Source organism: Pseudomonas sp. Leaf59, assembly GCF_920984685.1.
In the GTDB taxonomy this organism is placed as follows: domain Bacteria; phylum Pseudomonadota; class Gammaproteobacteria; order Pseudomonadales; family Pseudomonadaceae; genus Aquipseudomonas.
In genome coordinates this window covers 1-56,418 of the sequence record NZ_CAKLBR010000028.1, presented here as the reverse complement: position 1 = coordinate 56,418, position 56,418 = coordinate 1, and the positions used below count along the sequence as shown (strand labels likewise).

The following is a 56,418-nucleotide window of genomic DNA, read 5'->3' as shown; positions in this document are numbered from 1 at the left end:
CCTGCGTTGGGCTGCGCAGCAGCCCCAAAACCAGACGCTGAGCCGTATCAGGTACACCGCGTTTTGCTTGATTGGGGGCGCTTCGCACCCCAACGCGGGGCAAGCCCGCTCGCCACAATAAGCCCGCAAAATTTCCTTAACTGAACGGCATTAGGGCAAGCCCGCTCGCCACAGAGCCATGGTTTGACTCGCCGTTGCCAACGCTGCGCGAGGCCATTGTGGCGTGTTTTATTTAGCCGCAGCCATCAGCTTGTTGACTTCGCTGCGCACCATGCCGGAGAACTCCGGTGGCGACATGCCGTCAAGCTCGGCACGCACCCATTCGGCCCATTTACCCTTGCGCTTGGCGCGCTCACCGAACAGTCGCGCGGCTTCGCCCTTGGCCTTGCCCAGGTTGCTTTGCCACAGGTCATAAAGACGGGACTTTTCATCTTCCAGCTCGGCACGTTCGGCGAGGGTCTTGTTGGCGAGATTGAAGCTCATGTTGAATTACCTGCTGCACAAATAGGTGCCATCTTACACCGTGGGTCGAAATATCCTGATCCGGATTTTGCTCCAAACCGGCTGCAGGCAAAAAAACTGCAACTTTTGCCGACGCCGGACACTCCATTGTTCACTGTCACATTCACCTGCAAGGAGTCACCCAATGGCCCGCAAAACCGCTGCCCAAGCCGTCGAAGAACAAATCAAGGATCAAGCGTTCAGTGAACTGACGGCGCTGATCGAAGAATCCGACAAGCTGCTTAAAAGCAGCGCAGCCCTGGTGGGCGAAGAAGGCGAAACCCTGCGTGAGCAGGTCGCCATCAAACTCAAGCAGGCCCTGGACTCGGTCTCCAGCGTGCGCGAGCGCAGCAAGCCGGTGGTGGATGCCACCGAGACCTACATCGGTGGTCATCCGTGGCAGACCGTGGCGATTTCCGCAGGCTTCGGTCTGGTGGTCGGCCTGTTGCTGGGTCGTCGCAACTGATTGCCGGGGGCTGCGCACCCTGCGCAGCCCCCGTTACTCTCCCGCCAGCTCCCGTAACTGCTGAAGATCCTTCGCGTCAATCTCGATACCCGCCTCCAGCGACTTCGCCCGCGTGCGATGACGCCGATCACCGGGTAACCGCCGCAACCCTGCTGCATGCATTTGCCGCACCAGCTCCTGACTGCGCTCGGCGAAGCTTTGCCCGGCGGTTTTGCTCGGGTCGATCACGATCAGCAATTGCCCGGTCCAGGGCGTGCGTGCGCCCGGGTGATCCGCCCAGTTGAATTCGAAGGAAAAATTACCGCCCGTCAACGCCGCCGCCAGCAGCTCGACCATCATCGACAACGCCGAGCCCTTGTGCCCGCCGAATGGCAACAGCGCGCCGCCTTCAAGCACCGCCCTGGGGTCCTGGGTAGGCTGGCCCAGGCTGTCGACCCCCATGCCCGGCGGCAAGCGCTCGCCGTTGCGTGCGGCGATCTGCACATCGCCGTGGGCGATGGCGCTGGTGGCAAGGTCAAACACAATCGGCGGCCCGTCGGCACGCGGTGCGGCGAACGCGATGGGGTTGGTACCGAACAGCGGCCGGTCGGCGCCATGGGGCACCACGCAGGTCATGCTGTTGACCACACTCAGCGCCACCAGACCTTCCTCGGCGAAGGGCTCGACATCCGGCCACAGTGCGGCGAAGTGATGGGAGTTGTGGATCGCGAGCAAGGCGATGCCGGCGCTGCGGGCCTTGTCCACCAGCAACGTACGCGCGGCTTCAAGGGCGGGCTGGGCAAACCCGTTGCAGGCGTCTACCCGCACAAAGCCTGAGGCAACATCCGTCACCAGCGGCACCGCATGGCCATTGACCCAGCCGCTGGCCAACGTACTCAGGTAACCGGGGATACGGAAAATGCCATGGCTGTGGGCGCCGTCGCGCTCGGCGCTCGCACAGTTGTGAGCCAGGATGGCCGCCACCTCGGCTGACGTGCCGTGCTTGATGAACAGGGCGTGCAGCAACGCCACCAGGTCGTTGAAGCCGATGAGCGCGCAAGGAAGGTCGACGATCGGGGACTGGGCAGACATCTATAGCTCCGATTTTATAATTGGGAGAAACAACAAGAATCCACATCGTCGATTAAACAACGCGGCCCGTGGCTGCTGTCAATGTCTGCTTCAGATATGTAACACCCTTGGCACTGCGCCTGCCATTACGGTGCGCACTGATGACAGCCCCGCAGATGGAACGCGCGCCATGACCCAGGTGAACCCGCCTTACTTTTTCGAAGAGTTTCAACGCCCCGTCAGTCGCAAGACCCCCTCGGAACGCGAGCGTACTCTGGGGTTTTCAGTCAAGGACCTTGATTGGTTGCTGACCCTGTATTACGCCACGGACGCGGCGCGCCAGAACAAGGAAGCACGCGACTACCCGATGAACGTGGAACGGCTGCTGGTCAATCTCAGCGACCAGCCCGCACTAGTGCTGGCCGGCGCCTTCATCATGAGCCCGACACCTGACGACGCTAAAGCCGTGCTCTTCACGCCCTATGGCGGCCTGGAGTTGTTCGACAGCCGTGCCGACCTGCTTGAGGGCGTGGAGGAACGCTTGAAACAGCCCGGCCAGCGTGCAGAGCTGCTGCAGTTTCTGGCCATCGATGAGCGTGACGCCTTGCCGGTCAAGGATCCATTGATCGTGAGCACCGCCGCCGTCCCCGGCGCCGTGATGGCGGACCAGCGCCAGGGCATTCTCGACGCGCAACAGAAAAACGTCGTCGCGATACTGGACCAGTTGCGCAAGCTCCCCACCCTGCGCTGGATGCTCGACACGCTGCTCAACATCATGGCGCGGCGCTACTTTCCCAGCCTTGACCAGAGCGACACGCGGGTGGACTTTCTCGCCAGGGTCGCCACCGATGAGGAACATCGTCTGGGCGCCTCCATGCCCCTGCGCGAGGCACTTCTGCAGTTTTACGGCCGTCAGGGCTGGCCCACGGACCAGACCCGCACGTTCGCCAATCTCGGCCACGACACCCGCCAGCATACCCTGCAGCAACAGGCCAAAGACCAGCAGAACTGGGACAGCCTGGTCGCGCAAACCAGCGGTATTCTCTCGACCTTGCTGCACAGCCTGCTGCAAACCTATTGGAACGAAGACTGTCGGGACGGTCAGTCACGCCTGCAGTTTTTCGCGCGGGTGATCAGTGACAAGTTTCGCGTCGACCTGCTGTTCAAGCACCAGGACCAGATCGTGAGCACTGAAGAAAGCCAGACGCTGCGCGCGATATTTCTCGCAGACCAGGCCGCGCGCAGCACCTATGCAAGCACCCTGAAAATAGAAAAGGTTCAGGTTCATGCGCCCTATCAACATTACGTTGAATTGGCCAGCACCCTGCTGATCAGCAACTCCCACGCGTATTTCTATACCCAATCGCGGGGGTTGCAGGTGCTCAAGAACGTGGAAGAACTCAAGGGCATGCTGCAGGCCATGCTCAAGACGGCCGGGCATGAAGATGAGCTGCTCAATTTTCTGTCGCTGGATGAGCGCAGCGTTTTTATCGACATGGATCAGGTGCAAGTCACCGGCAAACCTGTCGCCGACGATGTCTTCCAGGACATGATCAAGGACATTGCGGCCAAACAGTTCAGCAACCTGGAGCATGCGCTGGGCCTGTATCGGCGCAGCGTCGGCACCATCAACCTGGGCGCCCTGCTCGATACCGCCCTGGACGTTCGCATCATGCTCGACAGCCGGCTGATGGAGCACGACGCTGGCGGACACTGGAGCGTGCACCCAGTCACCAGCGGCAATGGACGACCGAGTACGGTATTGGCGGAAAAGGCCAAGCTGCAGCTCAAACGAATGCGTGCCGTGCATGATGCGCTGGCACTGGAACGCAGCAAGCAGTTGACGCTGCGCGATCTGGCCGCCCATGCACTGGATGCGGAAATGGCCAAAGGGCATATGAACCTGAAGGCCGATGACGTCTACCTCAATACCTATTCCACGCCGGCAGGAGAACGCGAGAGGCGCGTGCCTGAAACCTCAATCGGCATGGTCGCGCACTTTATTGCGCGCCTGGCCGGGCAGGCTGACGCGCTTGGTCAGTCGGCGGTGCGCGGGTTTTACGGCAAGCCTGAAGCGGGCACTGCGTTGAAATTACCCAACGTGACGGTCGCCAGCTTCAATACAGTCATCGACAAGGTGCTGAGCAGCTTCGTCGACAGGGACCTGCGCACACTCCCCCATGTGCTGATCGACAACAACAAGGCACATCCGGCCCAGGGGCTGTTCGATGGCTTGAGCGGCGAAGCGCACCTCAGGCGCCTGTCACGTACCCTTGGCCCCACTCACGTCGCCTTGCTGGGCAGTGTGCTCAACAACGAGAGCATGACCCGGCTGACACGGCATGGCCTGAAAGGGTTTATCCCGGACGCCTACGGCCTGAGCCTGAGCGTCGGAACCCGCACCGATCCACTGACCAGCTGCTTTGTACTGACCGAACGCGGCGGCATCGACACCGAGCATTCCGGTGCGGCCATACTTTGGACGCCAGGGCGTGGCTATGAGGGGTTTGCCTCGGTCAAGACCTTGCGCGATACCCTCGACCGACGTGTACAGGATGAGCGTGAACGCTGGACGTTGGTTGAGCACCTGCCGCCGTCCAGGCGTGTGCCCCACCAGCGTTTCATGCTGGGCCCATTGCAGCGTATCGATGATCATCTGGTCAACAATCGCCAGTCCACCTATAGCCGCTTCGTGCTGGACGAGATCGACCACCTGCTGTCGATGAGGCTGGGAGCACAACGCTTTCAGGACTGTATGGACGCGTTGATCCGCCGCGCGCCGCCATCCAACCTGGACCGAGCCATCAACATCGCCCACGCCCTGATCAACCAGCAGGCGTTACCGGTATGGCTGGGCATGGCGGCGCAGGCAGACCAGCGCCTGCATGCCGAACTGCTCGAACAGTACCGCCTGAGCGCGCCGCAGGAGCGCGACTATCTGCACGGCATCACGCCCCTGCGCGATAAAGTCGGGAGCACGCTGAAAGCCCTGCTTGCAGCGCGCTTTCCCGACCACGCGACAGACCCGGAGCACGTGCTGATCACGCCACGCATCGAGCTGCAGGGCCACACGCAGACCCTGACGGATTTCGCCATGCGCCATCTGCCGCAATTGCGCGCCGACGATATCCGGCCGACATCGCGTGCTGCCACCGGGCTGCCCGCCACGCTGGACGGGAACGCCGTGGTGCAACTGGTGCGGCAGCTGGATTTGAAGAGTATCTACCAGACGTTGCTCGCCACCCACCTCAACGGCAACACCGACGACACGCGCGTGCGCCGCCAACTCTTCTGCCGGCAGCTGCCCTGGCAACTGCTGCAGTACGCCCACGAACAAAAGCTCAATGAACGCCTGTCGGACGCGGCCTGGCGCCTGCTCCAGCAAGCCTTTGACATGCCCGATGCCGTGGCCCGTGCCGCCGTCAGCGGTGCGAAGGCGCTGATTCGACCGCTGGAGCTGATCGCCACCAAGGGCGCCTCCGTAGTCGCGGCCCTGGGCTGCTACCTGATCGGTGCCGAGGCAGCCGATCCCCTGGTGCTGTACGCGCCCTACAGCACCCGGCACGTATTGAAAGAGTACAAGGACGAAACCGAACTGCTGCATGAGTTCACATCCCCCGGCGCATTGCAGGACTGGGTGATCGGCCAGATGCAAACGGCTCATCAGACGACCTATCGCAATCTGTTGCGTCGGCCGAACGCGGACATTCATCTGGGCGCGTCGCCCGTCAGCGGCAATCTGCTGCATCGGTTGTTCGACGACAACCGCGAGATGCTCAACCGGATGCTGACCTGCCAGTTCACGCCATCGGGGCAACGACAGTGGGATGCGGTGAGCAGCCTGCTGAGCGAGGCTATCCCCAGAGGCCTGGCGTTCATGGCGGGCAAGCTCGCCTACCCGCTGGTGGTGTGGCGCAGTTATACGTTGTTCAAGGCCTCAGCCGAAGACCTGCAAGAGCATCGTTGGACAAGTGCACTCAAGACCTTTATCGCCGGCGTGGCCCAACTGGCCGCCCTGCGCGATGAACTGGACGCGCCGTTGCCTGGCTTGCCTGCGGCCAAACAGCCGTCGTCGCTCGAACAATGGCCAGCAGCCTCACCGCCCAAAGCGATGACTCTGGACACCTACAAAGTGACGGCCCCTGCGCGCACGCGTTTGAAGAAGTTTGAAGGCCAGGATGTTTCGCTTGACTCCCTGAACCTGAATGCGCAGACCCACACCTACGGAGAGAAGTACGGAGAGCGCCACTTTGTGCCGGCTGCGGGCAAGGTATACGCCGTGAGCAAAGCCGGTGAGCACTGGCGACTGGGTGCTACCGAGGATCGCGGCCCCTGGATACAACGCAATAGCCAGGGCATATGGGTGCTTGACCTGAACCGACACACCCCCCGCTATGGCAAGGTCCTGTCCCGCCTTGCCGATCGCTACTACCCTCCTACCGCCGAGCAGCATGGCATCAACGTGGAGGCGATTGGCATGCGCGCAATCAGCGCCGTGTCGAGTTGGAAGGCGCGCTGTATCAACGAAGCATTGAATGTCGCCACGTACTACGCCGTGACCTGCAAACGCAACATTCTGCACTTCGCCCCCTCACGTGATCCGTTGAGCCGGTGCGGCTTGTTTTTTGGCGACATGTTCGGCGTCGGTACCCTCAGCCCCGACCAATTGGGGCGGATCGAGCGCCGGATTGACGAAGTGCTCAATGAGCTGATCAACCCCAGCCTGATCACACCCGACTCCATGCGCTTTGTCAGTGGCACCGACCGTTACAACCCTGCGGATGCTTGCGCGTTCATTCTGCCTGGCGAAGCAGAACGCAGGATTTACTTGATGGACCGCTTTTTCGACCCGCTGCTGGACGTCTATCAGAACCGTCTCAACGCGCCGTTCGACATTGCCGCCCATGCACGTGCGGCCACCCTGATCCACGAGATAACCCACATAACCTGCGACACTGAAGACCTGGCCTACCTGGACTCGATGCGACCGTTTCCTGACTTGATCAACGTCAACATCAAAGGCGCCACGCAGCTCAAGACCACGCTGACGGACTTGCGTGAAACCGCGCTGTCGACGCTGACGCCAGCCTCGACGCTGTTCAGGACGTGGGACGAATTCAGCCAGACGTGGGAAGATTTCGGCAAAAGCACTTCGAGTACTTCACTCAAGGACAAGGTGCTGAGTATCACCGGTACAAAAACGTTGCAGGATGCGCGGTCAGTGTTCATGAGTAACGTCGACAAGCGCATCGACACCATCCTGGCCAATGCAGACTCCATTACCTACCTGATCACCCACCTGGGCCGCACGTTGGATGCGGGAGCCTGAACAGGCTCCCGGCGCGGTCGATCAGTCTTTCTGATCACGCAGGACGTTGCCCGAAGCGCCGTCGATGCGGGCTTCATACACGACGCCGTCGGACTTGCGTCCCTTGACTTCCCAGTAGCCGTTGTCGTCGGCTTCGGCCGCATAGACTTCGACATAGCCGGCCTTGGTCTTGGCCACTTCGATGGCTTTTTCAATCGGGATCCAGCCGGCGCCCGGCTTGTCGGCCAGCGCAGCGCCTGCGCTCAGCAGGGCGGAGGTTGCACACAGCGCGATGAGGGTTTTCTTCAGCATATTGGTTACTCCATCGTGGGAAACACAGACTCAAGTCCTGAAATTTTTAGGTGCGCGCCAACGAGAATAAGTTCCAATTGATGTGCATTCGCCATGATGCTGTTCTCGCCGTCCGCTCGGGGAGGTTAGAATGTGGGAAATCAGGATGAGTCAATGAGCGAAAATTCCGTTTCAGAAGCAGAATATGACGCCATCACCGACGCCGCGGCGCAGTGGTGCATGCGCCTGCATGCGGCCGACTGCACCGGCGCCGAGCGCCAGGCTTTCCAGCGCTGGCATGACGCTCATCCACTGCACGCCTTTGAATACGCAGCCATGCTGGAGATCTGGGACGTTGCCGAGCACCTGCCCCGCCCTCAAACCCAGCCTGTCGTGGTGCGGTTCAAACCGCGTAGCCGATTGCGCACCTATGCAGTCGCCGCTGCGATTTGCCTGGTAGCCTTGCCGCTGGCAGCGTTCACCGGTTGGGAAGCCGGCTGGCTGCCCAACGCCTATGAACGCTTCGAAACAACCAATGACGCACGCGTAGTCACCCTGGGTGATGGCAGCCAGGTGGAAATGAACCTGGGCACGCAACTGGTCTACGCCAATTACAGGGATCAGCGTCAACTGACGCTGAACAGGGGCGAAGCGTTTTTCAAGGTCAGCCATGACAGCGCTCACCCGTTTATCGTGCGGGCCGGCGACGGCCGGGTGCGTGTGACGGGCACTCAGTTCAACGTGTGGAAATATGAAGACCAGGTACGGGTGATGCTGCTTGAGGGCTCGGTGCAGATTTCCAGCGACACGGTGCACGGCAGCGTGCCGCTGACCCCGGGAATGCAGGCCAGCTACCAGCATGGCGATGCAACACCCAAGCTCCGCGCGATCAACCCCGGCGACTCGGCGCTGGCCTGGCGCCAGGGTAAGCTGGTACTCGATAATCTGGCCCTGGCCGATGCGCTGCCCTTGATCAACCGCTACCTGAGCAAGCCGGTGATGCTGGCCGACACGCCCACCGGGGCGATTCGCATCGGCGGCATCTACAACATCAATGAGGTCAACAACCTCATCCCTTCCCTGCCCAAGGTGCTGCCGGTCTACCTGACCCAGAACCAGGACGGCAATCCCGTACTCAATTCCATTCCGCGTAAAGCACCCAAGGGCTGAGCCTTTTCGCCAGCCATCGCGGGCCCGCCTGCGCCTGATGTGTCCATTTTTGAAACACTTCCCCGCCTGCAACCGCCCGTCTTGAGCGGATTCATGGTTTTGCCCTGGGCAGTGTTTCATCCTTGAGACAGCTCACAGGCGGCACTGGATCTGCGTCATCACCTCAACGCTGTCTCATCTCTGAAACAGCATGGCCATCACTTTGCCCACAAAAAAAGCTAACCTTTTGAATATAAACGTCAAATAAAAAGCGGCACGCCTTCTGCTCTACGTCTGTCAGCGCTGTTTAGGGTCAGCGCTATGACTAAGGACTGCCACCGTGGACACACACAATCCTGGCTCACTGAGCCTCCTGCTGATCGGCTGCGCACTGAGTGCCGTCGTGAGCCTGCCAGTGCTGGCGGCGAATGATGGAGTGATCGTGATCGAGCGTCAGGTGCAACCTTATGCCATTGGCCGTGCACGCGGCACCGACCCCTACCCCATCACCGCCAATGCCAACCCGACCGGGCAAATCCGCGCCGTCACCAACGAACTCAGCGACCACGACATCGCTGGCATCAGCAGCGGTTCCAGCGTTACCCGCAGCGTCATGCCCAATGGCGACCTGAACGGGTTGAACGCCATCGGTGCCGGTAACAGCCTGGGTGCCGCCAGCGCGGCGGGCCAGGGCGGCGGCAGCGCTGGCATCTCGGGAACGGTCAACGGCGCAGTCTCACGCGGCCTCGCACCGCTGAACAACCTCGGCGGCATGATCGGCGGAGCGATGAAATGAATCATCTCTGGATGCTCCTGGCCATGATGAGCTGCTCGGCAGCCATGGCCGACACGACCGGCAACAACGCCAGCATCGATAACTCGGGCCAGCAATACAACGGCGCGGTCTCGATCAACCAGGCCGCCGGTGACCAGCAACAGCTGAGCAACAACCTCGCCATCGCCGTGGGCCATAACGCCCGGGCCACTGTCTCCGTCACACAGAAAATCAGCGGCGCCGCCGCCGACCGCTCCCTGAGTGCCAGCACTGCGATTCAGGGCAACGCTTTCAGCCATGGCAACGGTGCACTGAGCGTCAATCAGTCGGCCGGGGCCCAGAACCAGATGATCAATGCCGTGCGCGTCAGCCTGACCACTGGCCCGCAAAGCATCGACGACAGCGTCATGTCGCAACAGACCGTTGCGCTTGCAACAGACTCGGGATTGACCTCTACCACTGGCAGCCGCCAGGTCGTTACCAGCGACCAGGCCTTCACCGGCAGCCGTGGAGTGGTACAGGTCAACCAGAGCGCCGGGGTGGGGAACCGAGTGGCTAACACCCTGAATGTGCGACTCAACTGATGGAGCTGAGTCGCCTGCCGGACCGTATCAACACTTAAATCACTAATTAGAAGCAAGGAGATACACCATGAAAACCACCACAGCGCTCAAACCACTGGCTTTCGCTCTCGCTGCGCTCATGGCTGTTGCAGCCCAGGCAGGCGGCTACCACGCGCCTACCACTGCTGCCGCGACTACCGTTGACGGCCAGAGCAACAAGGGCAACACCGTACTCAACGACAAAACCGAAAACAACGCGTCGACCACTGACTCCTACAACCACATCAGCGGCGTGGCCAACGGCAACGTGCTGAGCGGTGACAACAACCAGGGCAAGAACGACGTGGCCATCGTTTCCGGCGATGCTGACTTCGTGTTCGCCAGCACCGGCACCGCGCAATCCAACAGCGGCAACCTGGCAATCAACGGCGGCTCGCAAAACAATGCTTCGCTCAACAGCAGCGGCAACAACGCTTCCGGCGTGATCCAGTTGAACGCAGCCACCGGCACCTCCAACCAGGGCAGCAACAGCGTTGCTATCGCCTCCGGCAATGGCGACAGCGGCGCAGCCGTTGTATCCGGCGTGCAGGATGTGTCGGGCAACCTGACCGTGAACCTGAGCAGCGGCCATGGCTGGGGTGCCAAATCGGTGGTCACCAACAACGCCAGCGTGAACAACTCGCTGAACTACAGCTCCGGCGTATCGAACTCCAACGTACTGTCGGGCAGCAACAACCAGGGTCAGAACAACGTAGCAATCACTCGCTTCTGATGCAGATCGGGCCTTGCCAACAAGGCCCCTTTCATTCCAGTGTCCAACAGGTCACCTGATCATGCGCCGCGTTGTCTTTCTCCTTTTGTTCACACTCACCGGCCCGACCTGGGCGGGGCAAATGGCAGTCGTCATGCCCAACGGTGCGGTGGTGTACAAAAAGGTCGAGAGCATCCGCGAGCGCAAGTTCGCCAACCTAGTGGAACAGAAAACCGATTTCAGCTGCGGCGCCGCCGCGCTGGCGACCATCCTGCGCCAAGCCTATTGGATGGACGTGGATGAAGACCACATCATCAAGGGCATGCTGGTCAACGCCGACCAGGACTTGGTACGCACCCAGGGCTTCTCGATGCTCGACATGAAGCGCTACCTGGAAAGCATCAACATGCGCGCCAAGGGCTATCGCATCGCCCCCGACGTGTTGATGACCGTAAAGGTGCCGGTCGTGGTCCTGCTGGAAATTCGCGGCTACAAGCATTTTGTGGTGTTGCAGCGTGCCGACAAGGAGTGGGTGTACATCGGCGATCCGGTGCTGGGCAACAAGCGCTACGCCAGGGACGACTTCGTCAAGGGCTGGAATGGCATCGTGTTCGCCGTGATCGGTGAAGGCTACGACAAGACCAACGCCCTGCTCACCCCGCGCGTGCCGCTGACCGCCAGGAACCAGTTCAACGCGTTCAGCCCGGTACGTGACAGCGAATTGATGGAATTCGGTTTTATCCAGAGCGACTTCTTCTAGAAGCGCAATAAGGGGCAGGACGCTCCAGGAGCACACGATGAACACTTTCCGTTGGTTGACGGTCATCTGCCTGGCCGCCTCTGCACCGGTGCATGCGTCCTCGGCGTTCAAGCCGATCGAGCTCAAGGATGCGGAAATGGCCGACCTGCGCGGGCGTTACGTGATGCCGGGGCGCATCATCAGCTTTGGCATCGTCATGAGCAGCACCTGGACCAATGCCGCCGGCGCCACCGTGACCGGCAGCGCGGCCATGCAGGTCAACGCGTCCACCGTCACCCCGCAATTTTATGTGCAGGTATCGGGCAACGATGGCACAGGCGTGAGCAGGCAACCTGAAGGCACCGGCACAGTCGTCGGTGGCGCGGGCCTGGGCACCGGCCAGGGCGTGGTGCAAAGCGTTCGCGCGGCCGGGGATGGCAACGCTGCCACCAACGGCGTGGACATCAACGTGAGCAAAAACGGCCTGGCCCCGGCCAACTACGCGCAGTCCGGACAGGCGCTGCTGGCTGGCCAGCCGATCACCGGTGGCACGGCGGCAGGCCAGGTCACGGTGAGCGCCAATAATGGCGGGCTGCAAATGGCTCTACAGGCCAGCAACAACCAGGGCAATGTCGTGCAGCAGATCGGCGCCGGCAACGTGCTGCAAGGCACCGTCATTCAAGGCAACGGCAACGCGGTCAGCAACCTGACCCAACTCAATGTGGTCATGGGCAACAACGGTTTCAACAACATCACGCAGAACCTCAATCTGGATCAACTCAAGGGCCTTCGCCCCTCCGGTTATTGAACTACGCTGAGCCTCGACACTTACGCATTAAAAGGGACGGCTTATTTCATGCATCGATCTGTATCGTTACGTGCCGTGGTTTGTTTGAGTGCGCTCCTGCCCGCCTCCGTGCTTTATGCCGCACCGGACGCTGATATCGAAACACTGAAGCAAGAACTGCTGGAGCTCAAGCAACGCTATGAAGTGCAGCAAAAAGCACTGGCCGTACTGGAACAACGTGTAAGGCAAGTAGAAGATCAACCCGCAACACCCGCCCCCAAACGCCTGGCCAAATCCCCTGCCGACTTCCAGAAAGGCGGCACCACCGTGGCCGGCCATACGCCCGGCGTAGGCGCGGCGGCGGCCTCCGGCGGCGCGGGCGGCGGCAGCTCCTACGGGCAGAACCTCAAGGACGACTCGGCCCCGGCGCAAAGTGTGAGCAACCTGTACAACGAAGCCAGTGGCTTTTTCGGCAACGGCAGGTTCAGCCTGGAAACCGGCATCACCTACGCGCGCTACGATGCACGCCAGTTGTCCCTCAACGGCTTTCTCGCGCTGGACTCGATCTTCCTCGGCAATATCAACCTGGACCGCATCAAGTCCGACAGCTGGACCCTGGACCTGACCGGGCGCTACAACCTGGACAACCGTTGGCAGTTCGACCTGAACGTGCCGGTGGTGTACCGCGAATCCACCTACCAGTCAGGCGGTGCGGGCGGCAGTTCTACCGCCATGTCGGAAGGCTCGGTAACGCGCGACCCGACCATCGGCGACGTCAATGCCGGCGTCTCGTACAAGTTCCTCGACGAAAGCGCGCACCTGCCCGATGCGGTCGTGTCGGTACGGGTCAAGGCGCCCACCGGGGCGGACCCGTACGGCATCAAGCTGATCCCGAAACCGGGCAACGACAACCTCGCCATTCCCGAGAGCCTGCCCACCGGCAACGGCGTGTGGTCGGTGACGCCGGGCATCTCGCTGGTCAAGACCTTCGACCCGGCGGTGCTGTTCGGTTCGCTGTCCTACACCCACAACTTCGAGGACTCGTTCAGCGACATCAGCCCCAACGTCAATCAGAAGGTGCCCGGCAAGATCCAACTGGGCGACAGCTTCCAGTTCGGCGTGGGCGTGGCATTCGCGCTGAACGAGAAGATGAGCATGTCGTTCTCGGTGTCCGACGTGATACAGCGCAAAAGCAAGGTCAAGCAAAGCGGGCAGGATTGGCAGTCGGTGGTGTCCAGCGATGCCAACGCGGGCTATTTCAACGTGGGCATGACGATTGCGGCGTCGGACAACCTGACCATCGTGCCGAACCTCGCGATCGGCATGACGGACGATGCGCCGGACTTTACGTTCAGCCTGAAGTTTCCGTATTACTTCTGAATGCCCAACGCGTCCTTGGGTGCGGACTTGTTGTGGCGAGCGGGCTGTCGTGGCGAGCGGGCTTGCCCCGCGTTGGGGTGCGCAGCGCCCCCCATCAAGCAAAACGCTGTGTACCTGATACGGCTCAGCGCCTGGTTTTGGGGCTGCTGCGCCGCCCAACGCAGGACAAGCCTGCTCGCCACAGGGAATCTGCGCTTAACTGAACGGCATTAGGGCTTGCCCTAATGCCGTTCAGTTAAGGAAATTTTGATCGTTCCCACGCGTGGGAACGATCAAGAGGGCTCTTGTGGGCTTATTGTGGCGAGCGGGCTTGCCCCGCGTTGGGGTGCGCAGCGCCCCCCATCAAGCAAAACGCGGTGTACCTGATACGGCTCAGCGCCTGGTTTTGGGGCTGCTGCGCAGCCCAACGCAGGACAAGCCTGCTCGCCACAGGGAATCTGCGCTTAACTGAACCGCATTAGGGCAAGCCCGTTCGCCACAACAACCCAATCACCCGCGACAAGCCCGCTAGCCTCAAGGTGTGGACGTGGAGTGGGCGCGTCCTAGCGGATCTGGTGCTTGTGCAATAACCGGTAGAACGTGGGCCGGGAGACGCCCAGCACGCGGGCCGCGATGCTCAGGTTGTCGCTGTGTCGATTGAGCACGTCGCACAACGCCTGGCGTTCGGCGCGGTGCTTGTAGTCTTCCAGTGTGGCCATGGGTGGCGACACGGCCCGCTTGCCCAGCAAGCCCAGGTCGGTGGCCTCGATCTGGCGCCCTTCGGCCAGTACCAGACCGCGGCGTACGCGGTTGGCCAGTTCACGCACGTTGCCCGGCCAGGGATGCTGCCCCATGGCAACCAGCGCGTCTTCGCTGAAACTGCGCGGGCGGCGGCCGGTTTCCTGGCTGTAGAAGCGTGAAAAGTGGTTGGCCAGCATCGCGACGTCACCGTGCCGCTCGCGCAGGGGCGCGGTGACCACTTGCAGCACATTCAGGCGGTAATACAGGTCTTCGCGAAAGGTGCCCTTGACCACCGCCGCTTCGAGGTCGACGTGGGTCGCCGCCAGTACCCGCACATCCACCGGTATCGGCTGACTGCCGCCGACGCGTTCGACCTGTTTTTCCTGGAGAAAGCGCAGCAGGTTCGCTTGCAGCTCCATCGGCAAGTCGCCGATTTCATCGAGAAACAGGGTGCCGCCATTCGCGGCTTCGATGCGGCCGATCTTGCGCTGATGGGCGCCGGTAAACGCGCCTTTTTCATGGCCGAACAGTTCGGACTGGATCAGGTGTTCGGGGATGGCACCGCAGTTGATCGCCACGAATGGCCTGGCATGGCGCTGGGACTGGCGGTGCAGGGTCTTGGCGACCAGCTCCTTGCCGGTGCCGCTGTCACCACGAATCAGCACCGGTGACTCGGTGGGCGCCAACTTTGACAGCAACTTGCGCAGCTCGCGGATCGCCCTGCTGTCGCCGAGTAATTCGTGTTCGGGCCCGTCCACCGGCGTGTTGCCCTTGCCGCGCAAGCGCGCCATGCCGAACGCACGGCCGAGAATGACCTGCACTCGCGACACATCGAACGGCAGGGTATGGAAGTCGAAAAACCACTCGCAGACAAAATCGCCGACGTTCTGCAGGCGCAGTACGTCCTGGTCGAGCACAGCAATCCATTCGGTGCCGCTGCGGCTGATCAGTTCCTTGACGGCCTCGGGGCGCTCCAGGTGATACGGCTGCAAACGCAACAAACCGATATCACAGGAGCGGTCCCCTACCGTTTCCAGTGCGCAACTGTCCACGTCCCAACCGGCGGCGCGCAAACCGGGCAGCAGGCCGTGACAATCGTCACAGGGGTCAACCACAAGCAAGCGTCGCGGGACGGGTGTAACAATCATGACTATTCCTTGGCGTCAAAATTGTTAAAGTTATTTATAAACAAGGATTTGGGACGCCTGACTGCCACACTATCAATTTATTGACGAGCACTATGTAACATTTCGCTATAAGTGCGGGCAAAAAGCCACCGTCTCCATCCGCAGATCAAGCCTTGAAAATTAATTGCATCAGTATGTGACCCGAACCCGGGCATCGTGCATCAGTACAAGTAACCCACCGCACGGTCAGCCCAACCGCCGGTGCTGACTTGAATGGGCATACAGAGAGAAGACCCACATGAACGCCCCGCTCCGCATCAACGAAGCTCTTTTGATCGCAGACCGTGCCTTCCAGCCCTTTCAGTGCGTGGCCTGGCATGATGGCGTTGGCGCCCTCAGCCTGAGCGTCATCGACCGCACCAACACCCGCATCGGCAGCAAGCAGCTGTCGTCAAGCGCTTACACCGACCCGGCACAATTGGAAGATCTGCTGTTGCAGGCCCGTGCCGAACTCGACGAGCACGGCTACCAGTTGCAGTCCTGGGCAATGCCCAAGTAAGGCATGACCCTGACGGGCGATCACTGCAAACAGTGATCGCCCGTTTGAGCTGGGCCTCTAAGAGCCTGCGCGCGGCGCGAGAATAAAGCGTTCGAACGCCTCCGCCGCACCATCATCCAGATTGCTGCCGGTGACGACAGTCGCCTGGTGCTTGACGGTTTCTTCCGCCTGGCCCATGGCAATCGACAACCCCGCCACGTGAAACATCGCCGGGTCATTGCCGCCGTCGCCAATGGCGGCGGTCTGCTCAAGCGGCACCCCAAGGTGCGCCGCCAGGGTCTTCAAGGCCTCGCCCTTGTTGGCCAGCATCGCCGTTACATCCAGGTAAACCGGTTGCGAACGTGATACCTGAGCCAGGCCCTCTACCTTGGGATGCAACTGCGCTTCCAGCTCCACCAGCAAGCCGGTGTTGTTGCTGGCCGCGACAATCTTGTCGACCCGATCCAGGTACGGCTCGAAACTCTCCACCACGATTGGGCCATAGCCCAGCCCTGCAGCCTCGCGCGGCTCCATAGGCCCCGGTGGATCACGCCGCAACCAGTCACCGTCGGCGAACACCCAGACTTCCACGTCCGGCTCGGCCGAGAACAGCGCCAGGGCAATCAGCGCCGCCTCCGCCGGCAGGTGGTGGGCAACCAGAATGCTGCCATCGGGGTTGATCAGCGTGCCACCGTTGAAGCCCGCCACCGGCACATCGATGCCGAAGGCCTCGATCAGATGATGCATGGCCTTGGGCGGCCGCCCGCTGGCCAGGCTGAAAAACACCCCGGCCTCGCGCAACGCCCGCACCGCATCGGCAGTGCGCTGGCTGAGGCGGTGGTCCGGATGCAACAAGGTGCCGTCCACGTCACTCAGGATAAAACGGATGGGATGGATCGCCGCGTCACTCATCCGAGGCTGTGCCAGGTGCGACCGTCGCGCGCCAGCAATGCATCGGAGGCGGCCGGGCCGTCCTCGCCCGCCTTGTAGGCCTGGATCCCGTCGTCCTGCTGCCACGCATCAAGAAACGGCTGCACCGCACGCCAGCCGTTTTCGATGTTGTCGGCCCGCTGGAACAAGGTCTGGTCGCCGGTCATGCAGTCGTAGATCAGGGTTTCGTACCCGGTCGACGGCTGCATCTCGAAGAAGTCCTTGTAGGCAAAGCCCAGCTGTATGTTGGCCATGTCCAGGGTCGGCCCGGGCTTTTTCGCCAGCAGGTCGAACCACATGCCTTCGTTGGGCTGGATCTGGATTTTCAGGTAGGTGGGCTCGAGTTCGTCCACATCGGTGTCGCGAAACTGCGCGTAGGGCGCAGGCTTGAAGCAGATCACGATTTCGGTGTCACGCACGCTCATGCGCTTGCCGGTACGCAGGTAGAACGGCACGCCCACCCAGCGCCAGTTGTCGATCATCACCTTGAGGGCAACAAACGTCTCGGTGCTGCTGTCGGGCGCCACGTTGGCTTCTTCACGGTAGCCGGGCAGTGACTTGCCGCCGATTTCGCCGGCGGTGTACTGCCCCCGCACCGAGTTGGCCCGCGCATCTTCCAGCGACCAGGGCCGCACGGCACCGATCACCTTGGCCTTTTCACCCCGCACCGCGTCGGCACCGAAGGCCGCCGGCGGCTCCATGGCGACCATCGCCAGCAACTGGAACAGGTGATTAGGCACCATGTCGCGCAGGGTGCCGGTTTTCTCGAAGAAATTACCCCGGGTTTCCACGCCAACGGTTTCGGCGGCGGTGATCTGCACGTGGTCGATGTAATGGTTGTTCCAGAACGCCTCGAACAGCACGTTGGAGAAACGGCTGATCAGGATGTTCTGCACCGTCTCCTTGCCCAGGTAATGGTCGATGCGATAGATCTGCTTCTCGCTCATCACCTTGAGCAGGCACGCGTTCAGCGCTTCGGCGGTCGCCAGGTCGGAGCCGAACGGCTTCTCGATGACCACGCGGCGGAAGCTCTCGTCGGTTTCCGTCAACAAACCGGCACTGCCCAGGCGCTGCACCACTTCACTGAAGAAGCGCGGCGCGGTGGCCAGGTAGAACACCGCGTTGCCGGTGCCGCTGTCGGCGATCTTCCTGCCGATGTCGGCGTAGGTGCTGTCGTCGAGAAAGTCGCCCTCGACATAGCTGATGCCCTTGGCCAACTGCGCCCACAGCTCGGGGTCGAGGGCATGCTCGGCATTGCCCTTGACCTTGCTCGCGGCTTCGGTGCGAATGAAATCTTCGAGCTTCTTGGCGAAATCGGCATCGCTGATGGCGTTGTGATCGACGCCGACAATCCGCAGGCCATCGCCCAACAAGCCATCACGGCTGAGGTTGTACAGCGCCGGCATCAGCAGGCGCTTGACCAGGTCGCCATGGGCGCCAAACAAAAACAGCGTGGTGGGTGGTGCGGGCTCGGCCTGTGGTTTTTTGCCGTTGGCGGTCATTTTTTGGAAGTCTCCACGTGACCGCCAAAGCCGAAGCGCATGGCAGAGAGCATTTTGTCACCGTAGGTGCTCTGCTGACGCGAGCGGAAGCGTGCGAACAGCGAGGTGGACAGCACCGGGACCGGCACGGCCTGCTCCATGGCGGCTTCGATGGTCCAGCGGCCTTCGCCACTGTCGGCGACGGAACCGGAGTAACCGTCGAGTTTCGGGTCGGTGGCCAGCGCGTCGGCGGTCAGGTCCAGCAACCACGACGACACCACGCTGCCGCGGCGCCAGACTTCGGCGATGTCAGCCACATTGAGGTCAAAGCGCTGGTCCTGGGGCAGATTGTCCGAGTTCTTGGTCTTGAGGATGTCAAAGCCTTCAGCGAACGCCTGCATCATCCCGTACTCGATGCCGTTGTGGATCATTTTGACGAAATGCCCGGCGCCCGCAGGTCCGGCGTGGATGTAGCCGTGCTCGGCACGCGGATCGGCGCTGGAGGAACGGTCCCTGGTTCGCGGGATGCTGCCAACGCCCGGGGCCAGGCTCTTGAAGATCGGGTCGAGGCGCTGCACGGTCTCGACGTCGCCGCCGATCATCATGCAGTAGCCGCGCTCCAGGCCCCAGACGCCGCCGGAGGTGCCGACGTCCACATAGTGCAGGCCCTTTTCCGCCAGGGCCTTGCCGCGGCGTACGTCGTCCTTGTAGTTGGTGTTGCCGCCGTCGATGATCACGTCACCGTCTTCCAGCAGCTCGCTCAACGCATTGATGGTGTCTTCGGTCGGGTCGCCTGCCGGCAACATGACCCACACGGCGCGAGGCTTCTGCAGCCCGGCCACCAGGGCTTTCAAGTCGGCGACGCCGGTGGCGCCCTCCTCGCTCAAGCCTTTGACGAATGCTTCGTTACGGTCATAAACAACGGTGGTATGCCCATTGAGCATCAGGCGCCGCGCAATGTTACCGCCCATGCGGCCTAGTCCAATAATCCCCAGTTGCATGTGCTGATGCTCCTAACTGCTAAAAAATGTGTGACATAGTTTATAGCGCAATGAGGCTAATGAGGGTTAGTCCAGAGCGGATAGCGGGAGTTTCATGCTAAAAAAGTTGCCATCGTTTCACCATCACTGCAGCAAAAGTCACACGACCGCCAAAAATAAAAAAGTTCCCTTGATGGAAAAAAGAATTCAGAATTGCTTCCGACTGATGCCGAGAACTCCCATTCTGCGTTCCGGCACCGCGATCTACCGGCTATTTGCGAGGCAAGCAATGAGCACAGCACAGATGTCCCGTCCTCCACAGACGCTTTACGTCAGCATCCGTCGCGATGAATTGCGCCAGTTGAAGGACGAACGCGATCAACTGCAGCAGGAAGTCCTGCGTCTGCGCTCGCACCTGCAAGGCCAGCTCGAACAGACCTCCGGCGCCCGCCCCGCGCTGTGCTGAACCGCTCTGTAAGATAATGCTTACAGAGCGCTGACAAAGTTTTCACACTCTCTCCCCGATACTCCCCGCCCGAAGGGCCACCCCATGCAAGGGCGGCCTCTGTTGGCGCGCGTTCCTGCGCGCCGGCTGAAAATAATTGGGTTGGAGCGTTGGATGGCGATGTTCAAGCGCAGCACTGCGTCTGCAAAAGGCTTTGATTGGGCCGGCTTCGGTTGGCTGTTTCTGTTCTTCTGGTACTTCTCGGGTATTACCCAACTGCTGATCCAGCTGACCGGCACTTCCGGTTTCAGCGGGTTTCGTCAGGCCTTCTTCATGAGTGCGCTGTGGCTGGCGCCGATGCTTTTATTCCCGCGCCGTACACGCTTGCTGGCGGCTTTGATCGGTGTGGTGCTGTGGGCATGTTCCATGGCCAGCCTGGGTTATTTCTTCATTTACCAGCAGGAATTTTCCCAGAGCGTCATCTTCATCATGTTCGAGTCGAACATCTCTGAAGCCGGCGAGTACGCGACCCAATATTTCGCCTGGTGGATCGTGCTGGCGTTTATCGCCCACACCGCCTTCGCCGTGTTCCTGTGGACCCGCCTGCGCCCGGTGTACATGCCGCGCGGGCAGTCGATGCTGGCCGCTGCTGCTATCGTACTGGCCGTGGTCGGTTACCCGCTGGTCAAGCAGATCGCCACCAGCGACACCATGGAACAGGCCATCGACCGTTTCGAAACCCGCATCGAGCCCGCCGTGCCGTGGCAGATGATCGTGGCTTACCGTCGCTACACCGAACAGCTGGACAACATGCAGGGCATGCTCACCAGCGCCAGCCAGATCCCGCCCCTGAAAAACCTCAAGGACAACAACGCCGGTCAGCCGTCGACCCTGGTGCTGGTCATCGGCGAGTCGACCAACCGCCAGCGCATGAGCCTCTACGGCTACCCGCGCAACACCACGCCGGAACTCGACAAGTTGCGTGATCAACTGGCGGTGTTCGACAACGTCATCACCCCGCGCCCCTACACCATCGAGGCGCTGCAACAGGTGCTGACGTTCGCCGACGAAGAGAACCCCGACCTGTACCTCAAGACTCCGTCGATTGTCAGCGTGATGAAACAGGCCGGTTACAAGACCTACTGGATCACCAACCAGCAGACCATGACCAAGCGCAACACCATGCTGACGACCTTTTCCGAACAGGCCGACGAGCAGGTGTACCTCAACAATAATCGCAACCAGAACGCCCGCCAGTACGACGGCGACGTGCTGGCGCCCTTCGCCAAGGCCCTGGCCGACGGCGCCGAGCGCAAGTTCATCGTGGTGCACCTGTTGGGCACACACATGAGCTACCAGTACCGCTACCCGCCCAGCTTCGACAAGTTCACCGACCGCCAGGGCGTGCCCAAGGGCGTCAGCGATGCGCAGTTGCCAACCTACAACAGCTACGACAACGCGGTGCTGTACAACGATTTCGTGGTGTCGAGCCTGATCAAGGACTACGCCAAAAGCGATCCCAACGGCTTTTTGCTGTACCTGTCGGACCACGGCGAAGACGTGTTCGACTCCGTCGGTCACAGCACCCTGGGCCGTAACGAAGCCAAGCCGACCGCGCCGATGTACACCATCCCGTTCATGGCCTACGCGTCGCCCAAATGGCGCGAAAGCCACGACTGGAGTTTTGCCGGCGACCTGCAACGCCCTTACAGCAGCTCGCAGTTGATTCACACCTGGGCCGATCTGGCCGGGTTGAGCTTCGACGAATGGGACCGCAGCCGAAGCCTGGTGAGTGACAGCTTCAAGCCGCGTCCGCTGATGATCGGCAATCCTTACGAGACCAAACAGAAGGGCTTGATCGACTTCAGCCTGATCAAGCCGAAGAAGATCGAACCGAACGAGGTAGTACTCAAGTAGCCCCCCCTGAAACAAGAAGATAATAATCATTCTTGTTTAAGCCTAAAGTTGCACGACTCCTTTCGTCTTTGAGCCAAGGCCTTTTTTATCGAAAAGGCTACAAAGAAAAAAGGAGTCTGCCACCATGCTTTCGCCCTTCACCCGCTCCATCACCCTCACCCTCGGCCTCTTCGGCGGCGTCTTCAGCCCCGAGCTTCTGGCTGAAACCGATCCCGAGCACACGCCTTCCACGGCACTCGAACTGGCCGCCACCAGCGTCACCGCCGAGGGCCTGGATACCCATACCGAACACACCGGGGCCTACACCACCGGCGCCATGAGCACCGCCACACGCCTGAACCTGTCCATCAAGGAGACCCCGCAATCGGTCTCGGTGGTCACCCGCCAGCAAATGGACGACTTCAACCTCAACACCCTGACCGAGGCCTTGCGCCAGACCACCGGCGTCGTGGTGCAGCACAACGACTCGGACAGGGCCTCGTATTCTGCCCGCGGCTACGGCATCAGCAACTTCCAGGTCGACGGAATGCTCAATACCTTCGGCTTCATGAAGTCCGACGCCGACACCATCATTTACGACCGTATCGAAGTGGTACGCGGTGCCACCGGCTTGACCACCGGCGCGGGCGACCCGTCGGCCACAGTCAATATGGTGCGCAAGCGGCCGACCGGCCAATGGCAGGCTAAAACCGGGCTCAGCGCCGGCAGCTATGACAACTACCACAGCTACGTGGACGTGGGCGGCCCGCTGGCGTTTGACGGCAGGCTGCGCGGGCGCGGCGTGCTGGCCTACCGCGACAGTCAATCGTACCGTGACAACTACACGCTTCAGCGCGTGGTGGGTTACGGCATTCTGGAAGGCGACCTGAGTGACGACACCGTGCTTGCGGTGGGCTATGACTATCAGGACAAGCAGGTGCAAGGCACCTCCTGGGGCACCGTGCCTTACTGGAACAGCCAGGGCGGCAAGGCCGGGCTGTCACGCTCCACCAACATGGCCGCGCACTGGAGCTCCTGGCCGCTGACCGACAAAACCCTGTTCACCACCCTCGATCACAAACTGGGCGGGGACTGGCGCCTGAAAGCCGCTTACACCCACCGACAAAGCGATACCGACGGCAAGGTGTATTACGGCGGCACCGGCTTCCCGAATGCGGACCGCAGCGGCATGGGCGCCTGGGCCAGTCGCATGGTCGGCACCTCCAGGATGGACGTGTTCGACTTCAACCTTTCCGGCGCCTATTCGTTACTGGGGCGTCAGCATGAATTGATGATGGGCTACGGCCAATCGCAGCAAAGAGACGCTTCGCCGCATCAGCGCAATGTACTGCCCGACGGCTACCGCACCATCGAAGACTGGAAGCACATGGGCGGCATCGGCAAGTTTGCCGATGTCACCACCGGTCTCAAGGGTGAACACAGCCGCAAGGAGCAGAAAGCGGGCTACCTGGCCACACGCCTGAGCCTGACTGACCGCACGCACGCGGTACTGGGCAGCCGCTATGGCAGTTGGGAAATCGAAAACTCCTGGCCCCAATACGATAATGACGACCAGTGGATCAAGTCCGATAAAAACCACCAGGTCCACAATGATATGTGGACGCCCTACGCCGGCCTGCTTTACGACCTGACCCCGGCCTACACCGTTTACGCGAGCTACACCGACATCTTCAAACCGCAGGACCGACGTGATGCCAGCAGAAAATACCTGGAGCCCGTGGTCGGCAGCAATTATGAGGTGGGCCTCAAGGGCAGCCTGCTCAATGAGCGCTTGAACCTTGCCACCGCCTATTTCTGGAGTACCCAGGACAACGTTGCGGAGCTGGACGACTCAGTGCCGCCGGACCCAAAGACGAGAGAGTCGTTCTACAAATCAGGCGGCAAGGGCAACAAGGTGCGCGGGTTTGAAGTGGAGCTGGCCGGTGAAGTGATGCCCGACTGGAATATCACGGCGGGCTACACCTACACCCACTCCGTGAACGGCAAAGACCAACGCAACAACGTCGAGCAACCGCTGAACCTGCTGCGGCTGTCGAGTGCATATCGGCTGCCGGGCGCGTGGCGCCAGTTGACGGTGGGCGGCGCCTTCAACTGGCAGAGCGAAACCTATGCCTGGAGCGACAGGCCGACCGGCGAGCGCGACGCCAAGGGCAACCCCATCACCACTCGGGCGAAGATCACTCAACAGGCTTACTCGCTGGTGAACCTGATGTCCCGCTACCAGTTCAACGAACATGTTTCGGCGTCGCTTAACGTCAATAATTTATTCGATAAAAAGTACTATGAGCGCGTCGGCTTTTATAACGGCGTGTACTGGGGCGACCCACGCTCGATCACGTTGGCGATGGACTGGAAACTCTGAGGTCCGCGTCTGCAACGTTAACAAAGTTGTTATCACTGACTGTTGCTTGCGTTAATTTCCACTTAATAAGATCGCCCCACAATCGCCCCATGAGTTCGCCCGTGGAGCGAACGAACAACGATCACTCTTAATGGAAATACTGCCATGAAACTTTCGACCTTGATGCTTGCCAGCCTGATGACCCTGACCTCAGCCGCCGCCTTTGCAGAAGGTGGCTCGGAGCGTTCGAAGCAGTTCTACAATGACTTCACCTTCATGCAGGAAAAGACCCACGGCACTAACGAACAAACTGCTTCCGCTGACGGCAAGACATTAAAAGCCGATACCGACGAACAGCAGCAGCCAAACAGTTAATTTAACGCTTCGTTAATCTGCACCACCCGTTACCACTGCGCTCCTTTGGCAAACGGTTTATTGGGCGCCATTTAATGGCGCCCTTTTTTTTGCGGTTATTTATTAAAGCGGTTTATTCCAGAACAGCATGCGGCCATTGGCCGGATCAAATACCGAATCATCGAACCCGAACTTTCGATAGGCCGACTGTGCCACTTCATTGCCTTCCAGCACTTCCAGGGTGATTTTGCAGCAGCCGCGCTGGCGCGCGATTTCCTCGACCTTTTGCAGCATCTTCTGGCTCAACCCCAGGCCGCGAAACGCTTCCATCACCGCCACATCGTGGACGTTGACCAACGGGCGACAGGCAAAGGTGGAAAAGCCTTCAAAACAATTGACCAGACCGGCAGGCTCGCCCCCCACAAACGCCAGCACGCTGAAAGCGTAGGGGCGCTTGGCCAGTTCGGCCGGCAGTTGCTGCACAAGGTCGGCGGGCAGGCTGTGCCCCCCGCCCATGGGGTGTTCGGCGTAATGGTTGAGCACCAGGGCAATCGCCTCGGCGTGCACCGGATTGGTGTAACTGGCTTGCAGCACCAGGATATCAGGGGTGTCCATCAGCGTCCTCGATCATGACAGCAAGGGAATCGGCTCCCTTTGAGGGCACCGATTGTAAGCGCGGAGTCAGCAGCGGATGAAGGCGATTCACTACAAAGGCATGTACGAAAAAGCGAAGCTTACGCAGCGAAAAGTCTGTCACAGACCAAAACGCTGCCATTGCATCTCCTGCAGTCGGCTCAGGGTCCGTCGAAATGGGAACGCCAGATAACCCTCCGTGTACAGGCTTTGCAGCGGCACGCTGGCCTCTATGAACAGCGGCACCTTGCGGTCATAGCACTCATCCACCAAAGCAATGAAGCGACGCACGCTATCATCGTGCACCGACAACTGCGGCAGTTCGCGATCCCCCGCTACCACGCGCGTGGCAGCGTCTTCAGTGCCTCGGGCGATGCGCCCCGGACGCTGTTGTGCACTGAGGTTGGGCACCTCACCCAGCAGAATCGCTTTGAAACGATCGCACAAGAGCATGAAGTCCATCGCGGCCAGGGGTTGCTCGCACAAGTCGGGATAGCGGCACCACAGCACCGTGTCACTGGCCTGCACCGTCATGATCGAACGATGCCCTACGCTGATCGCCCCGCCGCCAAGCGCTGGCCCGTCGCTCAATGTCTCGAACACCGCCGCCAGTGCATCGGCCTGATTGACCCAGTAGCGCTGCACATCCACGCCCGGGTGCAAACGATGATCCTCGCCGCCGTCCACGGCCACCACGCGCATATGCTGCTGAATCGCCGCGATGCCCGGCAGGAAACGCTCGCGGTTGAAGCCACCGGCATACAACTGGTCGGGTGGCTGATTGGAGGTGCACACCACCACCACGCCGTGCTCGAACATCACCTGGAACAGACGGCCGAGAATGATCGCATCGCCAATGTCGTTGACGAACAACTCATCGAAGCACAGCACCCGCACGGCCTGACTGAGCTCACGCGCCAGCGCCTGCAAGGGATCCTGGATGCCGGTGAGCTGGAACGAGCGCTGATGCACCCAGGCCATGAAGTGATGGAAGTGCTGACGCCGCGCAGGCACCCGCAGGCTTTGGTAAAACTGGTCCATCAGCCAGGTCTTGCCACGGCCCACCGGCCCCCAGAGGTAGACGCCGGTGATCGGTGCGCGGCCCTCGTGCAAGGCTTCATGGCAGGCGTGCAGCGCCTCGACCGCCCGGCGCTGGGCGTCGTCGGGGACGAAGCCCTGCTGCGCAATGGCGTGCTGGTAGGCCGCGAGGGGCGATTCGAACGTCATGGATACCTGCCCTGACCACACCACAATCAACTGTGGGAGGGGGCTTGCTCCCGATGGCGCCGGACCGGCCAAAAATCAATTGACTGGTACACCGCTATCGGGAGCAAGCCCCCTCCCACACTCGGAGTTCGCCTGCGCTATATCGATTTACGCCAGGCTCTTGCTGACCACCTCAAACACATCGCTGGACAGCTCACCGCATCCACGAATGCGCTCCAGCTCGGCCTTCATCAGCGCCTGGCGCGCAGCGTCGTATTTGCGCCAGCGCGTCAGCGGTGCCAGCTGACGCGAGGCGATCTGCGGGTTCAGCGTGTTCAACTCGATCACCAGGTCCGCCAGGAAGCGGTAGCCCGAGCCATCGGCGGCATGGAAGTTGACGAGGTTCTGCCCGGCAAACGCACCGATCAAGGCGCGTACCTTGTTCGGGTTCTTGATGGTGAACGCCGGATGCTGCATCAGCGCCTTGACCCGCGCCAGTCCGCCCGGCAGGGTGCTGCCGGCCTGCACGCTGAACCACTGGTCCATGACCAGCGGGTTGTCCTTGAAGTTCTCGGCGAACACCGCCAACGCCTGCGCCTTCTCCGCCTCGAAGGGCGAGTTCACCAGCACCGCGAGCGCGGTCAGGCGCTCGGTCATATTGTCGCTGGTGTCGAACTGATCGAGGGTGGCCGCCAGCACTTGCGGTGTGCCGCTGAGCATCAGGTACGACAGCGCGATGTTCTGCAGCGCGCGACGGGCAAAATGCTCGGCCGCCGCGACATACGGGGTCTGCTTGGACAACTCGCGATTGGCCTGATAACGCAACCACAGGCCTTCGAACAGGTTATCCGCCAGTTGCCTGCGCGCGAACTCGCGGGCGGCGTGGATCGCATCCACATCGGCGACTTCGCTGATTTCCGCCAGGTACGCTTCGCCGGGCAGCGACAGCATTTCGGCGACCATGGCCTGGTCCAGGCTTTCATCACTCAATACCGAGCGCAGCGCATTGATCAGGCGTTGATCCAGCTTCAGCGCCTGGCCGGCCTGGTGCTGGCCGATCAGTTCCTGCAAGACCTGCACCGACAGTTGCTGGCCGGCATCCCAGCGGTTGAAACCGTCGCTGTCGTGCTGCATGAGGAACATCAGTTGGTCGCGGCTGTACGGGAAGCTCAGTTTCACCGGCGCCGAGAACCCACGCAGCAGCGAAGGCAACGGCTGTTCAGCGATATCGACAAAGGTGAAGGTCTGCTCGGCTTCGGTCACCGAAATCACCCGCGACGTGGCGCCGGCAGTTGCTTCACCCGCCAGGCGCAATGGAATGCCGGCGCCCTTCCCGTCCAGCAGGCCCAGTTCCACCGGAATCACGAACGGCAGTTTTTCGACCTTGTCCGGCGTTGCCGGGCAGCTCTGGCGGAACGTCAGGCTGTAGGTATTGGCGGCCGCATCAAAGGCTTCGCTCACCGCCAGACGGGGCGTACCGGCCTGGCTGTACCAGCGCTTGAACTGGCTGAGGTCGGCGCCGTTGGCGTCTTCCATCGCCTTGATGAAGTCGTCGCAGGTCACCGCCTGGCCGTCGTGGCGTTCAAAGTACAGGTCGCTGCCTTTGCGGAAACCGTCGGCACCGAGCAGGGTGTGGATCATGCCGACCACTTCCGAACCCTTTTCGTACACGGTGAGGGTGTAGAAGTTGGAGATCTCGATAAAGCTGTCCGGACGCACCGCGTGGGCCATGGGGCCGGCGTCTTCGGCAAACTGGTGGGTTCGCAGATAGGCCACGTCCTGGATGCGCTTGACCGTGGCCGAGTTCATGTCAGCGGAGAAGCCCGAATCACGGAACACGGTGAAGCCTTCCTTGAGCGACAGCTGAAACCAGTCGCGGCAGGTGACGCGGTTACCCGACCAGTTGTGGAAATATTCGTGGGCGACGATCGCCTCGACGCGCTGGTGCGCGGCGTCGGTGGCGGTTTCGGCGCGGGCCAGCACGGCGCTGGAGTTGAAGATGTTGAGGCCCTTGTTCTCCATGGCGCCCATGTTGAAATCGTTGACCGCAACGATCATGAAGATGTCGAGATCGTACTCACGGCCGTAGGTTTCTTCGTCCCAGCGCATGGATTTTTTCAGGCTGGTCATGGCGTGCTGGCACTTGTCGATATTTTCCGGCTCGACGTAGATGCGCAGCGCCACTTCGCGCGCGGTCATGGTGGTGAAGCTGTCTTCGACACACCACAGGTCACCGGCCACCAGCGCGAACAGGTAGGCGGGTTTCTTGAACGGGTCTTCCCAGGTCGCCCAGTGCCGGCCGTCTTCGCCAGGGCCGCTGGCAATCGGGTTGCCGTTGGACAGCAGCACCGGGTAACGGTGTTGCTCGGCGATCACCGTGGTGGTGAAGGTGCTCATCACGTCCGGGCGGTCAAGGTAATAGGTGATCTTGCGAAAGCCTTCGGCCTCGCACTGGGTGCAGAACATGCTGCCGGACTTGTACAGGCCTTCCAGCGCGGTGTTGGTTTCCGGGTGGATCTTGACCGTGGTGTCGAGGGTGAAGGTCGCACTCGTTGGCTGCACGGTCAGGTGGCTGTCGGTCAACTGGTAGTCAGCGGCGGTCAGCGCCTGATCGGCCAGATTCACGTTCAACAGTTCCAGCAGTTGCCCATCCAGCACCAGCGGCGGCAGGCCGGCGCCGCGCTCGGGGTTGCGGCGCATCACCAACTGCGCGTGGACCAGGCTGTGGTCCTCGAACAACTCGAAGGTCAGGTGGGTCTCGTCGATCAGGTAGTCCGGCGCCTGATAGTCCTTCAGGTAAATCATCTTCGGTTGTTCGGTGCGCATGCTGGGAGTCCTTCTACTGATGCACGGCGAGCTGGTAGGCCGTGTATTTACGAATATTGATAACGCCGGTATCGAAGATCAGGTATTGGCCCTTGATCCCCAGCAGCGTGCCTTCGGCAATCGGGTTCTTGTCCAGGTTGAAGCTGACGATCTTGGTCGGGTACTGCTCGACCGGGTAACGAATAGTGAGCGGCTCAACGTCGGCAATGGTTTGGATGGCCTGCAGGCCAAAGCGTTCCTGCAACGTCACCAGACCTTCGGCGCAGTTGGCGAACAGCTCATCGCGCACTTGCTTGAGATCAACGGTCTGCGCATCGCCCTTGAGCAGGGCGCGCCAGTTGGTCTTGTCGGCCACCTGGCTGCGAAACAGGTCTTCGACGAAACCCGATTGCTGACGCGTCGCCACGCGCATGATCGGCAGCGCCTGACTGGCCCCCTGGTCGAGCCAGCGGGTCGGCAACTGGGTCGCGCGGGTGATGCCGACCTTGATCCCCGACGAATTGGCCAGGTACACCACATGATCGGTCATGCAGAAGGTTTCGCCCCACACCGGATCACGGCAGGTGCCGGCGTCGTAATGACAGCGCTCCGGGCTCATGATGCACAGGTCACACTGGGCCAGTTTGGTCATGCACGGGTAGCAGTAGCCCTGGCTGAAGCTGGTCTTGGTCTTGCGCCCGCAATGGCTGCAATGGATGGCGCCGAGAAACTCCAGGCGGATGTGGGTGCCGATCAGGGGGTTGACCGGCACCTCCGTGCTTCCCAGGCGAAACGCGTACTGAACGGTCGGCTCACCGAGTTGCGCCGACATTTTGCTGACTGCACCGCGACCAATTTCAATCAATGGATCGCATCCGACTTGAACAGAATATTGGGCACCGTCTCGGCCTTGGACGCGCACTCCTGCGGGCCCATGTAACCGGTGCGCTGGTCTTCCGGCAGGTTCTGGACCTCCCAGGCGATCATCGCCTGCAGCGACAGTTCGCGCTGCTCGGCAGTGAGCTTGCGGCCATCGGACCATTTGCCGATTTCCACGGCGAGCTTGAGGCTCTCGTAGATATCCGGGGTGATGTTTTCGATCATTTCAGCAAAAGAGGACATGGGACTCTTCCTTATCAAATAGACGCGTTGCGGCGGTTGTAGAGACCACCCAGCAAACCGGTGAGGCAACCGATGACCAGCCCGCCCACATGGGCCGCGTTGGCGATTTCGCCGAAGCCGATCATCGAGACCAGCCCCGACAGGCACAGCAGCAGCCATATCAGCATCATCGCCAGCACCCCACGGGGCAGGCGATACGCAGGGTTGGGCGAGAGCAGTTGAAAGATCCAGCAATGCCCGAGCAGGCCATACAGGACGCCGGACAAGCCACCGAACAGGCCGGGGCCGCCGTACGCGTATTGTGCATAGTTGGAAACCAGGCTGAACAACAGGGTCAGGCCCAGCAGGTTGATGCTGCCCTGGCGCGCTTCGATGCGCCGCCCCAGCTCCCAATACCACATGCCGTTCATGGCCAGGTGCAGGATGCCGAAGTGGATCAGCATCGGCGTGACCAGCCGCCACCACTGCCCCTCGGCCAGCATCTGGGCGAACGGGGTGAACTGGATGTACTCGCCCATGACCCGAAACGGCAGAAAGGTCAGCCAACCGACGGCTTGCAGGTTTTCACCGAGCAGGGTCACCGCGCCCACGATCAGACTCGCCAGCAGCACCAGCGCCGTGACCGGGCTGTGGCGCACTTGCTGCACAAAGCCTGGGCGCGCGGCCGGCGCCTGTTCGGGAATATCCAGTTGCCGGTCGGGGTCGCCGGCGGGAAAGCGCTGATACAGCACGCGCACGTCATCGCTGACGCCCTCGGGCACCCACAATACCTGCTCGCCTGCCTCTTCACTGACGTGATGGGGCACTTGCATGCGTTGCAGCAGCTTGACGAAACCGCCCAGGTCGACGCTCAGGGGCAAGCGCAATACAGCCACGGTACTCATTCAATAACCTCGGGACGCTCAACGTCGACCCATACGAATTTAGCCGGATCCAGTCGGGTTTCCTGGTCCAGACGGTATGCCACCAGCTTGCCGTACAGCACCGCGCTGTAATCCAGGCAGGCCAGGTTCGGGCGGATGGGTGCCGGATTGCCGCTGCGCCAGTAATGGCCGACGAACAGCAAGGGTTCATCGACGCCATAGCGCAGCAGTGAATTTTTTTCGCTCGAGGACAGCGGCGTGCGCGCCACCGGCTCGGGCAGTGCGTCGGGCTGGAAGACCACGTCGCCGTAGGTCTTGGGGTCGTCCTCCCAGAACTTGGTGCGAAAGAACGAGCGGGTCAGGCCGTCGCCGCCGGTCAGCGTCAAGCCGTGGGGCAGGCGCATGTCGGTACCGCGCAGCAGGCGGTCGAAGGCGTTGCAGGCAAAACTGCCGGGCACGGCGGCCGCCTGCAGAAAGGACCGGTCGATGCAGCCGTCGGGGAATCGGGCGCGCAGTGGCTGGATAAAACTTTCGTCCCAGCACGCATGCACCACGCGAAAACGCCCGGCGTCGACGAACAGCGGCATGTCGTAGAACCAGCCAAGGAAATCCTGCCAGTCACCCGGGTGCTGCTCGAACTGGGTCAGGGTTTCGTGGATCAGCCGCGCATGCCGGGGGTTGTGCTCGCGCACGAACTGCTTGCCACTGCCCGGCGGCGCCGCTGTGGTCCAGCCCAGCGCGTTGAACTCATGGTTGCCCATGATGCACAGCGCCTGACCGGCCACTGCCATGTCGTGGACGATATGCAGCGCCTCGCGAATGCGCGGGCCACGGTCGATAATATCGCCGAGGAACACTGCCATGCGCGACGGATGGCGCCAGGTGCCGCCCTGCTTGTGGTAACCCAGGCGTTCGAGCAAGTGCTCAAGGGTATGAGCGCAACCGTGCACGTCACCAATCAGGTCGTAGCTACGCGCGGGATCGAGCATCAGTCGCCTCCACCCCCCAAGCGGCTGCCCCAGCCCAGCTTGGTGCGGCACACTTCATAGTAGTTGTGGTCCAGCGGGTGAATCAGGCGCAACTTCTGCGCCTTCTTGCTCACGGTGATGGTGTCACCGGGCGCACAGGTGAAATGGTTCTGCCCGTCGCAGGAGACTTGCGGGTAGATCTGCATGTCTTTGGACACCACGATTTTCAGCTCGCTGTTGCCGTCGACCACAATCGGCCGGCTGGACAACATATGGGGGTACATCGGCACGATCACAATGGCATCGAGCTTGGGATGCATGATCGGGCCACCGGCCGACAGCGCGTAGGCGGTGGAGCCGGTCGGCGTGGCGACGATCAGGCCGTCGGCCTTCTGGCTGCACACGAACTGACCGTCGATATACAGCTCGAACTCGATCATCCGCGTGGATTTGCCAGGGTGCAGCACCACGTCGTTGAGCGCATCGCCCTGGCCGATGGCCTCGCCGTGGCGGCGCACTTCGGCCTGCAGCAGGAAGCGGTTTTCCACCAGGTAATGGCCGTCGAGCACCTTGGCCACTTCGACTTCCAGCTCATCGGGGCGGATATCGGTCAGAAACCCCAGGCTGCCGCGGTTGATCCCCAGCACTGGCACGTTATGCCGCGCCAGAGCGCGTGCGGCGCCCAGCAGGCTGCCATCGCCGCCGACCACAATCACCATGTCACACACTTCGCCGAGCATCTTGCGCGAGGACGTCTGCAGGCCGTGGCCGGGGAGAATCTCGGCGATGGTGTCTTCGAGGATCACGTGCAGGTGGCGTTCGAGCAGGAATTTTTTCAGCCGGCGGACGGTGTCCAGCACCTGGGTACTGCCCAGGCGACCGATAATGCCGATATTGCGAAATTGCTCCATGGGGCTCCTGCGGGTTCCGGGTGCGGCGAAAAACCACGATTATGGGTGAAAGGCCGCGTCAGGCAAAACCCTTTGTCAGCGCAAAGCCTTGATGACAATGGTTCTCACGCAGCTGCGTCACACTTAAAAGGCTATGCTCGGAGCATGACTGTGTTCCCCGACCTGCACACCTTGCCCCGCCAATTGCGTCACCCCGAGGTGCGCGACCTCGCGTGGGTGATCCTGGCGCCGCCGATGCTGGCGCAGACGCCATGGCCGCAACGCCACCCGCTGGCCGGCAGCGACTGGGTGCAGGCCCCCTGCCGGCTGGAACACTGGCTGCGTCAGTTGGACGAGGACAGCAGCGCCCTGCAGCACTGGCTCAGCCTGGCACGCACGCGGCGCCTGGGCCTGTATTACGAGCGCCTCTGGCAATTCGCCGTGCAGCACGCACCGGGCGTTCAGTTGCTGGCCGCCAACCTGCCGATCCGCCGGGCCGGGCATACGCTGGGCGAGCTGGACATGCTGCTGCGCGACCGCGATGGCGTGCACCACCTGGAACTGGCGATCAAGCTGTACCTCGGGCCGCAAGCCGGTAATGGCCAGGCCACCGAGCAATGGCTGGGCCCGGGCTGCCATGACCGGCTCGACCGTAAGCTGGCGCACCTGGCCGAGCATCAACTGCCGATCTCCGCCCGCCCGGAAAGCCGCGAGGTGCTGGCCGCGCTGGATGTTCAACAGTTCGACGCGCACCTGTGGCTCGGGGGTTACCTGTTGTATCCGTGGCCGGGCCCGGCCGAACCGCCGCTGGGCGCGCATCCGCAGCATTTACGCGGCAGTTGGTTGCATCAGCGTGACTGGCAGGACTTTGTCGCCACGCGCCCGCCGGGCCGCTGGCAACCCCTGCCGCGCCACGCCTGGCTGGCCCCGGCGCATTACCCGGCTGATGAGGTGTGGAGCGAGGCCCAGATGCACACGTGGCTGACAGCGCTGGACCCGATGGCGCCGGCGCAACTGCTGGTGCGGCTGGTGCAGCAGGGCGAAGACTGGGAGGAAGCCGAGCGCCTGTTCCTGGTCGCCGACCTGTGGCCGAATGTGCCGGGCAACCCCTGAGGGTCAAACCGGCTGCGACTTGACCTTCAGGTGCCGGGCGTACCAGGGCCGCCTCGGCACGCGCTTGAACAGCCCTTGCAACCCGTCGTCTTCGGCGCTGAAGGTAATGCGCAGCGCCAGCTTCATGGTTTCCGGGTCCATTTCCATCGACTTGCCCATCTGCAACCCCGGCGTGGTGCTGCAGCCATGGGTGTCCGGCCCCAGCCACGGATCGCCCACTTCCACCCAGCGGCCCGGGGCAAACCAGGCCACGCCATTGACTTGCATGCGGCTGACTTCGCCCGGATTGAAACGCGCATGGGCGCGGAACCAGTCTTCGATGCGGTCATCGATCCAGCCGTGAAAATGCCAGAACACGGGGTTCACATGGGATGAAAACGGATCGCCGAGAAAATCGTTTTGCGCCACATACCAGCGCGCCGCGAAGTCCGAAGGGTCGCGGGCGAACGGCACCGGCGCGCCATTGGAGGGGTCGCGCGGCACCGACGCCCAGCGCATGTGCAGCCAGTCGTGCAGGCCCAGCTCCATTTCCGAGCCCAACTGGCCGAGGGTCAACCGCGCCAGATAGCGCGGGTCGCGGTATTGGGATTCCCACACCTGGAAGTTGCTGTGGTAGGTCTCGGCGGCCTTGATGTCGCTGACCCACTGGGTGTAGTCGCTGTCGTCCGGCGCCGACCAGGTGGGCGGCAGGGAGAAGCCATCGTGGTTGTCGAAGTAACGCAAAAAGCCCAGGCGATCGCGCTCCAGCGCCGGCTGGGGGGCGGGAAATTGCGGCCATGACGGCAGGTCCTGCATCGAGCGCGCGGTGCCGAGCATGTGGCGGTGCATGAAGAAGAAATCGATGCCCGAGCCGTTGCGGTCCTTGCGCTTGCCACGGGCGTCACGCTCCTGCCCGCGTGGGCCGGGTTGCCAGCCGATGCCGCGCAGGGCGTCGCGCTTTTCTTCGGAGAGCTTGTGCCACTGGTCGCGGGTGGCGTGCCAGAGCTGGTGAAACAGGCGGTGTTCGGGCGCGATCAGCCAAGCCAGCAAGGTCGGGTTGAGGCCGATGCGCTGGCGGGCTTCGGGAAACAGCTGTTTGTGGGCGATGAAGCGGTTGTCGCGCTCGGTCAGTGCCAGGGGGCGGTCGAGGTCGAGAATTTGCCCGCTGAGGGTGCTGCTGCCAGCGTTAGCGAAATCGGCCCACACCTCGTCGAGGGTCATTTTGAATTCATAGGCAGGCGCGCCACCGGCCGAGTCACGGTCGATCAGCCGCCAGTAGAGCAACGTGCCTTCGCCCGTCAGGTCGCCCAGTACGCGGTAACGCGGTTCGCCCTCGGCACGCAGGTTTTCGGCGGTGTCCAGGTAGCCGCGCAGGCCACGGCCACGCGGCGCGATATCCAGCAGCAGCTCCAGGCCGTGCAGCGGCAAGCCCTTGAGCCCGGCGTCATGGCCTGTCAGGCGCAGGCTCCACACACCGCGCAAGGTATTGGCCAGGTGTTGCCCGGTGGTATCGGCCAACGCCACCGTGGCTTCGCCGGGGGTGATGGGAAATTCTTCTTCCCGCGTCAGCTCGCGATGGGCGTAAAAGGCCGCCGGCACAGCCGCGCCGGTCAGCGCCAGGCCTGCGATGAACCCACGTCGAGAGATCGTCATTGTCTACCTTAGGAAACGGCTTAATCAGAGCTAGAACGTTTGCAGCCCGGCGAAATTTACCGCCCCGCCCTGCCCGCCTAAATTTCCTCTGTCATGGCTCGTCCTTCCCAGATAGCAAAGGCCTCAACTGACTGAGATGGCAATGACAAAACCACGTTCGAAAAAGGCGCTGTATCTCGGCTTGCCGCTGGCCCTGGCCATTGGCGCCGGGGCCGGGTTTCTGGTCTGGGATCACTGGTTCAAGGGCAATGCCGGCTACCCGCTGGAGGTGATCAGGCAGGCCAATGAAATGCAGGACCGCCTGTTGTCGTTCGACAGCCACATCACCGTGCCCATGGATTTCGGCACCGCCGGCAATGAGGCCGACAAGGATGGCAGCGGCCAGTTCGACCTGGCCAAGGCAGCGCGCGGACGCCTCTCCGGCGCAGCGCTGACGATTTTCGGCTGGCCGGAAATCTGGAACGGCGACAATGCACCGCACAGGCCCACCGACGGTTTTGTCGAAGAAGCCCGCCACGAGCAGGAGGTGCGCTACACGATCATCACCGGCATGGTGCGCGACTTTCCCAACCAGGTCGGCATCGCCTACACCCCGGATGACTTCCGGCGGCTGCATGGCGAAGGCAAATTCGCGATCTTCATCAGCATGCTCAACGCCTACCCGCTGGGAGATGACCTGAACCAGCTGGACCTGTGGGCCGCGCGCGGCATGCGCATGTTCGGCTTCAGCTACATCGGCAACAATTCATGGTCGGACTCGTCGCGCCCGTTGCCGTTCTTCAATGACTCCACCGATGCCCTGGGCGGGCTGTCGCAGATCGGCCAGCAAGCGGTGCAGCGCCTGAACGACCTGGGCGTGATCATCGATGTGTCACAGATGTCGACCCAGGCGCTGGAGCAGGTCGCGCAATTGAGCCGCACGCCGATGGTGGCCTCGCACTCGGCGCCGCGCGCGTCGGTGGACATCCCGCGTAACCTCAGCGACAAAGAGCTGCAACTGATCAAACAAAGCGGCGGTGTGGTGCAGGTGGTGGGCTTCCCCGCCTACCTGCGTCCGCTGAGCCAGCCCACCCAGGACAAACTCAACACCCTGCGCGCGCGCTTCGACCTGCCGCCCCTGCCCAACCTGGCCATGGCGCTGATGCCGGGCGACGCCATCATCGCCGCCTGGCCCGAGCAGAAATTCGGTCAGTACGCCCAGGGGCTGTACGGCATCCTCGAAGAAGAACCCAAGGCCAGCCTCAAGGACTGGGGCGATGCCGTTGATTACACCGTGCGCAAGATCGGCATCGATCACGTGGGCATTGCTTCGGACTTCAACGACGGCGGCGGTATCGAGGGTTGGAACAACGTCGGCGAGGTCCGCAACGTCACCGCCGAGCTGATCCAGCGCGGCTACTCCGAAGCCGATATCGCCAAGCTGTGGGGAGGTAACTTCCTGCGGGTGTGGGACCAGGTGCAAAAAGCCGCCAAGCCGTTGGCCAACCGTTAATCAACCACGAAGCAAGCCCATGACCGACCGCCGCACCTTTCTCAAGCAGGCTGGCCTGCTCGCTGCCAGCCTGCCCCTGGGCGCTTCGCTGATGCCGTCGGCGCTGGCCGCCACGGCAAACGATCCCTGGACGGGATTGAAGCAGTTGTTCGACCAGGACCCGAGCTACCTGCATTTCTCCAACTTTCTGGTGACCTCGCACCCCAGGCCGGTGCGCGACGCCATCGAGCGCTATCGCCTGCAGATCGACCGCAACCCCGGCCTGGCGATGGACTGGGACCTGCAGGAAACCTGGAAGCGTGAAGGCCAGGTACGCGACTGGGCCGGCCGCTATTTGAAGGCCACACCGGCACAGATCGCCCTTACCGGCAGCACCTCCGAAGGCCTGGCGATGATCTATGGCGGCATCAAGGTGCGGCCGGACCAGGAAATCCTCACCACCGTCCATGAGCATTACGCCACCCAGAGCGTGCTGGATTTTCGCACGCTCAAGGAAGGCACACAGGTGCGCCGCATCGAGCTGTTCGAGCGCGCCAGTCAGGTGTCGGTGGATGAAGTGCTTGGCAATATCCAGCGCGCCATCCGCCCCAACACCCGCGTGCTGGGCATGACCTGGGTGCAGTCCGGCAGCGGCGTGAAGCTGCCCATCGGCGAAATCGGCACGCTGCTGAACGAGCACAACCGCAACCGCGACGACCAGGACCGGATACTTTACGTGGTCGACGGGGTGCATGGTTTGGGCGTGGAAAACCTCGACTTTCCCGACATGCACTGCGATTTCTTCATCGCCGGCACCCACAAGTGGATGTTCGGCCCGCGCGGCACCGGCGTGGTCTGCGCACGCGACAGCGAGAACAAATACGTCACGCCCATGGTGGCGACCTTCTCCGAAGACACCAATTTCGCCACCCGCATGACCCCCGGCGGTTATCACGCCTTCGAGCATCGCTGGGCGGCGGATGAAGCCTTCAAGCTGCACCTGCAACTGGGCAAGGCGCAGGTGCAGGCGCGTATTCATGAACTCAACACCGAGCTGAAAACCCGCCTGCTCGCCCATCCGCAGATCGAGCTGGTGACACCGCGCAGCGCGGCACTGTCGGCCGGTTTCACCTTCTTCCGGGTCAAGGACCAGGACAGCGACGCGGTGGCGGCCTACCTGATGAAAAACCGTGTGGTGGTCGATGCGGTGGAGCGTGATGCCGGCCCGGTGGTGCGCACGTCTCCCGGCCTGCTCAACTCCACCGATGAAATCCAGCGTTTCATGCGCCTGCTGAGTCAGCGGGTGTGATGCCCTTTTCCCTTTGAACGAGATGCCCACATGACTCCATTCCGACTCAACCCCCTGACGGCCCTGGCGTTGACTGCCGTGTGCGGCGCGCTGTTGCCCAGCCTGGCCTGGGCCGATACGCCGCAACCGGGCAAAGTGTTCAAGGACTGCAAGGACTGCCCGGAAATGGTGGTGCTGCCGGCCGGCACCTTCACCATGGGCACCCCGGACGATGAAGTCGGCCGCGAGCCCGACGAGGGCCCGATGCATGAGGTGACCTTTGCCAAGCCTTTCGCCATGAGCCGCTTTCAGGTGACCGCCGGCGAATGGGACAGCTACCTGCGCCAGAGCGGTGTGAAGATCGCCGACGGCGACACCCGCCCCGGCCGCGAATGCATCGCCAGCAAGCCGCGCTACCCCCAGGGCCCGCGTCAGCCGGCGGTGTGCATGGACATGGACGACATCAGGCAGTACGTGAGCTGGCTGTCGAAAAAAACCGGCCAGCGTTACCACCTGGTCAGCGAGTCGCAACGCGAATACGCCGCCCGCGCCGGCTCCACCGGACCGTTCCCCTTCCCGTTCGACGAAGGCAAGGGCTACAGCATCGCCCGGCACGCCAACACCTATGGCCCGGCGGATGGCTACAGCTATTCGTCGCCGGTGGGCAGCTACCCGCCGAACGCGTTTGGCATGTATGACATGCATGGCAATGTGTATGAGCGGGTTGCCGATTGCGAACATCCCAACTACATCGGCGCGCCCACCGATGGCAGCGCGTGGGTGGAGCCGAACTGTGAGGGGTATCAGATTCGGGGTAATGACTGGGGCGAGGCGCCAGTGTTTTCGCGGTCGGGGAATCGGAACAATATTTACCCGCAGACGCGTGGGGATTGGGTTGGGTTCAGGGTTGTGCGGGAGCTTTGATCAGGGTTGGTTGGGCGCTTTTTTGGGGGGCATATCCGTTTTTTTGGTGATGGCTGGTATGGGTTCCGCCCTTACGGCGGGTCACTTTTGGAAAAGAGCCCCAAAAGTAACCAAAAGGGCTCTTGCCCCACCACTCGGCACCTCGCTCAGGCTCGGTGTGCCCGCACTCCGGCTTGAATCCGTGGGCCGCCGCAATGGGCCATCCCTGGCCCAGTGCGGCTAACCCGGCGTCCTGCCGGGTTACCCACGGATTCAAGCCTGCGTGCGGCCAGCGTGGTTGACGGGGCGCTTGAGATCAAGATCAAAAGCCAAAGCAGAGCCAGAGCCAGAGCCAGAGCCAGAGCCAGAGCCAGAGCCAGAGCAGATCAAAGGCAGTGTGATATCCGACAGACAAATGGAGATCAACTGTGGGAGGGGGCTTGCTCCCGATAGCAGTGGGTCAGCTACCAATAAGCTGACTGACACTCAGCCATCGGGAGCAAGCCCCCTCCCACAGTTTGTACAGCATACGGCAGACAACCCCGGTCGGCTCTAAGGCCGCCGCGCTCTTGATCTTGATCTGAGGCGCCCCGTCAAACACGCTGGCCGAACGCAGGCTTTGGAGCGTGGGTAACCCGGCAGGACGCCGGGTTAGCCGCGCTGGGCCAAGGATGGCCCATCGCGGCGGCCCACGCTCCAAAGCCTGCGTGAGGGCATGCCGAGCCTAGGCGAGGCACCGAGTGTTGGGGCGAGGACCTTTTGGTTACTTTTGGGTCCTTCCAAAAGTGACCCGCCGTAAGGGCGGAACCCATATCAGCCGTTACCCCCACCAACGGATATGTACACAAAACCAACCCAACCCTCACTGCCTGGCATGCCGAACCTGCACCTCCGGCATCGCCGAAGAATGATGATTAAGAATCTTCCACTCCCCCTCAACCTGCTCATAAACAAAGGTATACCGCGCCTGCACCTGCCGCTTGCTCCCACCGGCCTCAGTCAACGTAAAGGTATAAACCCCACTGTCCATCGCCACATTGCTGCCCAGTTGGCGGATCTCGCGGTAGTTGATCTGCCCCACCGGCTTGAGCGCCAGGAAGTGATCGAAGTAATCCCTGATCTGATCCGGCGTGGTACGCACCTGATTGGACACGGTCGGCTGCAACACCGCATCCGGCGCGTACAACTTGACCACCGATTTGGCATCGCCGGTCTGCAACGCACTGTTCCAGCGGTCGAACAGCCCGGCAATCTCACGGTCCTTCACATTGACAGGCGCCTGGGCCACGTCCAGGTACACATAAGGGGCCGTGACGGCAGCCTGGGCAAGCGGTGCGCTCAAGGCAAACAACAGGGCGAGGGCGGCGGTTCTGGATTTCATTGCGATGCTCCGGTGGTGTTCGTTGAGCCCACTTTGCCAAGCCGCCCTCCTCCCGCCATCGGCCAACCGGGGGCATTTGCCTATGCCATATGGCAGATAGCGCCCAGGGTGCCCGTCGAGGTCTAATAGCCGCCTCGCGCCCCTGAGCATTCAACATGCACAACACGCCTCACGACCCTGCCAGCGCGCTGGCCATGCGCGCGCACTTCAGGCAGTCGCAAAGCCGCACCGCGCGCCTGCGCCTGCTGGTCGACACCGGGCAGGAACTGGCCCAACTGGCCCCTGCCGCGATGCGCGAGCGCGTGCTGGCACGGGCCTGCGCGTTTCTGGCGATGGACCACGGGCTGCTGCAGGAATGGGACGCCAGGGGCGTCGCCCACTCCACTGCCCGCCAGGGCAACCCGGCCCACCTCGCCCGTCTGGCGACCCTCGCCGACCGCGGCCGGCGCACGCCGTACTGGCAGGAACTGCCGGGCGAGGCGCTGCCCAGCGTGCTGCATGTGCCGCTGCGCGGCAGCGACGGCGGCACCTTTGGCGTGCTGGTGCTGGGCAACAGCGTGAGCCTGCGCGCGCCGGACCATGAAGACGCCGAATCCCTGCAATTGCTCGCCACGCTGCTGGCCGCGCACTTGGAAAACGACCGCCTGCTGACCACCCTCAAGGCCCGCGACAAACACCTCTCCGAGCTGGTCAACCGGCTGCTGCACGCCCAGGAGGATGAACGCAAACGCGTGGCCTACGACCTGCACGACGGCCTGGCGCAGACTCTCGCCGGCTTGCATCAGCGCCTGCAAGGGTTCGCCGGCCGCTGCCCGCCGTTGCCCGACGCCCTGGCCACCGACCTGCAGGCCATCCTGACCCTGGCCCAGCACTCGGTCGGTGAAGGCCGGCAACTGATCGCCGGCCTGCGCCCCGTAGTGCTCGACGATTTCGGCCTGTTCAAGGCCCTCGACAAGGAAGCCGACCGTCTGCGCGATGCCGGTGCGCGCGTGGTCTGGCAGGCGCACTGCGACACGCGCCTGCCCAGCCAGGTGGAGATCGCCCTGTTCCGCATCGGCCAGGAGGCGATCAACAATGTGCTCAAGCACGCGCAGGCCAGCCAGGTGCAACTGGCCCTGGAGCTGCGCGACGGCGAAGCCGCTCTGCGGGTCGACGACAACGGCCGGGGCTTTGCCGTCGGGCAGCCGCGCGATGACGCGCAGCACCTGGGTCTGGCCACCATGCAAGAGCGCGCCAGCCTGCTCGGCGGGCGCTTCAGTTGCGTCAGTACGGTCGACGGCGGAACCCGATTGCAGGCCAGCGTGCCTGCCCACTTCAATGGAACCTGCCCATGAGCGATGTACTGCGTCTGGTCCTCGCGGACGACCATGAAGTCACCCGCACCGGCTTTGTCGCCCTGCTGGCCGGCCACCCGCAGTTCGAGGTGGTCGGGCAGGCGCGCGATGGTCAGCAGGCCGTGGATCTGTGCGAGCAACTGCTGCCGGACATCGTCATCCTCGATATCCGCATGCCGATGCTCAACGGCCTCGGTGCGGCGCGCCTGCTGCAACAGCGCCTGCCGGCACTGAAAGTGGTGATGTTCACCATGGACGACAGCCCCGACCACCTGGAAGCGGCGATCAATGTCGGCGCCGTCGGCTACCTGCTCAAGGACGCCAGCCGTGACGAGGTGATCGCCGCCCTGCAGCAAGTGGCCGCCGGCGGCGAAGCGCTCAACAGCCTGGTCAGCACCCGCCTGCTGCGGCGCATGGCCGAGCGCAACGCCGGCGGCGCAGCCCCCACGGAACACCTCACACCCCGGGAGCGCCAGGTGCTGGGCCTGGTCGCCACGGGCATGAGCAACCGCGAAATCGGCGCGCAGCTGGGGATTACCACCGGCACCGCCAAGGCCCATGTCGAGCGGGTGATCGGCAAGCTGGGCGCCGCCGACCGCACCCAGGCGGCGGTGCGCGGCATCGCCCTGGGCCTGGTGACCCAGGCATGAGGCGCTTGCAGGCGCAGCGCTGGGCCGACCTGCCGTTGCGCGGCAAGGCGCTGCTGGTGATTTCGCTGCCATTGGTGGTGTTGCTGCTGTCGCTGGTGCTGATCTACATCACCGAGCGCCAAACGGCCCACGCCGAAGAGGACGTGCGTCGGGTGCTGCGCGTGCAGCGCGATATCCAGGCCGTGCACACCCTGCTGGCCGAAGCGGCGGGCAGCGTGCGCGGTTACCTGTTGACCCGCCGCGAGGACTTCCTGCCCAGCTACCGCACGGCCGGCCCGCAGATCGAATCGGCGCTGCACAGGCTCGACAGCAACGTGCGCGACCCACGGGTGCGCGAAGAGCTCAACGCAATCAAGCCGCTGATCGCGCACAAGGTCGACGGCCTGGAAGCCATGCTCAAAGACCGCGAGGCCACAGCGGAGTCGATCAGCGCCATTCTGATCAGCAACAAGCACATCCTCGATGCATTGCGCCAACACATCAGCACCATGCTCCGGCTGGAAGATTCGTTGCTGGCCGAGCGCAGCAAGGCCGCGGCCGAAACCCGCGAGCGCCTGCTGCTGTCGACCTGGCTGGCGGCGGTCTGCGGCTTGTTCGGCGCCATCGTCGCGGTGCTGTTTCTGTCCAAGGGCATCGTCGCCCGGGTGCAGAACGTGCAACGCAACGCACAGCGCCTGGCGCTGGGTCACCCGCTGCTGCCGCAACCGCCGGAACACGACGAAATCGGCCAGTTGGGCACGCGCCTGGTGGAGGCCGGCCTGCTGCTGTCCGAGCGCGAGCGTGCGCTGCGCGACAACGAAGAGCGCTTGCGGCTGATCATCGACGGGGTCAAGGACTACGGGATCTTCGCCCTCGACACGGCGGGCCACGTCACCAGTTGGAACAACGGCGCCGAGCGCATCAAGGGCTACACCGAACAGGAAATCATCGGCCAGCATTTCTCGCTGTTCTACCTGCCCGAGGAATGCCCGCAGCACCCGGCCATGGCGTTGCGCGAAGCCACGCGCAACGGCGACTACAGCGAAGAAGGCTGGCGCTGCCGCCAGGACGGCACGCACTTCTGGGCCAGCGTGGTGATCACCGCGCAGTACGACAGCACCGGCGCCCTGCGCGGCTTCTCGAAGATCACGCGCGACATCACTGACCGCCGCGCGGCGGAAATCGCCCTGCGCACCGCCCGCGAAGAGGCCGAACGCGCCAGTCGCGCCAAAAGTGAGTTTCTGTCACGCATGAGTCACGAGCTGCGCACCCCGCTCAACTCGATCCTGGGCTTTGCGCAACTGCTGGAGATGGACGCGCCGGCCGCGCACACAGCCAACGTCGGCCACATCCTGCGCGCCGGGCAACACCTGTTGACGCTGATCAATGAAGTGCTGGACATCGCCAAGATCGAAGCCGGGCGCCTGCCGCTGAACCTCGAGCCATTGCCGTTGGCCGGGGTGCTGCAGGAGTGCCTGACACTGGTGTCGCCGATGGCGGCGGACGCAGGCATCCAGTTGCAGCCACTGCCGGCGCTCGCCCCCGACCTGGGCATCGTCGCCGACCGCCAACGTCTCACCCAGGTGCTGCTCAACCTGCTGTCCAATGCGATCAAGTACAACCTGCGCCCCGGCCAGGTGAGCATCGAGGTGAACCTGCACGGCCAACGCATCGGCGTGTCGGTGTGCGACACCGGCAAGGGCATTGCGGCCGAGCACCTTGGGCAACTGTTCAAGCCGTTCGAGCGCCTGGGCGCCGACCCGACCGTCGAAGGCAGCGGGCTGGGCCTGGCGCTGAGCAAGAGCCTGCTGGAGAAGATGGGCGGCACCCTGCAGGTGCACAGCCAACCCGGCATCGGTTCGCGTTTTACCCTGGAGCTGCCGCTGGTAAGGGTGCAGGAAGCGCAACGTCCCGACGCCGCCATCAGCGACGCCCCGTCGGCCCGCCCTGCCCCCGGCACGCAGGCGATTCACGGCAAGGTGCTGTGTATCGAAGACAACCTTGCGAGCCTGGCGCTGATCGAAACCCTGCTGCAGCGCAGGCCGGGCATCAAGCTGCTGTCGAGCATGCAGGGCCAGCTCGGGCTGGACCTGGCCGCGCAGCATGCGCCCCAACTGATTCTGCTGGACGTATCGCTGCCCGACATCGACGGCCTGCAGGTGCTGCAACGCCTGCGCCGCGCGCGGCTGACCCGCGACACGCCGGTGCTGATGCTCACCGCCGATGCCAGCGACCTCACCCGCACGGCCTTGCAGCACGCCGGCGCGACCGCCGTGCTGAACAAGCCGATCAACGTGCCTGCGTTTCTCGCCCACCTCGACCAGTATTTTCCGGAGCCCGCGTGAACCTCGACCTGCGCATTCTGATTATCGACGACCAACGCCCCAACCTTGACCTGGTGGAGCAACTGCTGGCGCGCGAAGGCTTGACCAATGTGCTGAGCAGCACCGAGCCGCTGCGCACCCTGGAGCTGTTCAACAGCTTCGAGCCGGACTTGGTGATTCTCGACCTGCATATGCCGCAGTTCGACGGCTTTGCGGTGCTCGAACAGCTTAACCGGCGCATCCCCCACGGCGAGTACCTGCCGGTCCTGGTACTCACCGCCGACGCCACCCGCGACACGCGCCTGCGCGCCCTGGCCCTCGGCGCGCGGGATTTCATCAGCAAACCGCTGGACGCGCTGGAAACCATGCTGCGGGTGTGGAACCTGCTGGAAACCCGCGCGCTCTACAAAACCCTGCGCACCCTGGTGCCGGCCGAGCAGATTGCGTTGTTGCAACGTTGCTGAAGCCGGGCGCCGGGTCACTCGATAAAGCGCTCCAGCGCGAACGGCGCCAGCGCGGCAGGCAGCGTGCCCTCCACCACCCATTGCGCAATCGCCTCGCCAAACAGCGGGGCGAACTTGAAGCCGTGCCCGCACAGCCCTGCGGCGATCAGCAAACCGCCAATGCGCGGGTCGGCGCCGACGATGGGGTTACCGTCCGGCGTGCTGTCGAAGAATGACACGCGGTGCCCGACAGGTTGCGCATCCAGCAGACGCTTGAGGCGTTGCGTGGCGCGGTCGCGGTGGGCCAACACGCTCGCATCGCTCAGGCTGCGCTCGAATGCGTCCGGGTCGATGGGTTGGCTTTCACTGGCGATCAATGAGCCGATGAAGTAGCGGCCCGGCGTGTCGGGGCGCAGGTAGAACCCGGCGTCGCGGTCGCAGTAGCCAGGCATGGGCGGATGCGCGCCGGGCGTCTGAACGATACCGACGGTTTGCCGGGTGGCGTGGATCGGCAGTGGCGCCTGGCAGTCGGCGGCCAGCCGCGCAGCCCAGGGCCCGGCGGCGTTGACCACGCGGGCGCTGGCGATAAAACCGCGATCGGTGTGCACGCCAATCACCCGCCCACCGTCGCAGACGATGCGCTGCACGGCCCGCCCCTCTTCGATGACCGCACCGAGGTCGCGCGCGCCCGCAGCAAAGCTCTGCGCGGTCTGTCGCGGGTCGCAATAGCCGGCGTCGGGCTCGTACACCGCACCGGCCAGCGCGTCGCTGTGCAGGTCGGTAATCAGGTCACGTGCGGCCGCCGGTGAAAGCCATGCCAGGCCGTGCAGGCGCGCCACATTGGCCTGGGTCGCGGCCTGCTCGCGCGGCGCAATGCCGGTGAGAAAACCGGTGCGCCGATAGCCGCAGGCGCCCGGATAGCGTTGCGCCCAATCGCGATACGCCTGCACCCCGCGTGCCGCCAACCGGCTCAGGGCGGGGTCGGCGTAATACTCACGCACGATCCCCGGCGACGCGCCGGACGCGCCGCTGGCGATAGCGCCTTTGTCGAGCAGCCGCACCGACACACCGGCCCGCGCCAGGTGCCAGGCCGCGCTGGTGCCGGTGGTGCCGCCGCCGATGACGATGACGTCGGCGGACTCATGCATGGGCGCGAGCGCCGTCGAGCACCACGCTGGCAGGCAGGCAGGGTGCGAGGCTGGCGGGCGACAACGGTTTGAAACGCGGGCGTGGCGCACTGGTCTCGCGAGGCGTCGAGGCGCTGTACAACCCCTGCAGGCTCGGCAGCCCGTCATGCCCCAGCCGCTGCCACAGGTAGGCGGCCACACGCGGCATGGTCGGTGCCGCCAGGTAGGCCAGGCCCTTGAGCCACAGGTAAGCCTGGGCGCTGTCGGTCACGTCGCGTTCAGGGCACTGCATCCACTGGTGCAATACATCCCAGGCGTCACGCACCGAGACCGCGTCCAGGCGAAACGCGAGGGCCAGGCGTTCGACGGCCGCGTCCAGGCTCGCGCGCCCCTCGGGCTCGATAGCCTGCCGCTGCTGATCGAGGTGGGCCAGCGCCAGGTCGATACGGCTGTCGAGTGCGCCCGCGAGTTCCACGTTGACCACCTCGATGAATGCTTCGATGGCGAAGTTGGTTTCGCCGTTTTCCGGGCTTTCGCGGCTGAGGAAATAACGCACGCCGTCGCTGCTGGCCGGGGTGTGGTCGACGATGTCGGCCGCCCACACCACGTGCAGGCGGCTGGTGGAGAATTTCGCGCCTTGCAGGTTGTAGAAGTAGTTGGTGAGCACGTAGTCGAACGACCGGTGATCCTGCAACGCATCCATCACCGCCGCACTGCCGGCCAGCAGCAACACCGCGTTGTCGATACCGAAGCTGACCAGCGTGGTCACAGCACTGCTGCGCAGCATCGCGTGGCCGTGCTCAGGGGTTTGCTCCAGCGCGCGGTCGGCGCAGGTCAGCGCGTATTCCCAGCCGGACTCGAACAGCACCCGTGGGTTGCCGAAGCGGTCCGCGCTCCAGGCCACGCCCCAGTCACCCGGCGCGGTGAGGCGCACACGGCCGTTTTCACGCTGCAAAAAGCGCGCAATCACCTCGATGATCGACGCCGGCGCGCCGCTGGCACTCATGCGGTGCAGCAACTGCTCGGGGTCGGCGACCTTGAGGAACAGGCTCTCGACCTCGACCCATTGCAGCGGGCTGTCACCCATGCGCGGCTGCGGGTTGAGCATGCTTTCCGGGCGGAACAGCGCGCCACAGGCTTCACAAAAGTAGCCGCCGGCGCCGGCCTGGCAATACGGGCACTGGCCCACCAGCCAGGCGCCGGCCATGTAGCGCCGGGTGCCAGGGCAGTACAGCACGCGCTCGCTCACGTTTTCGGTGACGCCCAGCGCCACCAGCCGCTCCACCGTGCGCTGGGCATTGGCGGCATGCTGGCGAGCATACGGGCCCTGCACCAGGTCGAGGAAGTCATCGACGTGCACGTCGAGGGCGCGCAGGTCATTGGCGATCCGGGCGTGGTAGTCGCGCACCACGGCTTCGGGCGCGCGCTGTTCCTGCAGGCCCTTCCACAACACGTAGGAGTCAAAGCCGTCCACCGCCGACACCACGTCGACGTGGTGACCCTGGCTGCGCAGGTAGCGCGCGAGCATGTCCATGCGCAGGTAGGGCCCGGCGATGTGGCCCAGGTGCAGGCGGCCGTTGGGCGTTGGCGGAATCGGCATCAGGAAGAAGGTTTGCGCAGGAGTGGCGGTCATCGGTTCAGTCCATCAAGGCAGCGGAAGGTGTGGCAGCGGCGGTGTCGGGCCAGTGCGCCACGAGCAGGTCAAGGGCTTCGCGGGCAATGCCGGGGGCCAGGCGAAACCCCGCACCGCTGCCGGCACCGGCAAATACCAGGTGTTGCTCGGGGTGGTAGCTGACCTGCGACTCGCCGCTGGGGCTGTAGCTGTCGCAGAACACCCGGCCACCGCGGCAACGCGCCACCAGGTCGGGCAGGTAGTGCGCCAGGGTGCGGGTGGCGACCTGCACGTCGTGGGCGTTGATTTCCAGCGCGTGTTTGCGTGGCGCCACGTCCCACTCGTCGCAACGAAAGCTGAACAGCCACTGGTTACGCGCCGGCAACGGCATCAGGTAAGCGTCCGATTGCGGCAGGAACAGCGCAGCGGCATCCGCCGGTGGCCGGCCGTCGATATGCAGGGCCACCACCTTCTTCACGCGCAGGCCATGCTCGGCCGCAATCGCGGCAAAGGGCGACTCGCTGACCCACGGCCCGGTGGCCATCAGGGTGCGTTGCGCCTGCACGCGGGAGCCGTCGCTGAGGCGGATGCCGGTGCGGGTGATGGCCTCTACGCCGACCCCTTCGAGGCAATGCACATTCGCACTGCCCAGGCTGTGGCTGATCAGCAGGCGCGCCACCAGCGGCGGCTCGTAGCTTTCCGCCGTGCCGCCGCTGGACAGGCATTCGTCGGCGCCCAGGTTCAGCGCGGCGCCCAGACGTTCGCCGAGGGCCTGCAGCGACACATCGGCCGGCAGCACGGGCGCCTCGACCACGGCGCGCTGGATATCGGCAGTGAACCCGTGATGGGCCAGCCAGTACACCGGCGCCTGGGTGGTGCGAAGGCCCAGCCGGTCACGCAACGCGCGATACAGCCCGGCGCTCTCCCCGGCCAGGCGCCGCTCACGCTCGGACTTGCCGGTGGCCAGCAGCACGCCCGCCGAATGCGCGGTGGCGCCGTCGCCGATGCGGTAGCGGTCAATCAGCAGGATTCGCCAGTGCGGGTAACGCTGCACGGCGTGGTGCAGGGCCCAGGCGCCGATAATGCCGCCGCCGACAATCACCAGGTCGAAATCAACTTGCCGACTCATGCCCACCACACCGAAAACACCTGGGCCTGGGTGGTGCTGTTATTGCGCACAAAATGCGGGCGCCACGGCTCGAAATACACGCTGCCGCCATTTTTTACCGCGTGCCAGGTGCCGTCGTAATACACCTCCAGATCGGCGCCGCTGATAAACCAGATTTCATTCACCGCGTGTTTGTCTTCTTCGGTACCGCAGCCGGGCTCGATGGTGAAGCGCGAGGACTGGATCGGCGCGTTGGTCAGCCGGCCGGAAAAGTGGTGCAGGTACAGGTGCACGCCTTGCAGCGCAACGGGCTCCTCGGTTTCGCGAATCACCGGGGCGTTGCCGTTGGGGGGAAGTGTGATGGGTTCCATGGCGGGACTCCTGGGTCTAGTGGGCGACGGCGGCGAGGCGATCGAAACACCCATCGCTGACGTCCTCGAAGGCAGCGCTGGCGCCCCACTGGACGCATGCTTCAGGCTCGTCCAGGTCGTAGAGGGGCTGGCCGCTGACGCTGTTGATGATGTGCGCGCAACGCCAGGGGATCAGGCCCAGGTTCGGGTCGGCGATGCCTTTCTGGCTGCGCGCGGCGTTTTGCACATAGAGCGCCGAACCCTGCGGGCCGTCCCATTGCACCGAGTAGTCGGGGTTGAACACGTACTCGCCGTTGCGCCGGGCGATGCGCGGTTCGAGCGCTTCCAGGCACGCCGGCATCTGGTAGGCGTAGCCGGTGCACAGCACGGCGACGTCGGCGTTCAGTTCCTCACGGGCCTGGCTGTGCCCGTGCAGCAGCGCCAGGCTCCAGTGCTGCGCGCGGGGCTGCACGGCGGTGAGCTCGCGACCTGGCAGCAGGCGGACCTGACAGGGGTGATGCAGCACATGCTTGAGTTCGTACAGGCGCCGATAGATCGACTGCAACAGCGATTGCGAGATGCCGTCGCTGGCCAGCTTTTGCTCGGCCAGCAGCGGTTGGCGCACGGCCTCGGGCTGCGCGAAGAAATGGTCGCTGTACTGCGGGGTGTACAGCTCGTTGGTAAACGGTGACTCGTCCAGCGGCGCGAAATTCCAGCGCCGCGACACCCAGGTCACGCTGGCCGGCAGTGCGCTGGTGTCGGACAGCAGGTGCTGGATGATCTCGGCGCCGGTCTGGCCACCGCCGATCACCACCACGCGTTTGTCCTTGAGCGAACGCTTGCGGGTCATGTACTGCGAGGCATGAAACAGCGTGTCGCCCAGGTGCGCCTGCGCAAACGCCGGCACCGACGGTTGTTGCCCGGTGCCCAGCACCAGGTTGCGCGCGGGCTGCATCCAGGTATCGCCCTTGAGCATGAACAGGCCGTTTTCGAAGGTCACCGAACGCACGTCGCGGTTGAACTGCAGGTTGGGCAACTGGCTGCACGCCCAGCGGTAGTACTGGTTGAATTCGCGGCGCAGCACTTGATCGAAATTGGCGTTGATGAAGCTCAGCAGTTGCTTTTTCTTCGACAGGTAGGCAAGGAAGGAGAGCGGGTTGGAGGGGTCGACCAGGCTGACCAGGTCCTTGAGGTAATGCACCTGCAACCTGGCTTCGGGCACCATCATGCCGGGATGCCACTGGAACTCGCTGCTGCGCTCGAAGAAGGCCGAGCTGATGCCCGCATGGGGTCGGGCCAGTGCCGCCAGGCTCAGGTTGGCCGGACCGATGCCGATTCCCGCCATGTCTACCACTGCGGCTGCAGAGAGCACACTCATGATCACTATCCCTATTGATGATGTTTTCAGATGCAGCAACGCCTCGCGATGATCACGAAGGCGTGCCGGGCGTTGGCTGTTACGGGTGATGCCGTTACAAGTGGTGGTGCATCAACTTTCCACGGTCTGCACGAGCGGGGCCTTGAGCATCAGCAGACACAGCAGCATGGCCAGCAGCGACAGGCCGATCGCGACGCCGACCGCGACCTCGATGGCGTCGTCCAGCGGCTGCACCGAGGTGAGCAAGGCGCCGAAGATCGCCACACCAAAGGCCGAGCCGCTTTGCCGGCTGGCGTTCAGGGTGCCGGCGGCGACGCCGGCCTTGGCACGGTCGACCACGCTCATCAATACGGCGGTGGCGGCCGGGGTGATGATCCCCGCGCCGAAACCGACTGCCGGATAGCACAGCGCGATGCGCCAGTACGGCGCGTCACCGGCCAGGGCGAACAGGCCGATAAAGCCCAGGGTGTACAAGCCGAAACCTGCCACCAGCACGGCACGTGGGCCGTAGGCACGGGTCAGGCGACCGCAGGTGAAACTGCCGAGGGTGACCATGGCGGTCAGGGGTAAAAAGGCCAGCCCGGTTTCCAAAGGTGACCAGCCGCGATGGGTCTGGAAATACAGGCTCAACAGGAAGAACAGCCCGTAGAACACCAGGGCCGAGGCCATCGACAGGAAGGTCGCGCCGGAAAAGGTCGGATTGCGGAAATACTGCAGCGGCAGCATCGGGTCCTTGTGACGGCTTTCGGTGACCAGGAACACACACCAGGCGATGCACGCGACGAACACGCCCGCATAGACCCATTCGGAATTCCAGCCCAGCCTGGCGCCCTCGATCAACACGGCCACCGAGGAGCCCAGCGCGATAATCGCCGCGATTTGCCCGGTAACGTCCAGGTGTCGGTTGGGCGCCAGTGGCGCAGCGTGCGGGATGCGCGAGGTGAGCCATACGCCGATCAAGGCAATCGGTACGTTGATCAGGAAGATGCTGCGCCAGCCGAACAGTTCGATCAGCACCCCGCCCACCAAAGGCCCGGCGGCCATGGCGATGCCGCCGCAGCCAGCCCACACGCCAATGGCGCTGGCGCGCTGATGGGACTGCGGGTAGGCGCTGTTGATCAGCATCAACGAGCACGGCACCAGCAGCGCTGCGCCCAGCCCCTGCAGCACACGGGCGCCGACCAGCTCCGGCAGGTCGGTGGCCAGGCCGCACAGCGCAGATGCCAGGGCGAACAGGCCAAGGCCCAGGGCGTAGATTTTTTTCGCGCCGAAGCGGTCGCCGAGCAGGCCGCCGGTGAGCAGCAGGCTGGCGAATGTGAGGGTGTAGGCGTTGATCACCCATTGCAGCCCGGTGATGTCCGAACCGAAGGTGGTGGAGATGGACTCCAGCGCCACGTTGACGATCGAGGTGTCGAGGATGACGACCACATAACTGAGGCTGGTGGCGATCAGTACCTGTCGTTGATAGCGCGTGCTGAGTTCCATGGCTGCGTGTGTCCCTGGTGACATAATTGCGGCGTGACTATAAGCAGCTTTGTCCGATAAACGCTTCGAGGCGTGTCGAAGTGTTGGTGTTTGTGTCATCCTCGGCCCTGATATCACCCGGCACAGCGCGGAGTTCAAGGGAATGACCCAACCTAAAATTTCATCCATCGCCTACCTGATCGCCGAACCGGTGCGCGCCGTGATCCTGATCACCCTCGCCGACGGCAGTGCGCTGTCGGCCAGTGCCCTGGCCGATGCGGCCGGCGTGACGCCGCAGACTGCCAGCTCGCACCTGGCCAAATTGCTCGACGGCGGCCTGCTCACCGTTGAAACCAAGGGCCGCAATCGCTTCTATCAGTTGGCTGGGCCCGACGTTTCCCATGTCCTGGAAAGCCTGGCCGCGGTGTCCCCGCAAACCAGTTCGTGGCGCAGCCTGCCCAACCGCGCGGCCCATGACCTGCGCTTCGCACGTTGCTGTTATGACCATTTGGCCGGTCAGGTCGGTGTGGCCGTGACCCAGGGCATGCTGGAGCGCGGCTATATCCTGGAGCGCAACGAGCGCGAATACGTGCTGAGCCTGCGCGGCATCGAATGGCTGCAATCGCTGAACCCGGAAAGCGGCGAACCGTGCTTTCAGGACCACGTGCAGGCCCGGCGTTGCCTGGACTGGACCGAGCGCGAGCACCATATTGCCGGCCCGCTCGGCAGCCATCTGCTGGATACCTTTACCCAACTGGGCTGGCTGCGTCGGCAGGCGGGCACCCGCGCCGTGTTTGTCACCGTGGCCGGCTGGCGTGCGTTCAAGACCCACCTGGGGATTGAGCACCTGCGCCATCTCGAAGCGCCGCTGCGCGTCCTGACCACGGCCTGATCCTCAAGCGGGTTGCGCGCTGAACAACCCCTCGATGTCCACGATACGCCGCTCCTGCGCCGCCCCGCTCTGCTGCCAGGCCGGGATCGCGTTGATGCGCGCGTACCAGGCCGCCACATGGGGATACTCAAGGAACGGCGCCTGGGTGCGCGGGATATGGCTCAGCGGCGCCGCCAGGTCGATATCGGCCAGGGTCAGAGCGTCGCCGACCATGAATGCACGGGTGCGCAGATGCTCGTCGAGCACCGCCGTGTAGCGATGGATCGCGTGCAGTGCCTCGGCCACCAGGGTAGGGTTTTCGGCATGGCCCTTGAGGCGTTCCATAAAGCGCTGCTCGATCAGCACCGTGGGCCCGCGACGAAAATGTTCGGCGGCCCAGAACATCCACTTGAGGGTTTCGTACTTCGCCTTGCCCTCGGGCAGCAGTGCAGAACCGCTCTGCTCGGCCAGATAGATCATGATGGCCGAGGCCTCGAACAGCACCACATCGCCGTCAACGAAGGTCGGGATGCTGCCGTTGGGGTTAAGGGCCAGGTATTCCGGTGTGCGGTTCTGGCCGCTGAACAGGTCGAGGAAGACGAATTCAACGTCCAGCCCCAGGTAAGCGGCGGTGGTCAGCACCCGCCGGGTGTTGCTTGAGCCTCGGTCGCCATACACTTTCATGCCACTGCCTCACTTGCCTGTTCGTCGCTGAAGGCCGGGTGCTCGCTGAGCATCAGTGCCACCTCGGCAGCCTGGCGCACCGACTGGTACACCGAGTTGACCATCGGCGCCGCCAGGTAGGACGCCACGCCCAGCAGCCAGATGTTGTCCGGCCGGTCGGCACCCGGCAGGCTGACCTGCAATTGCGCAGAGACCGCCGGAGGGATGCAGGGCGCACCAGATGACACCTGCAACTCAAGGCCATCAGGCGTGGCATGGAACTGTTGTTTGTGAAAACCACTGGCACACACCACGGCGTCGACCGCGTGGCTGTTGCCATGGTCATCATGGGCGAGCCAACGGCCCTGCCACTCAAGCCGGGTGGGCACATGCGCGGCCAGTTGCAGGCGGCCTTCGTCGATCCACTGCGACAGGGTGACGGCGGTTTGCAGGGGCACCGCGAACAGATAGCGCCCCACCGCTTCCCAGCAGTTTTGCAGCGCGGCCGTACGCACCGCCGCAGGGGCGGCGCGCAGTTTCAGGTCCGCCAGGTCCATGCAGTGCACCAGCAGGTTTTGCCAATCGGTCGCGCCACAGCTGGCCAGGGCGATTTCAGCGCGCAGGCGTTGAGCCGCATCGCGACTGCGATCAATCTGTTCGCGCAGCGGGCGCCCATTGATGGCCTTGGCCGCCTTTGCGAGCAGGCGCAGCAGATGCCAGTACAGCCTGGGGCTTTCCAGGTCGAGCCGGGCAAATCGCGCCTCATCCAGCGCAACCGCGCTGCGCCGTGGCGTGGCCGTGCGCACGCCGGGCAAGCGCCCTGAGGGTGAAGCCATCAACACGCGATGCCCCGCGCCGCACAGCAGCAGTGCGCTGTCGACAGCAGACAGACGGCTGCCGAGCACCAGCACCCGCGACGGTTTATGCAAGTGCTGCAACCAGGCGCCGGTGGGGTACGGCGTGGTGAAAATACCCGGCGCGCCCACATGCGCTGCGACCTGCGGCGGCACACAGGGCGCCGCGCTGCCGGTGCACACCAGCACCGCCGAGGCGTAAAGCTCGGCGCCATTGTCCAGCTGCAATTGATAGCGACCAGGCGCAACCGGCTTGATACGCCGCACCGTCGCGCGCACCACCCGATGCTCGATGCCCTGAGCCTCGGCGAGGTCGCGATACTCCGAGTAGCGTTGCTTGAGGTAGCCCGACACCCAGGCCCTGGGCACGAAACCGTCCTCACTGGCGGCAATGCCCTGAGCGTTCAGGTAACGCTGGAAGTCCTGCGGGTCATCGTCGAGCACCGACATCGTCTGCACCGAGGTGTTGCACAACAGCCCCTGCTCGGCAGCGGTAAAGGCGATCGAGTCGGCGAGTCCCTGGGGATCGATCAGGTCGATACGCCGCGCCTTCCCCGTGCGCACCAGCGCAATAAAGGCCGCAACGCCGGTGACCGAGCCGCCGATAATGGCGACCGCACGACTGAAGCTCACAACGCCCGCGCCAGCAAGCGCACGCCGTACCAGCCCCAGTACACACGGTGGTAGGTGATCAGGCCATTTTCGATTTCCATCATTTCCATCAAATCGACCTGCTCGCCCTTGGGCGTCTTGCGCGGGTATTCCCAGGTCAGGTTGCGCCCGTTGATGAAGGCCTTGTCGCTGCGATACCACTCGGCGAGGTCGCTGGGGAACTTGCGTTTGCTGTCTTCCATGAAGCGCTGGATGGTGGCGCGTCCTTCCAGCACGCCGCTGCCGTGATCGGGGTAGATGGCCAGCACCAGCGGCGTTTCAAATACTGCGTTTTCGGCATAGAGCGCGGCGGTGGCGGCCAGGTCGCCGGCACAGACGGTGGAGTGCCAGGATTCGTAGATATCCAGCAGGCCAGGGTCGATGGACGAAGTCATGGCGGTTTCCTTGGGTGGCAGCGCTGGGCTGAGAGAGCCTGTGACTATAGGGAATTGGTGAGGGGGGATGCTTCGGGCTGGGTCGAAGTGTGGTGGTTGGGTGGCTGGCTGGGTGGCTGGCTGGTGGGGTACATATCCGTTGCTGCGGTTATGGCGGGTATGGGTTCCGCCCTTACGGCGGGTCACTTTTTGAAGAGCGCAAAAAGTAACCAAAAACGCTTTGCCCCAACACTCGGCACCTCGCCTGGGCTCGGTGTGCCCTCACGCAGGCTTTGGAGCGTGGGCCGCCGCGATGGGCCATCCTTGGCCCAGCGCGGCTAACCCGGCGTCCTGCCGGGTTACCCACG

At 63.2% G+C, this 56,418-nt stretch carries 49 protein-coding genes; 23 read left to right on the top strand and 26 right to left on the bottom strand.

Annotated elements, in window-relative coordinates:
* Nucleotides 1-228: 228 nt before the first annotated feature.
* Nucleotides 229-483: a hypothetical protein gene (locus tag LUB09_RS22405; RefSeq protein ID WP_057009320.1), complete on the bottom strand. Its 255-nt coding sequence runs from the start codon at nucleotides 481-483 to the stop codon at nucleotides 229-231.
* Between the two features lie 163 nt (nucleotides 484-646).
* On the opposite strand from LUB09_RS22405, the gene LUB09_RS22400 reads away from it, so the two are divergent.
* Nucleotides 647-967, top strand: a complete 321-nt coding sequence (locus tag LUB09_RS22400; protein ID WP_017738628.1) for a DUF883 family protein — start codon at nucleotides 647-649, stop codon at nucleotides 965-967.
* A 33-nt stretch (nucleotides 968-1,000) separates the two neighbouring features.
* Here LUB09_RS22400 and LUB09_RS22395 read toward each other — a convergent pair whose 3' ends face one another.
* Nucleotides 1,001-2,038, bottom strand: coding sequence for an Ldh family oxidoreductase (locus LUB09_RS22395; protein ID WP_209981580.1), 1,038 nt, complete (start codon nucleotides 2,036-2,038; stop codon nucleotides 1,001-1,003).
* 169 nt (nucleotides 2,039-2,207) lie between these two features.
* Between LUB09_RS22395 and LUB09_RS22390 the strand changes: the two genes are divergently transcribed.
* A complete protein-coding gene (locus LUB09_RS22390; protein ID WP_231423725.1) occupies nucleotides 2,208-7,346 on the top strand; it encodes a dermonecrotic toxin domain-containing protein in 5,139 nt (1,712 codons plus the stop codon).
* Between the two features lie 21 nt (nucleotides 7,347-7,367).
* Here LUB09_RS22390 and LUB09_RS22385 read toward each other — a convergent pair whose 3' ends face one another.
* Entirely contained in the window at nucleotides 7,368-7,637 is a 270-nt protein-coding gene (locus LUB09_RS22385) for a PepSY domain-containing protein (RefSeq protein ID WP_003236351.1), read from the bottom strand.
* A gap of 153 nt (nucleotides 7,638-7,790) precedes the next feature.
* Here LUB09_RS22385 and LUB09_RS22380 point away from each other — a divergent pair, with 153 nt between their 5' ends.
* From LUB09_RS22380 to LUB09_RS22350, 7 genes are all read left to right on the top strand, one after another.
* On the top strand, nucleotides 7,791-8,786 hold the full coding sequence (locus LUB09_RS22380) for a FecR family protein (RefSeq protein WP_231423724.1): 996 nt from the start codon (nucleotides 7,791-7,793) through the stop codon (nucleotides 8,784-8,786).
* A 319-nt stretch (nucleotides 8,787-9,105) separates the two neighbouring features.
* Entirely contained in the window at nucleotides 9,106-9,561 is a 456-nt protein-coding gene (locus LUB09_RS22375) for a hypothetical protein (RefSeq protein ID WP_209981575.1), read from the top strand.
* The gene (locus LUB09_RS22370; protein WP_231423723.1) at nucleotides 9,558-10,124 is read left to right on the top strand and encodes an adhesin; all 567 of its coding nucleotides are present in this window, start codon (nucleotides 9,558-9,560) and stop codon (nucleotides 10,122-10,124) included. Before LUB09_RS22375 ends, LUB09_RS22370 begins: the two co-directional genes overlap by 4 nt.
* Before the next feature lie 67 nt (nucleotides 10,125-10,191).
* Nucleotides 10,192-10,875: a heme utilization protein gene (locus LUB09_RS22365; RefSeq protein WP_209981571.1), complete on the top strand. Its 684-nt coding sequence runs from the start codon at nucleotides 10,192-10,194 to the stop codon at nucleotides 10,873-10,875.
* Between the two features lie 61 nt (nucleotides 10,876-10,936).
* Nucleotides 10,937-11,614 carry a C39 family peptidase gene (locus LUB09_RS22360; protein ID WP_209981569.1) on the top strand — a complete coding sequence of 226 codons (678 nt, stop codon included), beginning with the start codon at nucleotides 10,937-10,939 and terminating at the stop codon, nucleotides 11,612-11,614.
* A 37-nt stretch (nucleotides 11,615-11,651) separates the two neighbouring features.
* The gene (locus tag LUB09_RS22355; RefSeq protein ID WP_231423722.1) at nucleotides 11,652-12,401 is read left to right on the top strand and encodes a hypothetical protein; all 750 of its coding nucleotides are present in this window, start codon (nucleotides 11,652-11,654) and stop codon (nucleotides 12,399-12,401) included.
* A gap of 48 nt (nucleotides 12,402-12,449) precedes the next feature.
* Entirely contained in the window at nucleotides 12,450-13,760 is a 1,311-nt protein-coding gene (locus tag LUB09_RS22350; RefSeq protein ID WP_209981566.1) for a hypothetical protein, read from the top strand.
* Between the two features lie 542 nt (nucleotides 13,761-14,302).
* Here the strand turns inward: LUB09_RS22350 and LUB09_RS22345 are convergent.
* Nucleotides 14,303-15,628: a sigma-54 dependent transcriptional regulator gene (locus LUB09_RS22345; RefSeq protein ID WP_209981564.1), complete on the bottom strand. Its 1,326-nt coding sequence runs from the start codon at nucleotides 15,626-15,628 to the stop codon at nucleotides 14,303-14,305.
* 277 nt (nucleotides 15,629-15,905) lie between these two features.
* On the opposite strand from LUB09_RS22345, the gene LUB09_RS22340 reads away from it, so the two are divergent.
* On the top strand, nucleotides 15,906-16,166 hold the full coding sequence (locus LUB09_RS22340; RefSeq protein ID WP_209981562.1) for a hypothetical protein: 261 nt from the start codon (nucleotides 15,906-15,908) through the stop codon (nucleotides 16,164-16,166).
* 57 nt (nucleotides 16,167-16,223) lie between these two features.
* Here the strand turns inward: LUB09_RS22340 and LUB09_RS22335 are convergent, their stop codons facing one another.
* Genes LUB09_RS22335 through gnd form a run of 3 tightly spaced genes read right to left on the bottom strand, consistent with a single transcriptional unit; the run spans nucleotide 16,224 to nucleotide 19,557 of the window.
* Nucleotides 16,224-17,057 (bottom strand): HAD family hydrolase, encoded by an 834-nt coding sequence (locus tag LUB09_RS22335; protein ID WP_231423721.1) that lies wholly within the window; start codon nucleotides 17,055-17,057, stop codon nucleotides 16,224-16,226.
* Entirely contained in the window at nucleotides 17,054-18,577 is a 1,524-nt protein-coding gene (gene zwf, locus LUB09_RS22330; RefSeq protein WP_209981558.1) for a glucose-6-phosphate dehydrogenase, read from the bottom strand. Before zwf ends, LUB09_RS22335 begins: the two co-directional genes overlap by 4 nt.
* Entirely contained in the window at nucleotides 18,574-19,557 is a 984-nt protein-coding gene (gene gnd / locus LUB09_RS22325) for a phosphogluconate dehydrogenase (NAD(+)-dependent, decarboxylating) (protein ID WP_231423720.1), read from the bottom strand. Before gnd ends, zwf begins: the two co-directional genes overlap by 4 nt.
* 268 nt (nucleotides 19,558-19,825) lie before the next feature.
* Between gnd and LUB09_RS22320 the strand changes: the two genes are divergently transcribed.
* The 4 genes from LUB09_RS22320 (at nucleotide 19,826) to LUB09_RS22305 (ending at nucleotide 24,614) form a co-directional block, all read left to right on the top strand.
* Nucleotides 19,826-20,002, top strand: coding sequence for a DUF6026 family protein (locus tag LUB09_RS22320; protein WP_269325510.1), 177 nt, complete (start codon nucleotides 19,826-19,828; stop codon nucleotides 20,000-20,002).
* 153 nt (nucleotides 20,003-20,155) lie between these two features.
* Entirely contained in the window at nucleotides 20,156-21,898 is a 1,743-nt protein-coding gene (locus LUB09_RS22315; protein ID WP_209981554.1) for a phosphoethanolamine transferase CptA, read from the top strand.
* Nucleotides 21,899-22,022: 124 nt separating this feature from the next.
* Complete coding sequence (locus LUB09_RS22310; RefSeq protein ID WP_231423719.1) at nucleotides 22,023-24,260, top strand: TonB-dependent siderophore receptor; 2,238 nt, start codon at nucleotides 22,023-22,025, stop codon at nucleotides 24,258-24,260.
* Between the two features lie 144 nt (nucleotides 24,261-24,404).
* Entirely contained in the window at nucleotides 24,405-24,614 is a 210-nt protein-coding gene (locus tag LUB09_RS22305; RefSeq protein WP_209981551.1) for a hypothetical protein, read from the top strand.
* A gap of 102 nt (nucleotides 24,615-24,716) precedes the next feature.
* On the opposite strand, the gene LUB09_RS22300 is transcribed toward LUB09_RS22305, so the two are convergent.
* The 8 genes from LUB09_RS22300 to LUB09_RS22265 all read right to left on the bottom strand — a co-directional run bounded on the left by LUB09_RS22300 (nucleotide 24,717) and on the right by LUB09_RS22265 (nucleotide 33,101).
* Nucleotides 24,717-25,208, bottom strand: coding sequence for a GNAT family N-acetyltransferase (locus tag LUB09_RS22300; protein ID WP_209981549.1), 492 nt, complete (start codon nucleotides 25,206-25,208; stop codon nucleotides 24,717-24,719).
* Between the two features lie 138 nt (nucleotides 25,209-25,346).
* The gene (gene zapE / locus LUB09_RS22295) at nucleotides 25,347-26,453 is read right to left on the bottom strand and encodes a cell division protein ZapE (protein WP_231423718.1); all 1,107 of its coding nucleotides are present in this window, start codon (nucleotides 26,451-26,453) and stop codon (nucleotides 25,347-25,349) included.
* 147 nt (nucleotides 26,454-26,600) lie between these two features.
* Complete coding sequence (pepN, locus tag LUB09_RS22290; protein ID WP_231423717.1) at nucleotides 26,601-29,258, bottom strand: aminopeptidase N; 2,658 nt, start codon at nucleotides 29,256-29,258, stop codon at nucleotides 26,601-26,603.
* A gap of 13 nt (nucleotides 29,259-29,271) precedes the next feature.
* On the bottom strand, nucleotides 29,272-30,102 hold the full coding sequence (locus LUB09_RS22285; protein WP_231423716.1) for a DUF2797 domain-containing protein: 831 nt from the start codon (nucleotides 30,100-30,102) through the stop codon (nucleotides 29,272-29,274).
* On the bottom strand, nucleotides 30,099-30,359 hold the full coding sequence (locus LUB09_RS22280) for a YeaC family protein (RefSeq protein ID WP_209981541.1): 261 nt from the start codon (nucleotides 30,357-30,359) through the stop codon (nucleotides 30,099-30,101). The genes LUB09_RS22285 and LUB09_RS22280 overlap by 4 nt, the downstream gene beginning before the upstream one ends.
* 14 nt (nucleotides 30,360-30,373) lie before the next feature.
* Nucleotides 30,374-31,243 carry a rhomboid family intramembrane serine protease gene (locus tag LUB09_RS22275; RefSeq protein WP_231423715.1) on the bottom strand — a complete coding sequence of 290 codons (870 nt, stop codon included), beginning with the start codon at nucleotides 31,241-31,243 and terminating at the stop codon, nucleotides 30,374-30,376.
* Entirely contained in the window at nucleotides 31,240-32,211 is a 972-nt protein-coding gene (locus LUB09_RS22270) for a metallophosphoesterase (RefSeq protein ID WP_209981537.1), read from the bottom strand. Before LUB09_RS22270 ends, LUB09_RS22275 begins: the two co-directional genes overlap by 4 nt.
* Nucleotides 32,211-33,101 carry an NAD(+) kinase gene (locus LUB09_RS22265; protein WP_003217892.1) on the bottom strand — a complete coding sequence of 297 codons (891 nt, stop codon included), beginning with the start codon at nucleotides 33,099-33,101 and terminating at the stop codon, nucleotides 32,211-32,213. The genes LUB09_RS22270 and LUB09_RS22265 overlap by 1 nt, the downstream gene beginning before the upstream one ends.
* On the opposite strand from LUB09_RS22265, the gene LUB09_RS22260 reads away from it, so the two are divergent.
* Nucleotides 33,093-34,193 (top strand): DUF1853 family protein, encoded by a 1,101-nt coding sequence (locus LUB09_RS22260; protein ID WP_373460522.1) that lies wholly within the window; start codon nucleotides 33,093-33,095, stop codon nucleotides 34,191-34,193. The genes LUB09_RS22265 and LUB09_RS22260 overlap by 9 nt on opposite strands.
* Nucleotides 34,194-34,196: 3 nt before the next feature.
* Here the strand turns inward: LUB09_RS22260 and pvdP are convergent, their stop codons facing one another.
* Nucleotides 34,197-35,825: a pyoverdine maturation tyrosinase PvdP gene (gene pvdP / locus LUB09_RS22255; protein WP_209981532.1), complete on the bottom strand. Its 1,629-nt coding sequence runs from the start codon at nucleotides 35,823-35,825 to the stop codon at nucleotides 34,197-34,199.
* A gap of 142 nt (nucleotides 35,826-35,967) precedes the next feature.
* Between pvdP and pvdM the strand changes: the two genes are divergently transcribed.
* From pvdM to pvdO, 3 genes are read left to right on the top strand one after another with little or no spacing between them, the layout of a single operon-like run.
* A complete protein-coding gene (gene pvdM, locus LUB09_RS22250) occupies nucleotides 35,968-37,317 on the top strand; it encodes a pyoverdine-tailoring dipeptidase-like protein PvdM (protein ID WP_231423714.1) in 1,350 nt (449 codons plus the stop codon).
* A gap of 19 nt (nucleotides 37,318-37,336) precedes the next feature.
* On the top strand, nucleotides 37,337-38,605 hold the full coding sequence (gene pvdN, locus LUB09_RS22245) for a pyoverdine-tailoring periplasmic protein PvdN (protein WP_231423713.1): 1,269 nt from the start codon (nucleotides 37,337-37,339) through the stop codon (nucleotides 38,603-38,605).
* A gap of 30 nt (nucleotides 38,606-38,635) precedes the next feature.
* Nucleotides 38,636-39,508 (top strand): dihydropyoverdine dehydrogenase, encoded by an 873-nt coding sequence (gene pvdO, locus LUB09_RS22240; protein ID WP_231423712.1) that lies wholly within the window; start codon nucleotides 38,636-38,638, stop codon nucleotides 39,506-39,508.
* Nucleotides 39,509-40,349: 841 nt separating this feature from the next.
* Here pvdO and LUB09_RS22235 read toward each other — a convergent pair.
* Entirely contained in the window at nucleotides 40,350-40,868 is a 519-nt protein-coding gene (locus tag LUB09_RS22235; protein WP_231423711.1) for an SgcJ/EcaC family oxidoreductase, read from the bottom strand.
* Nucleotides 40,869-41,023: 155 nt separating this feature from the next.
* Between LUB09_RS22235 and LUB09_RS22230 the strand changes: the two genes are divergently transcribed.
* Genes LUB09_RS22230 through LUB09_RS22215 form a run of 4 tightly spaced genes read left to right on the top strand, consistent with a single transcriptional unit; the run spans nucleotide 41,024 to nucleotide 45,619 of the window.
* Nucleotides 41,024-42,202, top strand: a complete 1,179-nt coding sequence (locus LUB09_RS22230; protein WP_231423710.1) for a sensor histidine kinase — start codon at nucleotides 41,024-41,026, stop codon at nucleotides 42,200-42,202.
* Nucleotides 42,199-42,852: a response regulator gene (locus tag LUB09_RS22225; RefSeq protein ID WP_231423709.1), complete on the top strand. Its 654-nt coding sequence runs from the start codon at nucleotides 42,199-42,201 to the stop codon at nucleotides 42,850-42,852. Before LUB09_RS22230 ends, LUB09_RS22225 begins: the two co-directional genes overlap by 4 nt.
* Nucleotides 42,849-45,176, top strand: a complete 2,328-nt coding sequence (locus tag LUB09_RS22220; protein WP_231423708.1) for an ATP-binding protein — start codon at nucleotides 42,849-42,851, stop codon at nucleotides 45,174-45,176. Before LUB09_RS22225 ends, LUB09_RS22220 begins: the two co-directional genes overlap by 4 nt.
* Complete coding sequence (locus tag LUB09_RS22215; protein WP_209981516.1) at nucleotides 45,173-45,619, top strand: response regulator; 447 nt, start codon at nucleotides 45,173-45,175, stop codon at nucleotides 45,617-45,619. The genes LUB09_RS22220 and LUB09_RS22215 overlap by 4 nt, the downstream gene beginning before the upstream one ends.
* Before the next feature lie 14 nt (nucleotides 45,620-45,633).
* On the opposite strand, the gene LUB09_RS22210 is transcribed toward LUB09_RS22215, so the two are convergent.
* From LUB09_RS22210 to LUB09_RS22185, 6 genes are all read right to left on the bottom strand, one after another.
* Nucleotides 45,634-46,746: an NAD(P)/FAD-dependent oxidoreductase gene (locus tag LUB09_RS22210; protein ID WP_231423707.1), complete on the bottom strand. Its 1,113-nt coding sequence runs from the start codon at nucleotides 46,744-46,746 to the stop codon at nucleotides 45,634-45,636.
* Nucleotides 46,739-48,358 carry a methionine--tRNA ligase gene (locus tag LUB09_RS22205; protein ID WP_231423706.1) on the bottom strand — a complete coding sequence of 540 codons (1,620 nt, stop codon included), beginning with the start codon at nucleotides 48,356-48,358 and terminating at the stop codon, nucleotides 46,739-46,741. The genes LUB09_RS22210 and LUB09_RS22205 overlap by 8 nt, the downstream gene beginning before the upstream one ends.
* A gap of 4 nt (nucleotides 48,359-48,362) precedes the next feature.
* The gene (locus LUB09_RS22200) at nucleotides 48,363-49,466 is read right to left on the bottom strand and encodes an NAD(P)/FAD-dependent oxidoreductase (RefSeq protein ID WP_231423705.1); all 1,104 of its coding nucleotides are present in this window, start codon (nucleotides 49,464-49,466) and stop codon (nucleotides 48,363-48,365) included.
* Complete coding sequence (locus LUB09_RS22195; RefSeq protein ID WP_057008863.1) at nucleotides 49,463-49,816, bottom strand: cupin domain-containing protein; 354 nt, start codon at nucleotides 49,814-49,816, stop codon at nucleotides 49,463-49,465. Before LUB09_RS22195 ends, LUB09_RS22200 begins: the two co-directional genes overlap by 4 nt.
* Nucleotides 49,817-49,832: 16 nt before the next feature.
* Nucleotides 49,833-51,173, bottom strand: coding sequence for a lysine N(6)-hydroxylase/L-ornithine N(5)-oxygenase family protein (locus LUB09_RS22190; protein WP_231423704.1), 1,341 nt, complete (start codon nucleotides 51,171-51,173; stop codon nucleotides 49,833-49,835).
* Between the two features lie 111 nt (nucleotides 51,174-51,284).
* Nucleotides 51,285-52,658 (bottom strand): MFS transporter, encoded by a 1,374-nt coding sequence (locus LUB09_RS22185; protein WP_209981508.1) that lies wholly within the window; start codon nucleotides 52,656-52,658, stop codon nucleotides 51,285-51,287.
* 142 nt (nucleotides 52,659-52,800) lie between these two features.
* Here LUB09_RS22185 and LUB09_RS22180 point away from each other — a divergent pair, with 142 nt between their 5' ends.
* Nucleotides 52,801-53,529: an ArsR/SmtB family transcription factor gene (locus tag LUB09_RS22180; protein WP_209981506.1), complete on the top strand. Its 729-nt coding sequence runs from the start codon at nucleotides 52,801-52,803 to the stop codon at nucleotides 53,527-53,529.
* Nucleotides 53,530-53,532: 3 nt separating this feature from the next.
* On the opposite strand, the gene LUB09_RS22175 is transcribed toward LUB09_RS22180, so the two are convergent.
* Genes LUB09_RS22175 through LUB09_RS22165 form a run of 3 tightly spaced genes read right to left on the bottom strand, consistent with a single transcriptional unit; the run spans nucleotide 53,533 to nucleotide 56,071 of the window.
* A complete protein-coding gene (locus tag LUB09_RS22175) occupies nucleotides 53,533-54,192 on the bottom strand; it encodes a glutathione S-transferase family protein (RefSeq protein WP_209981504.1) in 660 nt (219 codons plus the stop codon).
* Nucleotides 54,189-55,658, bottom strand: a complete 1,470-nt coding sequence (locus tag LUB09_RS22170; protein ID WP_231423703.1) for an FAD/NAD(P)-binding protein — start codon at nucleotides 55,656-55,658, stop codon at nucleotides 54,189-54,191. Before LUB09_RS22170 ends, LUB09_RS22175 begins: the two co-directional genes overlap by 4 nt.
* Nucleotides 55,655-56,071, bottom strand: coding sequence for a nuclear transport factor 2 family protein (locus tag LUB09_RS22165; RefSeq protein ID WP_209981500.1), 417 nt, complete (start codon nucleotides 56,069-56,071; stop codon nucleotides 55,655-55,657). The genes LUB09_RS22170 and LUB09_RS22165 overlap by 4 nt, the downstream gene beginning before the upstream one ends.
* Nucleotides 56,072-56,418 lie beyond the last annotated feature (347 nt).

Excerpts from the sequence above, each read along its gene's own strand:
- LUB09_RS22405 (WP_057009320.1), bottom strand. The coding sequence starts at position 483 with ATGAGCTTCAATCTCGCCAACAAGACCCTCGCCGAACGTGCCGAGCTG.
- LUB09_RS22400 (WP_017738628.1), top strand. The coding sequence starts at position 647 with ATGGCCCGCAAAACCGCTGCCCAAGCCGTCGAAGAACAAATCAAGGAT.
- LUB09_RS22395 (WP_209981580.1), bottom strand. The coding sequence starts at position 2,038 with ATGTCTGCCCAGTCCCCGATCGTCGACCTTCCTTGCGCGCTCATCGGC.
- LUB09_RS22390 (WP_231423725.1), top strand. The coding sequence starts at position 2,208 with ATGACCCAGGTGAACCCGCCTTACTTTTTCGAAGAGTTTCAACGCCCC.
- LUB09_RS22385 (WP_003236351.1), bottom strand. The coding sequence starts at position 7,637 with ATGCTGAAGAAAACCCTCATCGCGCTGTGTGCAACCTCCGCCCTGCTG.
- LUB09_RS22380 (WP_231423724.1), top strand. The coding sequence starts at position 7,791 with ATGAGCGAAAATTCCGTTTCAGAAGCAGAATATGACGCCATCACCGAC.
- LUB09_RS22370 (WP_231423723.1), top strand. The coding sequence starts at position 9,558 with ATGAATCATCTCTGGATGCTCCTGGCCATGATGAGCTGCTCGGCAGCC.
- LUB09_RS22365 (WP_209981571.1), top strand. The coding sequence starts at position 10,192 with ATGAAAACCACCACAGCGCTCAAACCACTGGCTTTCGCTCTCGCTGCG.
- LUB09_RS22360 (WP_209981569.1), top strand. The coding sequence starts at position 10,937 with ATGCGCCGCGTTGTCTTTCTCCTTTTGTTCACACTCACCGGCCCGACC.
- LUB09_RS22355 (WP_231423722.1), top strand. The coding sequence starts at position 11,652 with ATGAACACTTTCCGTTGGTTGACGGTCATCTGCCTGGCCGCCTCTGCA.
- LUB09_RS22350 (WP_209981566.1), top strand. The coding sequence starts at position 12,450 with ATGCATCGATCTGTATCGTTACGTGCCGTGGTTTGTTTGAGTGCGCTC.
- LUB09_RS22345 (WP_209981564.1), bottom strand. The coding sequence starts at position 15,628 with ATGATTGTTACACCCGTCCCGCGACGCTTGCTTGTGGTTGACCCCTGT.
- LUB09_RS22340 (WP_209981562.1), top strand. The coding sequence starts at position 15,906 with ATGAACGCCCCGCTCCGCATCAACGAAGCTCTTTTGATCGCAGACCGT.
- LUB09_RS22335 (WP_231423721.1), bottom strand. The coding sequence starts at position 17,057 with ATGAGTGACGCGGCGATCCATCCCATCCGTTTTATCCTGAGTGACGTG.
- zwf (WP_209981558.1), bottom strand. The coding sequence starts at position 18,577 with ATGACCGCCAACGGCAAAAAACCACAGGCCGAGCCCGCACCACCCACC.
- gnd (WP_231423720.1), bottom strand. The coding sequence starts at position 19,557 with ATGCAACTGGGGATTATTGGACTAGGCCGCATGGGCGGTAACATTGCG.
- LUB09_RS22320 (WP_269325510.1), top strand. The coding sequence starts at position 19,826 with ATGAGCACAGCACAGATGTCCCGTCCTCCACAGACGCTTTACGTCAGC.
- LUB09_RS22315 (WP_209981554.1), top strand. The coding sequence starts at position 20,156 with ATGGCGATGTTCAAGCGCAGCACTGCGTCTGCAAAAGGCTTTGATTGG.
- LUB09_RS22310 (WP_231423719.1), top strand. The coding sequence starts at position 22,023 with ATGCTTTCGCCCTTCACCCGCTCCATCACCCTCACCCTCGGCCTCTTC.
- LUB09_RS22305 (WP_209981551.1), top strand. The coding sequence starts at position 24,405 with ATGAAACTTTCGACCTTGATGCTTGCCAGCCTGATGACCCTGACCTCA.
- LUB09_RS22300 (WP_209981549.1), bottom strand. The coding sequence starts at position 25,208 with ATGGACACCCCTGATATCCTGGTGCTGCAAGCCAGTTACACCAATCCG.
- zapE (WP_231423718.1), bottom strand. The coding sequence starts at position 26,453 with ATGACGTTCGAATCGCCCCTCGCGGCCTACCAGCACGCCATTGCGCAG.
- pepN (WP_231423717.1), bottom strand. The coding sequence starts at position 29,258 with ATGCGCACCGAACAACCGAAGATGATTTACCTGAAGGACTATCAGGCG.
- LUB09_RS22280 (WP_209981541.1), bottom strand. The coding sequence starts at position 30,359 with ATGTCCTCTTTTGCTGAAATGATCGAAAACATCACCCCGGATATCTAC.
- LUB09_RS22275 (WP_231423715.1), bottom strand. The coding sequence starts at position 31,243 with ATGAGTACCGTGGCTGTATTGCGCTTGCCCCTGAGCGTCGACCTGGGC.
- LUB09_RS22270 (WP_209981537.1), bottom strand. The coding sequence starts at position 32,211 with ATGCTCGATCCCGCGCGTAGCTACGACCTGATTGGTGACGTGCACGGT.
- LUB09_RS22265 (WP_003217892.1), bottom strand. The coding sequence starts at position 33,101 with ATGGAGCAATTTCGCAATATCGGCATTATCGGTCGCCTGGGCAGTACC.
- pvdP (WP_209981532.1), bottom strand. The coding sequence starts at position 35,825 with ATGACGATCTCTCGACGTGGGTTCATCGCAGGCCTGGCGCTGACCGGC.
- pvdM (WP_231423714.1), top strand. The coding sequence starts at position 35,968 with ATGACAAAACCACGTTCGAAAAAGGCGCTGTATCTCGGCTTGCCGCTG.
- pvdN (WP_231423713.1), top strand. The coding sequence starts at position 37,337 with ATGACCGACCGCCGCACCTTTCTCAAGCAGGCTGGCCTGCTCGCTGCC.
- pvdO (WP_231423712.1), top strand. The coding sequence starts at position 38,636 with ATGACTCCATTCCGACTCAACCCCCTGACGGCCCTGGCGTTGACTGCC.
- LUB09_RS22235 (WP_231423711.1), bottom strand. The coding sequence starts at position 40,868 with ATGAAATCCAGAACCGCCGCCCTCGCCCTGTTGTTTGCCTTGAGCGCA.
- LUB09_RS22230 (WP_231423710.1), top strand. The coding sequence starts at position 41,024 with ATGCACAACACGCCTCACGACCCTGCCAGCGCGCTGGCCATGCGCGCG.
- LUB09_RS22225 (WP_231423709.1), top strand. The coding sequence starts at position 42,199 with ATGAGCGATGTACTGCGTCTGGTCCTCGCGGACGACCATGAAGTCACC.
- LUB09_RS22220 (WP_231423708.1), top strand. The coding sequence starts at position 42,849 with ATGAGGCGCTTGCAGGCGCAGCGCTGGGCCGACCTGCCGTTGCGCGGC.
- LUB09_RS22210 (WP_231423707.1), bottom strand. The coding sequence starts at position 46,746 with ATGCATGAGTCCGCCGACGTCATCGTCATCGGCGGCGGCACCACCGGC.
- LUB09_RS22205 (WP_231423706.1), bottom strand. The coding sequence starts at position 48,358 with ATGACCGCCACTCCTGCGCAAACCTTCTTCCTGATGCCGATTCCGCCA.
- LUB09_RS22200 (WP_231423705.1), bottom strand. The coding sequence starts at position 49,466 with ATGAGTCGGCAAGTTGATTTCGACCTGGTGATTGTCGGCGGCGGCATT.
- LUB09_RS22195 (WP_057008863.1), bottom strand. The coding sequence starts at position 49,816 with ATGGAACCCATCACACTTCCCCCCAACGGCAACGCCCCGGTGATTCGC.
- LUB09_RS22190 (WP_231423704.1), bottom strand. The coding sequence starts at position 51,173 with ATGAGTGTGCTCTCTGCAGCCGCAGTGGTAGACATGGCGGGAATCGGC.
- LUB09_RS22185 (WP_209981508.1), bottom strand. The coding sequence starts at position 52,658 with ATGGAACTCAGCACGCGCTATCAACGACAGGTACTGATCGCCACCAGC.
- LUB09_RS22180 (WP_209981506.1), top strand. The coding sequence starts at position 52,801 with ATGACCCAACCTAAAATTTCATCCATCGCCTACCTGATCGCCGAACCG.
- LUB09_RS22175 (WP_209981504.1), bottom strand. The coding sequence starts at position 54,192 with ATGAAAGTGTATGGCGACCGAGGCTCAAGCAACACCCGGCGGGTGCTG.
- LUB09_RS22165 (WP_209981500.1), bottom strand. The coding sequence starts at position 56,071 with ATGACTTCGTCCATCGACCCTGGCCTGCTGGATATCTACGAATCCTGG.